This is a genomic window from Croceicoccus hydrothermalis, from assembly GCF_022378335.1.
In the GTDB taxonomy this organism is placed as follows: domain Bacteria; phylum Pseudomonadota; class Alphaproteobacteria; order Sphingomonadales; family Sphingomonadaceae; genus Croceicoccus; species Croceicoccus hydrothermalis.
Genome location: NZ_JAIQCI010000018.1, coordinates 1 through 55,477 on the forward strand (window position 1 = coordinate 1; position 55,477 = coordinate 55,477).

Genomic DNA, 55,477 nt, shown 5'->3' on the forward strand with positions numbered 1-55,477 from the left:
TGGATGCACCCGACCGAAATCATCAGTGCAGAAAACCCTTGCGCAGCAGAGGCCGTCCACACATGACCCCCTGATTTTCCTCCAAGTTGGATTAGATTCCGGCCCTTGCAGAAGGACGGACGAGATGAAGAGAACGAGGTTTTCCGAAGAGCAGATCATCGGTGTGCTGAAGGAGGCTGAGGCGGGTGCGAAGACCGCTGACCTGGCCCGGCGGCACGGAGTATCAGAAGCGACGATCTACAACTGGAAATCGAAGTATGGCGGGCTGGAGGTGTCCGATGCCCGCCGACTGAAGGGGCTCGAGAGCGAGAACGCGAAGCTCAAGCGGTTGCTCGCCGATGCCATGTTGGACCAGGCCGCGTTGAAGGATCTTCTGGCAAAAAAGTTCTGACGCCCGCCGCCAAGCGGGAAGCTGTCGCTCATCTCCAGGCCTGCCACGGGATGAGCGAGCGGCGGGCGTGCCGTGTCATCGATGCTGATCGCAAGAGCGTGCGTTACCGTTCCACCCGGGACGATGACGCCGATCTGCGTGAGAAGCTGCGCGAGCTGGCCAACCAGCGTCGCCGGTTCGGCTATCGCCGTCTGCACATCCTGCTGCGTCGGGAGGGGATCATGATCAACCGGAAGAAGACCCAGAGGCTCTACCGTGAGGAAGGGTTGGCGGTCAGACGACGACGCAGTCGCAGGCGTGCTGTCGGCACGAGAGCACCTGCTCCGGTGCTGGCGCTGCCGAACCAGCGCTGGAGCCTGGACTTTGTTCACGACCAGATGACTTCGGGAAGACGGTTCCGGGTGCTCAACGTGGTCGATGACGTGACCCGGGAGTGCCTGGCAGCGGTGCCGGATACGTCGATCTCCGGGCGCCGTGTCGTGCGCGAGCTGACTGCGCTGATCGAACGGCGTGGCAAGCCCGGCATGATCGTCAGCGACAATGGCACCGAGCTCACCAGCAATGCGGTGCTGGCATGGTGTGGGGAGATCGGTGTGGAGTGGCATTACATCGCACCGGGAAGGCCAATGCAAAACGCTTACGTCGAGAGCTTTAATGGTCGCATGCGGGACGAACTGCTCAACGAGACGTTGTTCCTCAGCATGGCTCACGCCCGCGTCGAGATCGCTGCCTGGGTGGAGGACTACAACCGGGAGAGGCCGCATTCTTCCCTCGACTACAACACCCCGGCGGCGTTCGCCGCCAAGCTGGATAAGCAATGGCCTGCTTCGCTACGCCCTACGGGCTCCGCTACGCAACCCATTGCTTCCACCGCGCTCATGCGCAACAACGCGGTCCGGCTCTAATCCCAGCTGGCGGAAAGCTGGGGGTCACGTCAGTCCAGATCGAAATCATCGTGGTGACTGGTGCGCAAGATCCCCGCATTGTTCACAAGGATGTCGACCTTGCCAAACGCTGCCAGCGCATGGTCCAGCAACGCGCTCGCGGACGACGGATCGGACAGGTTGAGCGCCATGAATTGCGCAGCATCCCCGATTTCCTGCTGCAACGTTTCAAGCCGGTCCTGCCGCCGCGCCACCAGCAGAACCCGCGCTCCAGCCGATGCGAGAATATGAGCCGTCGCGGCCCCAATTCCCGCAGAGGCACCTGTCACTACAGCGACTTTTCCATCCAGCATTATGCCTGATCCCTCTCCGATCCGATGATTAACGCCGTGAAAGTGCGCCGCGCAATCTTCCAGCCATCGCTCGTCCGGACAATGAAGTCATCGTATGAGCCGATCCCGCGATGCATCGGACCCTGCTTGTTTTCCGGGCTCAGCAGCGCATCGACATAGCTGGTTGCATTGGCACCGGCTTGGGCATTGGTCAGCTTGATATTGCTGATCCGGTGCAGCGTCGGGCCCAACCGCGCATGGGCTTCCCGCATGTAATCGGTAAAGTCGGCGATATTCTGCCAGCTGCCAAAGTCGCCGTAATCGGCTTGGCAATCGGGGATGAAGCAGTTGCGGAACAAGTCCCAGTCCCGCAAGTCTATGGCGCTTGCATAGGCGATCAGGACAGCACTGATCGAGCGTTCGTCCTGGGCGCTGAGCCCGGTATCGATCCCGCAATTGATGTTCATGTTTTCTGCCTCTCCCCCAATTTCACAGCCACGACCGGATCACACGATGTTCCGGTCCCAATATTCCGTCCGTGGCGGGCTGGTCAGCATGGCTGCCATTTGGTCCATCACGCCGCTTTTGGTCCGAAATGCGACATAGGCTTCATGGTCGGCCCGCGACGCCCATTCCTCGATAAAGATGACGCGATTGGGATCGTCGGCATTGTGGCGAATGCTGATATCGACAAAGCCCGGAAACTCCCTCGTATCCTTCAGAGCTTCGGGGATTTGCTCGCAGAAATCGTCGACAAGTTCGGGCTTCAAGGCCAATTCCAGTGTCACGATGACTGTATCTTGCATGGCGCTTTCTCCGTTCGATCGCGTTATCGGCCAATCGGATAGAAAATCGATTTTTCGTGTTGATATTCGCGCAGCCATCCGGGACCATATTCGCGCCCGATGCCGGACCGCTTGTATCCGCCGATGGGGGCGTCGCTCATCGTGCCCGTCCCGCCATTCAGCGACACGCTGCCGGCCCTGATCTGCAAGGCCATCTCGTATCCCTTTGCGGCATCGGCCGTTTCGACCGCGCCATTCAGGCCATAGCGGGACTCGTTGGCGATGCGGATGGCCTCCTCGTCCGTGGAGAAGCCGATGATGCAGCCGACCGGTCCGAAAATCTCTTCCTGCGCGATGGCCATGTCGTTGGTCACGTCGTCGAATAGGGTAACCTCGGTAAAATATCCCTTGTCGAGACCGGCAGGACGGCCTCCGCCACACACAAGCGTCGCGCCGGCGGACTGTCCCAGCCCGATGAAATGCTCCACCTTGCTGCGTTGGCTTTCGCGGATCAGCGGGCCCATGCGGATCGAAGGGTCGGCCGGATTACCGATGCTGATCTGCGCGGCGACGGCAGCCGCGGTGGCGGCAAAAGCAGGTCGCAGGCTTTCGTGGACGAGGAAACGCGTGGGAATGGCGCAGCCCTGGCCGGCGTTGATGGAAATAAGGGTTGCGGCCATGGCGGCGGCGCGCTCGACATCGGCGTCCTCGCGCACGATCAGCGCCGATTTGCCGCCCAGTTCCAGATGGACCTTCTTCAGCGTGGGCGCGGCCTGCCCCATGATCTGGGCGCCCACTCCTTCCGATCCAGTGAAGGTCACCATATCGATCCGCTCGTCAGTGCAAAGCAACCGGCCTTGTTCGATCCCGCCGGTCACGATGTTGACCACGCCGGGCGGCAGGCCGATCTCGTCCGCCACCTCGCCGAAGAGCAACGCCGAAAAAGGCGTGAACGGCGACGGTTTCAGCACCAGCGCGCAACCGGCGAGCAGGGCTGGGCCGATTTTCGCAAGGTTGAGCAGGAACGGAAAATTATAGCCGGTTATAGCGGAAACGACGCCGATCGGCTCGCAAACCACCGTTGTTCCGCCGATCGAGCGTGGACCATCCGGGACGAAAGGATTGGGTGTGATATCTATGGGCAGCCGTTCGGGACGGTCGCGCCGTGCATGGCCGATCGCAGCTTCTAGCAGGCGCAACGGATTGTCGACCTGCATCAGCTGGGTCACACCTGCCGCGCAGCCGACTTCGGCCACGATCAGCTCGGCGATGCGGCCCTGTCTTGCCCGCAGCGCCCGCGCCATCTTCTCGATCATGTCGGCGCGCTCGGCCATCGACATCTTGGGCCACGGGCCGTGGTCGAAAGCTTCGCGGGCGGCAGCAATGGCCAGTTCGACCTGTTGTGGCGAAGCGACGGGCGCATGGGCGAGGATTTCTTCGGTGGCGGGATTGATCACAAGCTCGGTTCCGGCCTCTGGCGCGTGCCAGCCGCCATCGATGTAGAGCTTCGAAATATCGGTAAAGGCGGTGCTCATCGGTTTGTGTCCCTGCCGAGAATCATGTCCGCGGCGTTCATGGCGATGGCCATCGCCGGTGCATTGGTATTGCCCGAGACCAGCGTGGGCATGATGGAGGTGTCGCAAACGCGCAGACCGGTCACGCCGCGCACGCGCAATTGCGGATCGAGCACGCTCCCTGCTTCGGCGCCCATCGCCGCCGTGCCGGCGATATGGAAGGACGTCCCGCCAAGCTGGAGCAGGTTTGCCAGGATGTCCTCGTCCGAATGGACCTGCGCCGCAGGTCCGACCTCCTCGACGATCCATGGCGAAAGCGCGTGCTGGCCCCCGAAACGGCGTATCCATTTGAACAGGGCCAGCGCCTTGTCGCGGTCCAGCTGCTCGCTGAAATGATTGGCATCGATTTGCGGCGGGGCAGCGGGGTCGGCCGACCGGATATGCGTCGATCCGCGGCTCTCGGGCCGGGTGAAATAGCCCAGCAGGCGCATGCCGGGAAAATCGTCCAGCACGACCCTGCCGCGCGCATCCTGCTTCATGGTGACCATCATCGAACCAATCTGCGCATCGGGACGGTCGAGGTCCGGCGCAGTCTTGATGAACCCGCCGACCTCATGCGCGGCGTCGGTCATCGCTCCCCGGCGCAGCAACAGATATTGCATGACCGAGGATATCAGACCGATTCCGCTCAGCTTCTGGTTGGAACTGTGGCCGCGGATGCGCCAGTCGATCGCGACATAGCGATGCTCGCGCAGGTTTTCCCCCACAAGGGGGCTATGCGCCGTGACCGTGATGCCCAGAGACTTCAGCCGCTGCGCATCGCCGATGCCGGAAAGCTCCAGCAAACGGGGCGATTCGACCGCTCCGGCGGAGAGGATGATTTCACCCTCGCAGCCGATGGTCCTGCCTTCGACCACGATGCCCACGGCGCGGGTGCCTTCGAAGGCGATCCTTTCGGCGGATTTGCCGGTCAGGACATAAAGGTTGGGCCGTTTGCGGGCCGGGTCGAGAAAAGCCCGCGCGGCAGAGAAGCGCTCTCCCTTCCACGTGGTGGTGGCCTGATATCCCATGCCCTCGTCCGCGACGACATCGACCGCGTTCACATCGCTGACGGTCGGAACGCCCATTTCGGCGCCCGCGCGCACTATCGCATCGGTAACCGGATTGCCGTGCCTTGCCACCGAAATGCGCAATGGTCCGCCCGTGCCGCGCCACGCGGCCGCGCCCAGCGCGTGATCCTCCAGCGCGACGAAATGCGGGCCCATGCGGTCCCAGCCCCACCCGTCGCAACCGGCCCTTTTCCAGTCATCATAATCCTGCGGTGCGCCGCGCATGTAGACCATGCCGTTTACCGAACTGGAACCACCAATACCGCGGCCCTTCAGCCATGTTTCCTCGGGCTGGTTGCCAGCCGGGGTGACGCCATAGGCAAAGACGTGCGGATTGGCCGGATCGAGCAGCTTGCCCACACCGCGCGGCATGCGGATCAGCGGGCTGTTGTCATCGGGGCCGCATTCGATAAGCAGCACCCTGTTGGCTGGGTTCGCGCTCAGCCTGTTGGCAAGGACGCAGCCCGACGAGCCGGCACCGACCACGATGTAATCGAATGACATCCCGTCCATCATGGCAAGCGTGCGATTCATTTTCTCTCCCGTCGATCAGGGATGTGTCGCGCTTGGGTGCCAGCCTCTGTCCTACCCGCTGACAGGTTGGTGCTTTTTTTGCGCTCCTAAGCTGGCGTGAAACCAGAAAAGACAAAGAGAGGAACGCGCAGATGGGTGATCCGACGCCGCAGCAATTGATCGACGAAGCGGGGCTGGACCAGGAAATGGCCGCCGGTGTCATGCCCGGCCTTTCCGCCGCGCTGGCCGCTCTTGGGGAAGAGGGCGGTCTTTCCGAGTCCGGTCATCAGCGAGCCCTTGCGCAGTTTCGCGACAATCTGGCGCGCCTTGCCGCCATTGCGGCTGACCGCAGGGCGCATCCGGAGATCGCCGATGTCGAGATTGTGCGCCCAGTCTTCATTCTGGGCCTTCCGCGCTGCGGAACGTCGATCCTTCACGCGCTGATCGGGGCGGACCCGCAGATCCGCACCCCGCTGCAATGGGAGGTTGCCGCGCCATCGCCGCCGCCCGATGCCGCGACCTTCGATACCGATCCGCGCGCGGACGGGTTCGACGCCTATGTGCAGGAGAATTTCACCGGCGCCTGGGCCGATGTGCTGAAGGCGCATCCGATCGGATCGCGCATACCGCAGGAATGCGGCATGATCCTTGAGACTGCGTTTCAGGGGATCAACCCGACGATGCTGTTCCGCTTGCCGTCCTATTACGACTGGTATCGCAAGACGGATACGCGGTTCGGCTATGGCGTGCACAAGATGTGGCTGCAGCATCTGGCATGGAAGAATCCGCGCAAGCGCTGGGTGCTGAAGGTGCAGGAACATGCGCACCACCTTGCCGAATTGCTTGCTGTTTATCCCGACGCGGTGCTGGTGCAGCCGCATCGTGATCCGGTTACGGTCATGGCGTCGATCTCTCGCCTGATCGAAGTGATCCGCTGCGTGTCTTTCGACCGGATCGACCGTGACGAACTGGGGCAGGAATTGCTGCACCTGTGGCACGACGGGCAGGCTGCAGCGCTTGCATGGCGCAAGGCCAATCCGCAGGTAAAGGTGCTCGACCTTGCCTTTCGCGACCTCATCGCGGACCCGGTCGAGGCGGTACGCAAGGTCTATGGCCATGCCGATATTGATTTCACGGGCGAGAGCGAGGAAGCGGTATCGCGCTGGTGGCGTGAGCATCCTGCGGACAAGCACGGGCAGCACCGCTACGAGTTGGCGGACTATGGCCTGACGCGCGAGCAGGTCGAGGGTGTTTATGCCGATTACATTTCTGCCTACAGGCCATATCTGTGAGCCGCTGGGCCGATTATCTGGCGCAGCTTTCCTCGGCAGAGGACGTGCTTGCCATGCTTCCGGACGACGCCGGTCCGGCTGATGTCGCCGAAGCGGAGCGCATGCTTTTCATGGCGCTCGCTTCGGGTTGGCTGACCGCCTTTGCGGATCGCGACAACCCCGATTTCGTTCCGGCGGTCTGCACCCATTTCAACCTTGTCGGCACCAATCCCGATTTCATTTACGCGGCGGCCTCCATCGATGGCGATGGCAGCTACCTGCTAACGGGCGAGCGCGGTGAAAGCCTTTTCGTGCAGATTGATATCACGGCAGGCGGCCTAGGCGTGATGGATGCGTTGGGGCCATCGCTGGGGACGGTCGATTTCGACGATCTTGCGGTGGATGGGGAAGGGCGCTTTTCCCTGATGTTGAGCCATGAACGGCCTGCGGGCTGGAGCGGCGACTGGCGTCATCTCGATCCCTCGGCTCGATCGCTCTCCCTCCGTCAGGCCAGCTATGACTGGGGTGCGGAAAGGGAAGCGCGAATTGCCATTGAACGGACCGACATCGCCCATTCTCCCCGTCGGTGGACGCAAAGGGAAATCGGCGAGCGGCTGATGGCGCTATGCGGGTATCCCAAGCGGATCGGGACCATGTCCCTTGGCTTTATTGCTGCGCAACAACAAAAGGGTTTGTGGAACGCGGTCGAACATGACGACTGGGCGGGACGCGGCGGCGTTGAGGGGCAGCATTATTACCAGGGCCTGTTCCGGCTAGAACCTGGTAGCGCCCTGTTGCTGGAAAGCGCATTGCCCGATGCGGTGCGCTACTGGAACGTGCAATTGAACGACATGCGCTGGAACACGATCGATTGGATGAACCGTCAGTCGAGCCTGAATGGCGGGCAGGCGAGCATCGATGCCGATGGCAGGTTTCGCGCAGTGATCGCCTTGGATGATCCGGGCATCGCCAACTGGCTGGACCCGGGCGGTTATTCGGAAGGCTCGATCATGCTGCGCTGGAGCGGGGCGAGCAGTGGGCCGGAGCCGAGCCTGACCGTCGTTCCCCTCGACAAGCTTGATGCGCGGCTGCCTCCGGAGACGATACGGATTTCGCCAGCGGAAAGGCAAGAGGCCCTGCGCGCGCGCCGCCGTTCCGTGCAGATGCGCCGCCGTTGGTAGCAGAGCGCCGTCAGGCCGAGCCGAGCTTCTCCGCGCCGCCCGTCAGCACATCGTCGCCCATGCGCGCACGGGCCTGTTCCTCGTCCGCAAGGCCTTGGGCGGTGGGGTGCTGGACATCGTCCTTCGTCAACCTGCCGGTCAGCCTGTCCCAATGCGTGACCAGCAGGTCGTCGCGTTCGACGAGGTCTGACAGCGCAAGTTCCGGCGCGTCTTTCCAACCCTGCCAGCTGTCGGAGGAATTGACCTTGTAGATGCCGACATAACTATATCGCGGCGTGGTGGGGATCATCTGTCCATGGCTGCGAAACGCCAGCAGGGCTGCGCTGTGAACGCCCGGACGGCGCACGGCGGCAGGCATATAGCTGTCGGCATACCATTCGCGCAATTCGGCGTCCTTGCCCGGTGCGGCATTGAACTGTTCGAACACGACGCCGCCCGAATGTTCGATTTCGGGGTCGTTGTTCCGGAATGCCAGCGGATAATAGTGATAATCCTCAAGCACGCTGTCATCGATGGCGGTGGTGACCATCATGCGGCTGGTCAGCGCATTCTCCCAATGCTCGCGCGAGAAACGTTCGGGATCGAATACATCGTAAAGGGCGAAATACTGCCAGTCATATTCCGGCGGGATGTCCATCGGCTGATGCGGACTGCGGCTGAAACGCTGCGCGGTGACAGAGCCGCGGAATCGCAGTGCATCGCGGATGTGGATGTTGGTGTACCAGTCGTCGAGGTCAGCCTCGCGCCCCGGACGCGCCTTGGTCAGTACGACGAGGACCGCTTCGATCATGCCTGCTATCCGCCAACGCGGGTAAAGGGCATGTGCGGCGCGCCCATCGTTTCGCGATAGGAAATCGGCTGCTTCCCGTCGAGATCGCTGACTCCGTAACGCGCGCCCATTTCGGCCCCGATCAGCGCCTGCCCGGTGAAGGACATTATCCTGGGGTCGGCGTACAGGGCTTGCAGTACGCGCGCGGCGAATTCGGGCGTCTCCCATTGGGGAAGGCTTTCGCGCATGTCGGGTGGCAGCATGTCGGCAGGCATGGCTTTCACCGCATCGGTCAGGATGAAGCCCGGCCAATAGGAAATCGCGGCCACGCCGTGCGGGCAAGGTCCACTGCCATGTCGGCCATCATCTTGTCGGTTCCGGCCTTGGCCGCGCCATAGGCGGCCCCGTGGAAATAGGACACCGCGCCATAAAATGAAATGCTCGCGATCAGGCCCTTGCCCGCCTTGGCCATCATCGGTGCCGCATGCCACGAAGCGACATAGTTGGAGCGCAGGCCGACATCGATCATATCGACAAGGTGCAAAGGCTTTTCCCAGAACGGACCGGGCGCGATCAGGTCCATCGCATGCACCGCCGCGGCATTGTTGACCAATATTTCGATCCGGCCTGCTTCGTGCTCGATCCGGGCGAAGGCACTGGCGACCGATGCGTCGTCGGCATGGTCGCATGCGATGGCAATCGGCTTGCCGCCGCGGTCCGCGATTTCGCCGGACACCGCCGCCAGATCCGCCTCGTTCCGGCCCGTCACCACCACGGTAGCGCCATCGGCTCCGAACTCGCGGGCGATACCCCGGCCAAGGCCCCTTGTTGCTCCGGTAACGACTGCGACAATGCTCATTTTTTCTCCCCCTGTACCCGAGTGCCCTGCGGCAACGCATAGGCAATCAGCTCGTTGCTATATCCCGACAATATGCCGCCATGTCCGCCGGCGGCGATCACAACGAATTGCCGACCGGACCGGTCGGACCAGTAGGTCATGGGCGTGGCATTGCCGCCCGCCGGTAGTCGTCCATGCCAAAGCTCCTTGCCCGACCGAAGTTCATAGGCGCGGATCATGTGTTCCTGCGTGGCACCGATGAAGGCCAGTCCGCTGCCCGTGACCACGCCGCCGCCGATATTGGGCACGCCCATCGGGATCGGTATGCCAAGCGGCATCATCAGCGGGCCGCTATCGCGCGCCGTGCCGAACGGCTTTTGCCAAAGCAGCTTGCCCGAAACGAGGTCGACAGCGCTGACGAGCCCGTAGGGCGGCTCTGTACAGGGCGCGACGAGCAGGGACAGGAACGGCGCAACCGAGGCTGCATAGGGTGTCCCCGTTTGTGCCACGGGCCCTGCAACGTTTTCGTAACTTGGGACCGCAACGGGCTTCAGGCCGATCCTGTCGGCTTCTTCGCGCGGTATCAGGCGGTTGTAGTTCAGGACATGCGACGAATTCACGAATGCGATGCCCTGCACCGGATCGACAGCGATGCTGCCCCAGTTGTTGCCGCCCAGAGAGCCCGGCCAGATGATCGACGCGCGGTCGGTCTCGATCGGAGTCATGTGCCCGTCGAAACGCGCCTGCCGGAACTTCAGGCGACACCATGCCTGATCTACCAGCGCCATGCCCCACATGCTGCGCTCGCTTGGCCGCGGCCCTTCGAAACTGGGCAGGCCGACCGAGAACGGCTGCGTGGGCGACGCGCGGTCGCCATCTGCCTTCGAAGGCGTCACCGGCAATTCGGCAACCTCGGCGATGGGCTCTCCCGTGCGGCGGTCTAGCATGAACAGCTCGCCCCGCTTCGTCGGCTGCAGCAGGGCAGGGCGGCCGTCGGGCAGATCGAACAGGACAGGCTGCGATCCGACATCGTAGTCCCAGATATCGTGATGGGCCGTCTGGAAATGCCAGCGCGGCCGGCCGGTTTCAGCATCCAGCGCAACTACGCTGGTCGAGTATCTCTCCATTTCCGGCGTGCGGTGCAGCCCCGTATAATCCGGGGTGGCATTGCCCATCGGTACATAGACCATGCCCAGCTCTTCATCGGCGCTCATCACGCTCCAGCTGTTGGGCGTACCTGGGGTATAGGTCTCGCCCGGCGCAGGCTCGCCCATCCGGTCGGGGGCGCCCATGTCCCATGCCCATGCCAGCTTTCCGGTGATGGCATCATAGGCGCGGATCACGCCTGAAGGCTCGCCGACCATCTGGCCGTCGGTGACCCAACCGCCGATCACCAGCTTCCCCGAAACGAGCGTGGGCGGTGAGGAAACGTGGTAATAGCCCGGCGGGGCCTTGCTCATGCCGCGTAGCAGATCGACTTCACCTTCTTTGCCAAAATCGGTGCAGGGCTGCCCTGTCTGCGCGTCGAGGGCGATCAGGCGGCTGTCGATAGTCGCGGTGTAGATCCGCGCGGCACAGCTTTCGCCGGCTGCCGCATCGGGCGCCGCGAAGTAAGTGACGCCCCTGCATGTCTGGCCGAAAACCCCGGTCGCGTCGGCATGGGCTTCAAAGCGCCAGATCTGCTTACCGCTTTCGGGATCGAGGGCGATGACGTCATTATAGCCGGTGCAGACATACAGCCGGTCGTCAACCATCAGCGGGGTTGCCTGAAAAGGCGCGGGCTGACCGTTCGGTTCTCGCCCGGTCGAATAGCGCCACACCTCTTGCAGCGCGCCGACATTGGCAGGGGTGATCTGGTCAAGGGGCGAAAAGCGGCGTCCTGCCTGCAGATTCCCGTAATGATGCCATTCGCCGTCGCGCGCAGATGCGGGCGCTCCGGCCAGACCGGCAAGATCGCTGCCGCCGGTGATACGGTCGTTCCAGAAAGTCCACGAAAGCCCCGCAACCAGACCCAGAAGCGCCACGCCCAACAGTCCGCCGCTGATCCGCGTGACGGGGACGACGCCCAGCGATCGCCGCACCCATGGGGTAAGCAGCCAGATGCCGATGACCGTAAGCAAGCCCATCCGGCCCAGCAGTGGCCAGAAGGCGAAGCCCGCTTCCCAAACCGACCATGCCAGCGAAAGGGTCCATATGGCGGCATAGACATAAAGCGCTCTTGTCGATTGACGCCAAAGCAATCCGGCGACGGCAATGAATGCCAGACCGCCAGCCACATAATATGGCGAACCGCCCGCCAGCAGAAGTTGTGCGCCGATCCAGATCAGACTGATGCCCAGAAGCAGCACCAGTATTGCCAGCAAACGATTTAACCAGGTCACTTCGTTGCAATCTCACTTTTATGCGGATCAGGGCACAAGTGCACTGGGGCCACCGAACGCCATGCGTGCGATCACGGCGGGGGCGATATTGATCGCTAGGAAAGTCACCTGAAAAAGCAATACCATGCCCCACAGCCGAGCCCATTCCCGGCCGAGGCCGGCGGGCTTGGTCGCTGCGCCAAGGCGAACCTCATGCGCCATGAATCCTTGTGGATCGCGATCGGCAAGCATCCCGACGAACCAGCCAGCCCACAGACCGATGAGCAGGGGGAAAACGAGCGGCAACCGTCCCTGTTCGCTTTCCAGCGCTGGTCCCACCACCGAATCATAGGTCCACCAGCCGTTGGCGACTGAACTGCCCTCGACATAGATCTGATAGGCAAGGAAGAGCGGAAACGCGGTCATGAACGATAGCGCATAGGCCGATCGAGCAGGGAATTTGCGCTTGAGGAACAGCACCAGCGAGGTCAGCAAGGGAATCGAGACGGCAAACCACCATCCCCAGCTGAACGGCATGAACAGCGGCTTCACCGGCGTCGTATAGGCCATCTCGCCCCAGAATGGCAGGCGCGCGAATTGGGGGTTCCATGCGACATAGGCGCCCCAGTCACCGAAAAATTCCTGCCAGAAACCGCTTGAGGCTGCGATCAGCATCAGACCGAAAAGCGGGATGCGGCGGTTCTTCACCGCAAGCGCCGCGGCCGCCAGAAGCAGCGCACTCCACAGATAGATGCTGCCGATTTCCATCACCCATGGATTGACGGGGTCGCCCATCGTCTGGGCGGCGAGCGCCTCAGGACTCATCGCGCCATTGCCTTGATGTGTTCGGGAAGGTTGTGGTTGTAGCATTTCTTTTCGTAGAGGCCGGAAATGCGCCAGCCGTTCTGGGTGCGGCGGAACTGGTGGATGTACCACAGGCCGAAGAAGATTGTCTGGGGCTGCCCATCATCGCCGGGAACGACCATCGGGTTTGTGCAGACCGACCGCGTTTCGCAGCGATCACCGTCAAAGCTGTATTGCGTGGTCGAAACCGCATGCTGCGACATCGGCACGGGCCCAAGACTGGCTGCGAGGAACGACTTGATATCGGCCAGCGAACCTTTGACGCCGACCATTTCGCTATAGTCGATTACGGCATCATCGGTGAAATAGCCGTCAAGGGCATCGAAGTCCTTGTTGTCCACGGCATAGCAATATCCCACCATCAGGTCCTGAATCTCGAACCTGTCCGACATTTCTTCGATCGAAAGCACGGCAGTCTCCCTTCTGTCCGCTTATGCCACATGAATGTGCGGGTAATCGCCGGTCTGTTCCTGCCGATTGGTAGGTTGCAGACCGCAGCATGGAATTGAAAAGGGCCGCGATCGACGGCCGTATCCCTCTTCGGGCCTGGTCAGACGTATCCCTACGCTGCAAGATCGCAGCTCGACATAATGGAGAGTTTTTATGGCTGGACGGATCCCGCCCTTCACACTGGATGATTTCAAGCTTTCGCCCGAAAAGCGTGCCGAGATTTGCGAAGGCCTGACCGAACGTCAAACGTTCATGGTCAACCAGTGGATGAACCTGCACGACAAGCTGAACGTAGGCGACTGGTCCGGATTCGACGAGTTCATGGACAAGGACAAGATGACCTACGACAATCCGAATCGGCCCGATCTGGGGACGTTCGAAGAGTGGAGCAGCTCGCCCCGCGCGCTTTTCACTACGTTCCCGCCGTCGGTCTACCGCACGCTCAAAGCATGGGGCCGTGGCGACGACGAGATCTGCGTCCTGTGCCACCACCACGGCAAGCACACGGGCGGCCCCTACATGGGCGTTCAGCCGACAGGCAATCAGCTCGACGTGCTCTGGTTCAGCTGGATCAAGTTCGACGGCGACAAGATCGTGCACATCTATTCCATCTCGGACGTGCTTTCGATGCTGATCGACCTTGAAGTGATCGAGGCTCCGCAGCCGGTCGATCCCTACAAGTAAGGCAGCGCCAGTCATGACGCGAAAGGGGGGCAATTCTGCCCCCCTTTTTCGCGTCATAGCGCGACCGGCCGCGTCGCTGGGTTAGAGGCTGAAACCGCCATCCACGATGATCGTCTGGCCAGTAATATACGACGCCCGGTCCGAGGCGAGGAAGCGAACCGCTTCAGCCACGTCCTCACCGTTGCCAAAGCGGCGCAGGGCGATCGTCTTCTTCTGCTGTTCCCAGATTTCAGGCGTGTAGAGCCTCTTGACGAATTCTGCGCCAAGGCCGGCGTCGATGATTCCGGGCGCCACCATATTGGCGCGGATACCAAACTTGCCTTCTTCCTTGGCGATTGCGCGGCCCAGCGCTTCCATGCCTGCCTTGGGAACCGAAGATAGCGCATCGCCGGGCGGGAAGGTGTAGTTTGCGACCGACACAACGATCACGAAATTACCGCTTCCTTGCTGGCGGAACACGGGCAGTGCTGCTGCAACGACGCGCATCAGGCCGAGCAATTCGGTCTCGATCACCTCGCGCCACTGGGGTTCCTCGATCCGGCTGACGAAAGGCTGCTCGATGGCGACACCCGATGCGAAGACCACCGCATCGATCCGCCCGAAACGGTCGTTTGCCGCCGTAATGGCTGAACTGACTGATGCTGGCTCGGTAAGGTCGCATGCCACTGGCCAACCTTCGCAGGATTCCGGCAAATGATTGGCAAGCTCTTCCGCGGTCGAGCGATTCGACTGGTAGGACAGCGCAATTCGATCAAAATCCTGCGCGAGGGCATGTGCGCAGGCGCGACCAAGGCCGCCGGTCGAGCCAATGACGAATGCGGTTCTGCCGCTCATCTGGCCGCATCATCCGGATAGCGGTCAAGCTGTTCGAGCAGTTTCGCGGCAAATTCGTCATTCCGGTCGGCGGTGAACATATGGCCCGCGCCCGTGGCGATCAGAACTTCAAGTTGGGGGGTGAGCGCCTGGAACCGAGCCGTATTCACGTCATTGACCAGATGGCTCAGTTCTGCGCGGACCATGACGACAGGCGAGGTAACCCGTGCTGCAGCCGCGACAACCGCCTCGTTCTCGCTTGGGGGGTGGATGAATTCATCCCGGCCCGATGCAGGGTCCCAATGCCAGTGCCATCGACCGGTCGAATCTTGCCGCATCGAGCGGACAAGTCGCGATGCATCGCGAATGCGCGGCTGGTCCAGATGCTGGGCCAAAGCGTCTGCCGCCGCATCGAGACTGGGATAGCCATGGGCTCCTTCGGCGAAGAAGCGGCGAATACCATCGACCGCATGGTCGGGCATGTCCGGCGCCACGTCGGCCAGCATGATCAGACGCACCCTGTCTGGATGGCGCGCCCCGGCGATCAAGGACGCCTGCCCACCCCGCGACGCTCCAACAAGGGTTACGCGATGGTCGAATTGCGTAAGCAGGCATTCGACATCGCGGGCCATTGCATCGACATGGTAATCGCGGTCCGACGCCCAATCGCTTTCGCCATGGCCACGGAGATCGAAAGCAATGCCGTAATATCCGGCCGTGCCCACTTTCAAGGCAGAGCCTCGCCATGCGTTGCGGCTTTGACCTCCGCCATGAAAAAAGAAGACGGGCGGGGCCTGCGGGTCGCCAAATGCTTCACCCGCAAGCTCAAGCCCGTCTCCTCGAAATCGGACGGTCTTGCCGCGCACTTTAAGCAGACACAGGAACGGTTTCGGCATGGCTCGGGTGTTCGCCCGGCCCCTTGTAGGCGAACTTGCCGGGAGCATGGTGCCACTTGCCGTCATCGCGGCTTTCGTACGGGGATGCCACTTCGATCAGGCAGCCATGGGTGCTCTTGGGACCGACCCAGCTCCATTTCTGCCAGGTCATGTCGGGATCGTTGAACGTTTCGCCGTCTCCGGGAAGATGCAGGCCTTCGGCCTTCATTTTTTCCATGGCGGCGGGGACATCATCGGTGCTGAAGCACAGATGGTGGACATGCTCACCAACCTTGTCGAGCCGCTTGCCGAGCGGAGTTCCGGGTGCGGGCTGGATGAACTGGATTTCGGTCGAATATTCATTGACGAAGGTGGCCCATTTCATGCCGGAATCCTCGCCACTCGAAAATTCATCGTATTTCACAATCGGCTTTTCAAGCGATTGCGGGTCGAGCACGCGAAGGATCTTGGTCCAGTCCTCGATCGCCTGATCGAGGTCGCGAACGAGCATGCATACATGGGCAAAGGGGCCGCTGGGCATTGTTGTTCTCCTTGAATTAGATCAAAATTGTGGCGGTACCCGCATTGACTGCGCCGCGTCCGTCCACATCGAGCTTGATATCGCAGGTTACGCGGTTGCCTTGGACGGAGGTGACTTCGCCCGAAGCAACAACACGGTCGCCTTCATAGACATTGTCGAGGAAACGCGAATCCATCGTCTCGATCCGGCAACCGGGAAAGGCCGTCATCAGCATGTTCATCATATAGGCAACGTTGATCGGACCCTGATTGATCCGCTTGTTACCAAGCCCTTTGGCCTTCACGACCTCTACATCGAGGTGGATCGGGTTGGGGTCGGCAAGAAATACCGACCAGTCGCGCATGGCGTCAGGGCTGACCGTTTCGATCACGAAGGGAGGAAGCGTGTATCCCGCCTTGATGTCTGCTGAAACGCTCATGCGGCAAGCTCCTTGCGCGGCAGGACCCAGACATTGTCCGTTTCCAGGACGGCATCGCCGCCTGCAGCCGGATGCAGGCGAAGGCGATAGGTGAGGACGTCCATCACGCCCAGCTTGCGGCTCTTCTTGCGCACGAGGCTGAGGATTTCGCCGGTAACCCGATAATCCTGCCCGACCATAAGCTGTCCTGCAAAGCGAACACCTGACGATCCCATCATCGGGCCGTCTTCCACGTCGAATTCGCAAGTCTCGCACACGCCGCCCACGGTCTTGCCCATGGCGACCTGCGTGGCGATGTAGTAATAGATCGGATGCGCACTGCCGTCAGTCGCGGGCTGCACGCCCGTCGACCGGCATAGCGCCGCATTCTCGTCCGCGGCGATCGAGAATATCGCAGTTCCATCCAGCGAAGTGCCAGCGACATCGGGGGCAGGGGGAAATTCTTCCATTTGCTCCATCCTCAGAACGACCGGGGAAGGCCGAGATTCTCGGCGATCGAATTGCGCACCATCTCGTTCGAAATGGGCGTCATGCGCAGGATGCGGTGGTCGCGCCAGTAACGCTGCATGTCGGTTTCGGCCGAATAGCCCATGCCGCCCATGATCTGGATACCCATGTCGGCGGCCTTTACCGCGTTTTCAGTAGCGACCATCTTCAGCATGTTCGCTTCATTTCCGCAAGGCAGGCCATTGGATTGCATCCATGCGACGTTGTAAAGCAACAATTCGGTCAATTTCTGCGATGTGGCGATATCCGCGACATAATGCTGAAGGATCTGGAAGCGCCCGATCACGCCGCCAAACGCCTTGCGCTGCATCATATATTCCAGCGCGTCTTCCAGCACGCCGTCAATTGCGCCAAGGCATTGCGCCCCGACCATGATGCGTTCGTTATTCAGGCTGGGCAGCATCGCCTTCCACGCCTGGCCGGGTTCGCCCAGAACATCTTCGTCAGGGACGAACACATCCTCGTAATGCACCTCGCAACTTCCCATGGCGCGCATGCCGAGCTTGGGCAGGAGGCTGGCCGTGATGCCCGGCGATTTGGCGTCCACGAACAGGGCGATCAGGCCGTGATGCTTCTTCTCGGCATTGCGGTCGCAGCGGGCCAGCACAAGGAGGCGGTCGGCGACCTTGGCGCCGGTCGTCCACATCTTTGCGCCGTTAAGCTTCCAGCCTCCGTCGACCTTGTCGGCAAAGGTCTTCATCGCGCCAAGTACGTCAGTGCCGCCATCGGGTTCGGTCATCGAAAGCGACACGCGCAGGTTGCCTGCCGCCATTTCCGGCAACCAGCGCTGCTTCTGCTCTTCACTGCCGGCGATCGCGACCGAATGGGCGCCTCCAAACGAGGTAAGGCCCCAGACCCACAACAGCCCGCCCGCGGTGCGGGCCATTTCACGGGCGAAGATCATCTGCATGACAACGTCGCCGCCGAGGCCACCGTATTCCTCCGGAATGCCGACGCCGAAGAAACCCTGTTCCTTCAACTTGTCCCAGATTTCGAAGGGATAGTTTTCCTCATCCGCCTCAAGCTTGCGCATAAGGTCCTTGGGTAGTTCGGCATCGACCCAACGCCTTACGACATCGCGGAATGCGATCTGTTCTTCAGTGAGATTGAAATCCATGCTGGCCTCGTGGTTTCGGATGGCGCGTTTGCAACCTATCGAACGGTGGGTTAAATCGACAGTCCGCCTTCGACCGGCAGGACCGAGCCGGTGACGTAGGAACCTGCGGGAGATGCCAGAAAAATGGCCGCTCCGGCCATGTCTTCGGTCATGCCCGTCCGTCGGCGCGGGACCATGGATTCCACCATCTTGCGCATCGTATCGTCGCTGATCACGGTCATGTCGCTTTCGAAGAAGCCGGGTGCGATTGCATTGACCGTTATATTGTCCGAAGCGAGGTTCTTTGCGAGCGATTTGGTCAGCCAGTGGATAGCACCCTTCGATGCCTGATAGGCATAGACTTCGCGCGGACCAACCTTGAGCGCGCCGACCGACCCAATATTGATCACGCTGGCCGGTCGTTGTGCGCTGGCACCCGCACGCAGCAGCGGCAAAAGCTTCTGCAGCAGGAAGAACGGGCTTTTCAGATTGAGATCAAGGACGCCGTCCCAATCGGACTCCGAAAATTCGTCGATGGGGGCATCCGACAGTGTGCCTGCGTTGTTGACGAGCACATGCAGAGCTTTCTCGCGGCTCGACAGCTCGGCAACCAGCGCCTTGATACCGTCGATCGTCGAGACATCGGCAGAGAGGCCGATGACGTCGCCGGGGATATTGTCGGCCACGGCTGCGACCTTTTCCGCATTGCGGGCACAGATATAGACTCGCGCACCTGCCGCGGCGAGGCCTTCGGCGATCATCCGGCCGATACCGGCGCTGCCGCCGGTGACTAATGCAACACGGCCCTTTATCGAAAACAGCTTGGCGGCATCGATCATGCCACGATCTCCAGCATCATGTCGGCAAGCCCTTCGGGATCGCCTACATTGAAAGCATGGTCGCCCGGATGCTTGTGTATCGTCCAGCCAAGCTTTTCGGCCCGTTCGTGCATCATGCCCATGATGGTGTGTTCGGCAGCGATATAATCCACCGGATGGGTGATCGATTCCGCGCCGACGGGAATGACGCAGCTGGTGGCGCGCATTGGCTGGTCAGACAGGTGGTCCAGCAGCCATTTCTCGCGATTGCGATCCATCATGTGCGGATGGTCCTTGGCCATCGCGCGCTGTTGTTCATGTACGCCCGAGCCGATCGGACCCTCTCCGCCATCCAGCATGGCATCCAGTCCGGCGGCTTCCTCTTCGCTCGCGAAACCCATCATCGATGCGATGCGTTCACCCGCGTGGGGCACGATCGCGTCGAGATAGATGACGCGTCGAACGCGGTCGCCCGCCTGCGCCAGCACGCCTGGCGCGACGGTGCCGGCATAGGAATGCGCAACCAGGATGACGTCCGACAGATCTTCATACTTAAGGACGTTCACGATGTCGGTCACATGGACCGCATTGCCGACGTCGCGGCCGATCAGATGTTCCCGTTCGCCAAATCCGGTGAAGGTGGGGGTGAATACCGTGTGCCCCTTGGACTCAAGCGCATCCCGCATGAATTTCCACGTCCAGCCGCCCATGCCGCCGCCATGCATCAGAAGAAAAACAGCCATTATTCGGGCGCTCCGGGTTCAAGGTTGAGGACGAGTTCGGGGGGCACGTCAGGGCCCCACAGGTAAAAGCTGTCATCCGGCGAGTGCTGGGCCGCGGGCCATTCGCAGTCTGCCGGGATGAAATCGATATCGGCCGAAAACTCGGCATAGCTGCCCCACGGGTCGCGGGCATAATAGAAGTAGTTGCCGCCAAGAACGTGGCGACCCACACCCCAGCCTTCCTTGTAACCGGCGCGCATCATCTGCGCCGATCCAAGGCCCACTTCCTGGAACGAACCGACATCCCAGCTGCTGTGGTGCATGCCGCGATGCGTCGATCCGACCAGGGCAAGCAGGTGATGGTCGCTGCCATGCGGGCCGTGCAGGAACGCGACAACCGGGCCGCTGCCGTCGGACAGGCGCAGGCCGAGATTTTCCTCGTACCATTGGGTCGCCGCCATCACATCCGATGTAAAGATAGCGAAATGGGAGAGATTGCGCGGCTTGGTTTTGGGCGCTTTCGAATTGAAAATGGCGCCCGACTCGCCAGCAGCAGACGAAGTCGTCTGAAACTGCGTCTTTGCATCGGGCGAACATTTTTCGGCGACCGCAAGGTGAATCGGCATGTCGTCGAAGCCAAGGATCCAAGTGCCGCAGTTAGGCGCCTTTGCGGACGCTTCGATGCGCTTCACGCCGTTCTCATCCAACCGGGCGAGCAGCGGCGCTTCGTCTTCTTCGTACACCCCGAAGCTGATGTAGCGCAGCTGCTTCACCGGACCTTCGACGATCCGCGCCCAGCACTGGTCGTGGCCAAAGGTATAGAGTTCCAACCCGGCATCGGTCTCGCGCACGTCAAGCCCGAATGCGGTGTAGAAGTCCATTGCCACAGCCAGATCGGGCACCTGGAGGCCGAAATGGTCGATCGAATGCACGCCAAGCGCACCTGCGCGTTTTTGCGCCATATATCTCTCCCTTTACAGTCGAGCTTCAGCTCATTCTGCGACGACAGGATTGCTAAGCAATCCGATGCCTTCGATCTTCACTTCGCAAATGTCGCCCGCCTTCATCCAGACCTGCGGATCTCGCGCGACGCCGACACCGCCGGGGGTGCCCATCACCAGCACATCCCCTGGTTCAAGTGTCATGAACGTGGACAGCAGATGGATGGTATTGGCGACGGTGAAGATCAGATTGCCGGTGTTGGATGATTGCATCACATTGCCATTCACCCGGCATTCGATCTTCAGTCCAGAGGCGCCTGCAGGGACTTCATCGGGCGTGACCAGCCACGGGCCGAAAGCGCCGGTGTCGTCAAAGTTCTTGCCCGCGGTCCATTGCGGCGTGCGCAGCTGGTAATCGCGGATGGAGGCGTCGTTGAAGACCGAATATCCGGCCACGTGATCTAGCGCATCGGCTTCGGAAATGTTCTTGCCGCCCTTGGACAGGACGACCGCCAGTTCGGCCTCCCAGTCAAGCTGACTGGAGATTTTCGGGAGGATAATGGGCGCGCCGTGGCCCATCAGGCTGGACGGGAAGCGGCCGAACAGCACGGGAAAATCGGGAATGCCAAGGCCGGATTCTTCCGCGTGATCACGATAGTTGAGGCCCAGGCAGACGATCTTGGAAGGCCGCGTGACTGGGGGAAGAAAGCTCAGCGATGCTTCATCGACGACTTCGCCGCCTGCCGCGGCCTTGCCGGCCGCTGCCAGCGATCCTTCCGCGATCTTTGCGTCGAGGTCGGCCAGTTCGCTGTCCCAGACAACCCTGATTTCGCCATCGACCTTCGCGGCGAGGCCGATCTGGCCGTCCTTGCTTACCCGTGCAATGCGCATTTCAATCTCCGATCCTGAATTTACTTGCTGGCCTTCTGGCCGGTTCCGCCGCCCGTGGCGGGCATAAGGTTGTTGCTCATTCCGCCATCGACCAGAATATCGATGCCGGAAATGTGACCGGCTTGCGGTCCAAGCAGAAAAATAATCGCATTGGCCACGTCCTCGGCCATTCCCAGCTTGCCAAGCGGGATCATCGATTCGCGCTGTGCCCGGCGCTGCTGGTCGTCATAGCCGGCCTGCGTCATTGGCGTGTAGGTCGGCCCCGGCGACACCGTGTTGCAGCGAATGCCGTCCGGCCCCCATTCCAGTGCGCATTGCCGCATCAGCATCAGCAGCGCGGCCTTGCTCGACGAATAAAAGCCAAGCCCCGGGGTCGGCTGCGTTGCCGACATGGAGGCGGTGGCGACAAATGCTCCGCGCGAACGGGCGAGATGGCGATGAGCCGCCTGGCCCAGCAGCCAGGTGGCGCGCGTGTTGATCGCGTACACACGATCGAATTGTTCTGGCGTCTGATCGACGAGCGGTGCGCCGGATATAATCCCCGCATTGCTGACGACCCCGTCGATCCCGTCCATGAAATCGGCGGCAGCGGCGACGATGTCCTTTCCGCAATCGGGTGATGAGAGATCGGCGACAAAAGCGCGTGCCGCGGGCCCGATGGCCTCTGCCACGGCCCTGACGCCGTCAGCGTCCCTGTCTGTCAGCAGCATCTGGTGCGGTTCATCCTGCCCGGCCAGCAATTCCGCCACGGCCCTGCCAATGCCGCTGGCGGCCCCCGTAATCACGACTTGCATCACAAATTCCTCATTCGCTGATTCCGAGTTCTTCCATGAGCCGCTGCCGCAGCTTGAACTTCTGGATCTTGGAGGCCGACATCGGCCATTCGTCGACATAGCGAATGTGGCGCGGAACCTTGAAGGATGCGATCCTTTCCTTGGCAAAGGCGATCAGCTCGGCTTCGCTGGGCCGGAAACCGTTCGCCAGCTTGACGAAGGCGGCGGGAACCTCTGCCAGTCTCTGGTCGGGGATGCCGATGACCTGTGAAAGCTCCACCGCCTCGTGCGCTTCAAGAACGGTCTCGACTTCGGCGGCGGCGACGTTTTCCCCGCCTACCTTCAGCATGTCCTTGAAACGGCCATGGAATCGCATGTGGCCATCGCTGTCGAGCGAGCCGATATCCCCGCTGTGATACCAGCCATCGGCGTCGATCGCCTCGGCCGTCTTGACTGGATCGCGGTGATAGCCGTCGAGCATGTTGTAGCCCTTGATAAGGACTTCGCCGCGCTGTCCCGTCGGCAGGTCCTTGCCGGTTTCAGTGTCGACGATGCGGACGGAAATCCCCTTGAGCGGATAGCCCAAGGTCTGAAAGCCCAGTTCAGGATCCATATCATAGCCGCCGGTGCTAACGATCCCGCTGGCCTCCGACATGCCGAACGTGCCGACCTGAAGTGCATTCGGCATTTTTTCGCGATAGGCATCGCCGATCGCCTTGGGCATCTGGCTGAAACAGCTGTTCATCAGCCGCACGCTGCCCATGTCGGTCTTGTCCCAATCGGGATGTGCGATCATCGACTGGTGAAAGGTGACGAAGGGCAGAAAGATCATCGTTGCCTTTTCAGTCTCGATCTGGCGCAGGCTTTCGCCCGGATCGAAATGGGGCTGGCCGATGAAGGTGCCGCCCACCTCTATCGCGCCGAGCATCGCCAGCATGGCCGCGATATGGAACAAAGGCATGGGCGACCAGACGCGCTCGTCATCCTGAAAAGCCCATCGGTTACGCGCAAGATTGCTGGCTTCGCGGCAGATCGCCTCGTTCGATAGCAGGCAGCCTTTCGGGTTTGCGGAGGTCCCCGAAGTATAGAGGACCATGCATGTATCGCGCAGCCGGACCGAAAGCCGTGCTTCGTGAACGGCTTCCTCGTCGACGGTGGCTGCTGCGGCATCGAAGGCGGACTGGTCAATAAAGCCTGCCGCCTGCTTCCCTCCGTTCAGGATAAGGCGGCGCAAACGCGGGGCCTGCACAATATCGAGCGCCATGGGATCGGCACATCGTCCAATTTCTGGAAAGGCCTCTGTCAGGCGGGTCGTGAAATCGACGAAATCATCGGCCTCGCTGTTCGTTATGACAGCGCATAGTTCGGCATTCTCGACGACATAGGCGATTTCGGGGGCGCGATAGCGGGCATTCATCAGGACCGATACGCCGCCCACCATGGAGACGGCGAACAGGGTTTCGACGAAATCGACGCCGGATGGCAGCAGGATGCCGACATGGTCGCCCTGCGTGATGCCAAGGCCGAGCAGCCCGCGGGCCCGGTGCAGCACTGATTGCACGACATCGTCATAGCTGCGCCGTCCCGACGGGAAGACGAGCGCTTCCTTGTCGGGATGTGCGTCCCAAGACTTTAGCAACATGTCGGCAAGCGGACTTACACTGACCCGAATACTGGACGCATCTTCGCCATTAGCGGACACGCAGGCCTCCTCCATTTTCTGGCTTACTTCGCGCATCTCTGTTCCGCCTCATGGCACTCTCGTGCCCTTCCCAAGGATAGGCCTCCACGCATTGCGCGACCTAACCGCAACCGGCGACGCCGCCGTCGACAGGCAGGGCGACACCGGTGATGTAGGCGCCCGCACGCGACGACATGAACACGACCGATCCGGCGATTTCGTCCGGCCGTCCCAGTCGGGCCATCGGAATTTGCGATAGTACTGCCGGGTCCACTTCGTCGTCCTCGCGCAGATGCGCCGTCATCTTGGTGGGGAAGAAGCCGGGAACGAGCGCGTTGACGTTGATGTTGCGAGACGCCAGATCGCCGGCAAGATCGCGGCTCAGCATGTGAATGGCCGCCTTGCTGGCCGAATAGGAATAGGCGCTGAGGCGGGCCGTCTTCAGCCCCGCGACGGAGCCGATATTGATGACCCTTGCCGGATCGTCGGGGGTCCCGGCGGCTTCCAGCGCGCCCAACAATTCGCGGACCAGCGTGAAGGGTGCCTGCACATTGACCGTCATCACGCCCGGCCATGCCTTGTCGGGATAATCGTCAACCGGTCCGCCCCATGTCTTGCCGGCATTATTGACAAGAATATGGAGCTTGTCGCCGCAAGCGGCGCGCAACCGCTTGGCAAGGTCCACAGCAGCTTCGGGGCTCGAAAGATCGCAGGGCAGGGGGATGCAGTCGCCCAGCGACGACATTTCCGCCGCCGCCACACTGCACACGTCTTCCTTCCTCGACGTGATCGCGACCGTGGCCCCCGCCTTCAGCAGTCCCTCGGCAATCATGCGGCCAAGGCCCTGCGCGCCGCCGGTGACCAGCGCGACTTTTCCGCTCAGATCGAAAAGCCCGGTCATACGGTGATCGCCACCTTGCCGAACTTGTGATCGTTTTCGAGATAGGTCAGAGCCTTGTCGGCTTCGGCCAGAGGAAAAGTCTTTTCGATCACCGGCTTGATACCATGCTTGTCAATGAAATCCAGCATGTTGCGGAAATCTTCAGGATCGCCGACCTGACTGCCGACGATGCTGGCACTCTTCAGGAAAACGCCGGTCGCGGTAATCTCGAACTTGTCGCCTGCGGTCGATCCATAGATCACGATGCGGGCGCCCGGTTTTATGGCACGAATGTAATTGGCATAGCTCGGTCCGGGCGCGCCATCGAGTACGACGTCGATGCCGCCCGTCATCGCGCCGACCTTCTTGCGCCATTCGGGATCGGTGTAAAGCAGGCCGTCGGTCGCGCCCATGCTCTTGGCACGTTCGATGACTTCTTCGCTTTCACCCGTGACATAGACCTTGCAGCCAAGCGCCACCGCATAGGCGAGACCAAAGGTCGCTACGCCGCCGCCGACGCCGCTGATCAGAACGGTATCGGTAGGCTGCAGCTGGCCCTTGAACATCAGCGCGCGCCATGCCGTCAGGCCGGTCAGGATCGAAGCGGCGGCCTCTTCCCAGCTCATGCCCGCGGGCTTCGGGGCCAGATTTTTAGCCGGAACACAGACATATTCGGCGATCGTGCCAGGGTGTGGCATGCCCAGCAGGCCGAATTCGGCCTTCGGGGCGTGGCGGTTTGGTCCCCAATCGCGGCCGGGATACAACACGACTTCGTCGCCGATTTCGACGCCAGTGACGCCTTCGCCGATCATGTCGACGACGCCGGCGCCGTCGCAGCCCATGGTGCAAGGTGTGACCATCCCGGGGTACAGCCCGCGCGAGATCCACATTTCCCGGTGGTTCATCGACGCCGCCTTAATCGCGACCCGCACTTGTCCGGCAACAGGTTCCGGCGTCTCGACATCCGCCACGCGAACGGCTTCTGGACCATCCGTGGATTCGAGCAATAGAGCTTTCATAAGTCGGAAATCCTTTTTCTATAATCGGTTATTGGCACCGATGGCCAAAGAGCGGCGGCGCCATTTCTGACCGTGAGGCTGGTAAAGGATGCGGCCGGGGCGAATGCGGGCGTCATGCGCGGATTCTCGCGTTCGTCCGCTGCCGGACGAATCCCCGCAGGGAATGGCGCACTCCCGGCAATTTGAAATTCATATCCCCACTCCCGCTGGCCGCAAGATCATCGTCCTGTACGCCGATAGCTTTATCGGATTGTGGGGTTATCGCCGCCCAAGCGCATCACAACCTATCTGCGGATAGGAAATCGGGCTTGCCATGATGTATGCGCTGCACGATAACAGCGGCATTGCTGGCATACGACCGGCAGGGAGAGGCGAAGAGGTTGGCCACATGGGCTTAGTGCAGACCACGATCGTGCCGCCGCGTTCGGCGCACGCGTATGTGAAACGGGCAAGGATCGAAAGGCTGGCGGAAAAGATCGCCGGCTATCGCGCAGTCACGGTTATCGCTCCGGCCGGTTTCGGGAAGACAACCGCCATGCTGCGATGGGCCGATCTGCTGGCCGAACGAGGGCGATCCGTTCTTTGGATCGCGGCGCGCGCCGGTGTGGACAGTCTCGACACCTTTCTCGAGGCACTGTCCCAGGCCTGTGTCGTGTCGGGTCTTGGCATCGCTTCCAGCGATCCGCGTGCATGGTTCGTCGAGCTTGCCAAGCGATCGGGCGCGGCGCCGATCCTGTTCATAGACGATGCCCAGTTGCTGCCCCGCGAAGTGCATGATTTCGTCGAGCAGCTGATTTTCAGCTCACGCGACGGGTTGACGACCGTCATGGCGTCCCGGGGCGAAAATGACATCAATCTCGCTCGCCTGAGATCGCTGGGATACCTGATGGAAGTCAGGATGGCGGACCTGTGTTTCGATACAGAGGAAGCAAGCAGCCTGCTGAGGCAGGAAATTGGGGCAGAGCCGACTGCGGCGCAGATCCAGCGCATGATAATGGATACACAGGGCTGGGCCGCCGGCCTGATTCTTGCCTCCCAGACGTGGCACAAGGATAGTTTGCACGCGGAAATGCCTGAACGGGCGGCCAGTCGGCTGCGTTACGAATATGCGAGCTATTTCCACGAGGAAGTGATCGAGGGACTTCCGCAGGAATTGCGGAACTTCATCATCGACACCTCGATCCTGAAAGAACTTTCGCCGTCGGCTTGCGCTGCGGTGATCGGCCAGAGCGAAGCGCGCAAATATCTCGACGAGGCTTTCGAGCGCGGGCTCTTCCTGATCGAACTGGACCGCGAGCAGGGCGAATATCGCCACTACAAGCTGTTCCGCGATATGGTTCTGGGGCGGCTCATGAAGCTGGCACCTGAACGCGCAGCCGAATTGCACCGGCGCGCCAGCCGCTTCTACGCAGAAACCAGCAATTATCACCTTGCACTGGAGCATGCCGAGCAAAGTACCGATCAGGAATTTCTCGCGTCGCAGATCGAAACCCTTGCCGAACAGATGATCTATGCCGGGCTGATGCAGCGGCTTGACGAACTGGCTAGCCGGTTGCCGTGGCAGGTGGTCGAGGACAAGCCGTCGATCCTGCTGGCCATGTCGTGGCGGCGCAGCAGGCGACTGGCATTCACGTCCGCCGAACGCCTGATCGAAGCGGCGGAAAAAGCCATCGAAGATAAGATGGATGCCGGCGAACTGGATGACTACGCAGCGCGACAGCTGGATTTTCATGTGCGCCACCGCAAGGTCATGTTGCACGCCGCACGCGACGACATGGTCGCGGTAGAGGAGGAATGCGGCCCGCTGTTGGCCGATCTGGGTGACGATCATCCATATCTCAGCTGTACCCTGCTGGCACAGCTGCTTTCCGCCCGTCGTGAGCTGTTTCACTTCCACGACATGCTTCGACTGGAAGGTGAATTGCGCAAGGCATTGGCGCGACCGGGTTCAGCCTTCGCATCGATTGCGCTCAAGTCGTCGGTCGCGCCTACGCTCGTCGCACAGGGCAAGACGGAAACCGCAAAGCAGTTCTTGCATGAAGCGCAGGAAATCGCGCGCCAGCGTGAAAGCGAGGTTTCGGGGCTAGGCGCGCTGCCGGCACTTCCGTTGGCCGAGATATTATACGAATGCGGCGAACTGGACGAGGCAGCCAGGCTGGTCGACCAGTACATGCCTTCTATTCGACAATGGGGCTTCGTCGATCAAGTCGCGTCGGGATATCTCGTGCGCGCCCGGCTGGCGGCCGCCGATGGCGACCTCGCTTCGGCGCTTTCGGTGCTGGAGGAAGCGCATCTTGTCGCGATCGAATGCGGGCTCGACCGTTTGCGGGCCATGGTCGTATCGGAACAGGTACGCATTTTGATCAAGAACGGGCAGCTGGAACAGGCCGAAACGCTGTTCTATTCCTGCGACCTGGTGGGCGAAGGAGAACCTGTCCCCACGCTGAATCCGTCGCGGCTCAACGAATGGCTGGCTATTGCTTGGCTGCGGATTGAAATGCACCGATTCAGGCTGGTGCGCTCGCGCAAGGTGGCGAAGCGCTGGCTGGAACTGGTGCGCCGCCGGGGCGCCATCCGTTCCGCCCTGTCGTTCGAACTGCTGCTGGCCGAAATTGCGGTACTGGCAGGCAACCGCTCGGAAGCGCGCCGTTCAGTGCGCGCTGCCGTGGAACTGGCCGAGACCGGCGGCTGGCTGCGCCCGTTCCTCGACGAGGGGGAAGCGATTGCTGCGCTGATCGTCGACGCCTATGGGACTGGCCCGATCCTCGACGATCCGGTCGACAGGTTTGCCCATGGGTTGGTGAAGCTGCTCAAGGGAAATCCGCAGATCGATCAGGACGAAGAGGACGATGACGAGTTCGGCCCCAGCGGCGGCCTGTCGCTGCGCGAGATCGAGATCCTCACCCAGGTGAGCGGCGGCCTGCGCAACAGGGAAATCGGTGACCGGCTAGGCCTGACCGAAGGCACAGTCAAATGGTACATGCAGCAGATCTACGACAAGCTGGGCGTTCGCCGCCGTCCGCAAGCCGTTCTGCGGGCAAGGCAGCTGGGCATTTTGTCCTGACACCCTATCGAAGGTTAGATTACGCCCGGTACCGCACGTCCTACCGCAGGGGAAACTATAGCATTTCTGGCGGGAGTATTCTGTGGCCAAGGGTAAGGTAATCATCAGCTGCGCGGTGACCGGCGCGATCCATACGCCGAGCATGTCGCCGCATTTGCCGGTGACCGCTGACGAGATTGCGGAAGCGGCCATCGGCGCGGCTGACGCGGGCGCGGCCATCATTCATTTGCACGCCCGCAATCCCAAGGACGGGCGTCCGGACCAGAATCCCGATCTCTACGAACCCTTCCTCAAGGTCATCAAGCAGCGGACCGATGCGGTGCTGAACATCACCACCGGCGGCCATCCCTCGATGACGCTGGAAGAAAGGCTGAGGCCGGCAACGCGTTTCGCGCCTGAAGTCGCCAGCCTCAACATGGGTTCGATGGGGTTCGGCCTGTTCCCGATGCTGACCCGCTACAAGGACTGGAAATACGACTGGGAGCCGGCCACGCTTGAGGCATCTCGCGACCTTGTATTCAAGAACACCTATAAGGATATCGAAGGGCTGCTGGAACTGCTTTCCCCGCTGGGCACGCGGTTCGAGTTCGAATGCTATGACACTAGCCATCTGTACAACCTGGCGCATTTCCTCGATCGCGGGCTGGTGAAGGCTCCGCTGTTCGTTCAGACTTGCTTCGGCATCCTCGGCGGCATCGGCAGCCACCCTGAAGATATCCAGCACATGAAGCGCACGGCGGACAGGCTGTTTGGCGACCAGTACGAATGGTCGGTGCTGGGCGCCGGCGCACGGCAGATGAGCATCGTCGCCATGGCTGCGTCGATGGGCGGCAATGTTCGCGTGGGCCTTGAAGATTCGCTCTGGGCCGGTCCGGGCCGACTGGCGGAAACCAACGCCGAACAAGTCGCGACCGCAAAAGCCATCGTAGAGGGTATGGGCCTGTCCGTGGCAACGCCTGACGAAGCGCGCCAGATCCTTGACCTCAAGGGCGCCGACCGGACCAATATCTGAGCAGGAAATGATCCACGCAGGACCAGGACGCTATAGGGAACGCGGCGATAGTCAGCGCAGTCACGTAGCGCCGCCGGCCCGTTGCGTTTGCTGGGGGCGAGGCCGATGAAGCTGGGTATCTGTTCGATGTGGGGCACCTCGCTGGACTTGTTCCGCAGCGAGGTGAGGCTGGCGGCGGAGCTGGACTATGATCTGGTCACGGTCGGGGATTCGCCGGCCGGCTGGCATGAAATGGTCACCTCCATGACATTGGCGGCACTTGAAGCGCCCAAGGCGCGGATCGGCTCGCTTGTGACATCGCCGTTCATGCGCCACCCGCTCGTCGCGGCGAGTGCCTTTGCCACCATCGACAAATTGACGGGCGGGCGGGCGGTCATGGGATTTGCGACAGGGGGCAGCACGGTCCTGGCCGTGGGGCGCGCACCGGCCACGCAAAAGGAAGTGCGGGCCGAACTTGTCGCCCTGCGCCAGCTTTTCGCCGGCGAGGAGATCGAGTGGGAAGGGCGGCCCGTCAAATCGCTTCGCTTCGCGCGCAAGGTTCCGATCTATTATTCCGCTTTCGGCCCAAAGGCTATCGCGCTTGCAGGAGAGCTTGCCGATGGGGCCATCCTGTTTGCAGGTGACCAGAGCCTCGATGCGCTGGAGCAGAGGATTGCTGAGTTGCGCGTTGCCGCCGCCAGGGCGGGCCGCGATGCCGATGCGCTCGACATCTGGGTGACCAGCTATATTTCGGTGCGAGAGCATCGGCAGCAGGCCATCGACGACCTGAAGGCTTTTATTGCCGTCAATGCGATGGCCTTTCGTACGCCCGAGACGTTGGCGATGCTGCCCCATAATGTCCGCCCGCTCGTCCAGGCTTTTCAGGCACGTTATGATCCATCGGAACATGTCGTGGTCGGCGGACGCAACGTTCGGCTGATGGACGAGATGGGGCTCACCGAATTCCTGCAGGATTTCGATACGATCGCGGGACCTGAAGACCACGTGGCAGGGGTCATGGCCAGGATGGAAGCGATGGGTGTTTCCACGCTTATCGCCGCGCTTCCTGGGCATGCCGATCCGCTCACCACGATCCGCGGCCTCGCAGCCGCAAGAAAGAGAATGTAACGCGATATGGCATATTGGTGGAACAGGACCGAAGCGCGCGATTGGCTGGACAGGCTGGAGCGTTTCTCGCTGGACGAACTGGCCGCAGAGGCCGAGGCCAAGACGATTGCGGCGCATGGCGCGGTGGTCACCTATTCGCGCAAGGTTTTCATACCGCTGACGAAATTGTGCCGCGATGTCTGCCATTACTGCACGTTCGCTCACCGCCCGTCGCAACTGACGGCGCCATTCCTCGAACCGGAAGAAGTGCTTGAGATCGCCCGCGCGGGCGAACAGCGCGGTTGCCGCGAAGCATTGTTCACTCTGGGCGACCAGCCCGAGGCCCGCTATTCCGCCGCGCGCCGGTGGCTGGACGAGCGCGGCTTCGCCAGCACGCTGGATTATCTGGCGCATGTCGCCTCGCTCGTCCTCGAAGAAACGAGCCTTCTGCCGCATCTCAACCCCGGGATCATGACGGCTGCCGATTACGAAAAACTGCGTCCGGTCTCGGCTTCGATGGGATTGATGCTGGAAAGCACGTCGGAACGGCTGTGCGGCAAGGGAATGCCGCATTACGGGTCTCCCGACAAGATACCGGAAGTCCGCCTGCAATCCCTGCGCGATGCTGGCGAGGCAAAGGTGCCCTTTACCACCGGCCTGCTGATCGGGATTGGCGAAACGCGCCTGGAACGGGTGGAGGCACTGCTTGCGATCTGCGATCTGCATGCGCGCCATGGCCATATCCAGGAAGTCATCATCCAGAACTTCCGCGCCAAGCCCGGGACGCTGATGGCAGCAACGCCCGATATCGGGCTCGACGAACATCTCTGGACGATAGCCGCTGCCCGCTTGATACTTCAGGCGGAAATGGTGGTGCAGGCACCGCCCAACCTGCAGCCGGGACAGCTGGGCAAGCTTATCCGTGCGGGCGTCAACGACTGGGGCGGGGTTTCGCCGGTCACGCTCGACCATGTGAACCCCGAAGCGCCCTGGCCACATCTTGAGCAGCTGGAGACCCAGACCGAGGAGGCCGGACGGCACCTGCGCCAGCGGCTTGCCATCGGCCCGGCATTCGCTCGTGCACCCGGATTGTGGACGGACGAGGCGCTTCAGCCGCGCATTCGAAGGGCCATCGATGCGCGCGGATTACCGCGAGACAGCGACTGGCATCCCGGCACCGGCGGGGCGATACCGGAAGGGCCGCTCTCCATCGGTATCGGAGGGGACAAGGAAATTCGCATAGCCCTGGGCCGGGTTGAGCACGGCGAGGAGCTCGGCGCGTTCCACATCGAAAGGATGTTCGGGGCCGAAGGCCGCGATTTCGAGCGGATCTGCCGCGTTGCCGACGAGCTGAGGCATGACCGGGTGGGCGACAATGTCACCCATGTGATCAATCGCAACATCAACTATACCAATATCTGCCTTTACCGCTGCGGCTTCTGCGCCTTCTCCAAGGGCAGCACCAAGAGCGAGCGCGGCCCGGCGTATAATATCGACCATGCCGAAATCGCCCGCCGCACGGTCGAGGCGCGCGAACGCGGCGCGAGCGAGGTGTGCCTGCAAGGGGGCATCCACCCGAGCTATGACGGCAACACCTATCGCGGGATCGTGCAAGCGGTAAAGGATGCAGTGCCGGACATGCATGTGCACGCGTTCTCGCCGCTGGAGGTGCATCACGGCGCCACCACGCTGGGGCTGGATTACGAAGATTACCTCGCTTCGCTCAAGGAATGCGGGCTGGCAACCTTGCCGGGGACGGCGGCTGAAATCCTGTCAGATGATATCCGCGACATCATTTGCCCCGACAAGCTTTCGACCGGCGAATGGCTGGCGGTGATGCAGGCGGCACACAAGGTGGGGCTGAAGACCACATCCACCATCATGTTCGGCCATGTCGAAACCTATGCCCACTGGGCCACGCATCTGCTGCGCCTGCGCGAATTGCAGATGGAAAGCAGCGGCTTCACCGAATTCGTGCCTTTGCCTTTCGTCCATATGGAGGCACCGAACTGGCGCCGCGGGCAAACCCGTTCCGGCCCGACATGGCGCGAAACAGTGCTGATGCATGCCGTGTCGCGGATTGCGCTGGACGGTGCCATTCCGAACATTCAGGTCAGCTGGGTAAAACTGGGTCCGGAGGGGGCGGCCCACATACTTCAGGCAGGTGCCAACGATCTGGGCGGGACGCTGATGGACGAATCGATCACGCGCGCTGCGGGCGGGGTGAACGGACAGGAATTCGGTGTTCCCGAAATGCGCGCGCTGGCCCATGGCATCGGTCGCCGCCTGCAGGAACGCTCCACGCTTTACGGTCTGGCCGCGGGCGAGACCGTCGCATAATTTGACAGGATTGGATAGTTTATGAGCCAGACGATCGCAGTAGTCGGCGGTACGGGCAATCTCGGCAGCGCCATTGCATGGCGGCTTGCCAAGGCAGGGCATCAGGTGATCATCGGATCGCGCTCTGCTGAAGCGGCCATTGCCCGGGCAGAGGAACTCGGCCATGGGCTGACCGGCATGGCCAATGCCGATGCGGCGCAGGCGGGCGACATCGTGTTGGTCACCGTGCCGTTTTCCGCCCAAGCGGCGACGCTGGCCGATATCAAGCCGCATGTCGCCGGCAAGATCGTCGTCGATACCACTGTCCCGCTCGTTCCGCCCAAGGTGATGCGCGTCCAGTTGCCTGAAGAAGGATCGGCAGCGATATGCGCCAGCAATCTGCTGGGCGACGATGTCCGGTTGGTCGCGGCGTTCCACAATGTCGCGGCGCATCGCCTGGCAGAGGATGGCTTTGTCGATTGCGACATTCTGGTGTTCGGCGACGACAAGGCGGCACGTGCCGAAGTTGTCGCGCTGGCAGAAGCCATTGGGCAACGCGGCATCCATGCCGGCCCGCTGGTCAACGCGGCGGCGGCCGAGGCGATGACCTCGCTGCTGATCTTCATCAACAAGAACTACAAGGTCGATGGCGCCGGAATTCGCATCACGGGCGAATTGAACGCCCCCGATTGACGATGTTCAGCGTATTTCCCGTCGGCGACTTGCCGGAATTCCATGGTGGCGATGTGCCTTCCATACTGGCCGACCGCCTTGCCCAGGGCGACCCCGGCCTTGCGCCCGGCGATATTCTTGTCGTCACGCAAAAGATCGTTTCGAAATCGGAAGGCCGGATGGTCGCGCTTTCGTCGGTCGATATTAGCGACGGCGCGCGCGATCTTGCCCGCCAAACCCATAAGGACCCCGCGCTGGTCGAGATGGTACTGCGCGAATCCAGCGACGTGGTGAGAGCGGTGCCCAACGTACTGATAACGCGGCACCGGCTTGGCCATGTGATGGCGAATGCCGGCATCGATGCTTCCAATCTGGGTACATGTGGCGAGGAAAAGGTGCTTTTACTGCCCGAAGATCCCGATGCCAGCGCGGCCCGCATAGCCGATGCATGCCACGCCCGAACGGGCATCAGGCCTGGTGTCATCATCTCCGACAGCTTTGGCCGTCCATGGCGGATCGGGACGACCAATGTGGCGATCGGCGTGGCTGGTCCCCCCGCCGTGATCGATGAGCGAGGCAAACCCGACAGGGACGGGCGGATCATGCAGGTGACGCAAATCGCCTTTGCCGATGCCGCAGCCGGGGCGGCTGGGCTTGCGATGGGCGAGGGCCCCGAGGGCTTGCCGGCTTGCGTGCTGCGCGGCCTGCCATGGCAGCACGGCGATCAGACCAGCCGGAACCTGCTGCGTCCGGCGGGGGAGGATTTGTTCCGATGAGCGCACGTGTCACTGTCCTGACCGGAGGCGTGGGCGGCGCCAAGCTGGTCGAGGGCTTGCAGCAGATCGTGCCCGGCACTCACCTGACGGCGATCGTGAACACTGGCGATGATTTCGAGCATTTCGGCCTGCCGATCTCGCCCGACATCGATACCTTGCTCTACACGCTGGCGGGGCTTTCGAATGTCCGTCTAGGCTGGGGCCGCGAAGGTGAGACATGGTCGTTCATGGCTGCGGTAAAGAGCCTTGGCGGCGAGGACTGGTTCAACCTCGGCGATGGCGACCTCGCGCTTCATGTCTTGCGCCGCATGGCCAAGGACGCGGGCCAGCCTTTGTCCGAAATCGTGCGGGGTTTTGCCCGCCAATGGGGTCTAGGCCTGACTATCCTGCCGATGAGCGACGATCCCGTCGCGACATGGGTGAAAACGGACGAGGGTTTGTTGCCTTTCCAGCGCTATTTCGTGGAGCGGCGGTGTGAACCGCGCATCAATGCGATCCGCTTCGAAGGTTCTGATGCAGCCTTTCCGGCACCTGGTGTGGTGGCGGCCATCGAAGCGGCCGATATGATCCTGATCGCGCCATCCAATCCGTGGCTCAGCATCGATCCCATATTGGCGGTTCCCGGCCTGCGGCAAGCGCTGGAACGCAAGAATGCACCGCTTGTCGCCGTGTCGCCGCTGGTAGGCGGAAAAGCGGTCAAGGGGCCGACGGCTAAGCTGATGGGAGAACTTGGCCTTTCGGTGACGAACCAGACGATTTCCGAACATTACGGCGAATTGCTGGACGCGATGCTGGTGCACGAGGGCGATCCACAGCCTTCCGGGCTTTCTTGTGCTGAAACCGACACGCTAATGAACACGGCGGAGGACCGGCACCGTGTCGCGATTGCCGCCATGGATCTCGCCGAACGACTGACGCGCTGATGGCATGGACGGCGCTGGTCCCGATCCGCACCGGCCCTGCGGGAAAGTCGCGATTGAAAGGCGTGCTGGATGCCGACGCACGCGGGCGCCTGGCATTGGACATGGCTCGGCACGTCATCGACGTTCTAACGCAATGTCCGAAAATCGACCGGATCGTCGTGCTTTCGAACGAAGCCTTCGACCATCCTGCGGCAGTCTGGGCCAACGATAGCGGGCAAGGACTGAATGCCGAGATTTCGGCGTTCCGGCACGGTTTCGGTGCGTCGCCGCTGCTTGTGATCCACCCAGACCTGCCCTTGTTGGGTCGGCACGATGTCCAAGCGCTACTCGATGCGGCGACCTGCCATGGCGCTGCCCTGGCCACGGATCGCCTGGGGCAGGGCACGAATGCATTGGCACTGGCCGACGGTCGATCGTTCTCGTTCCAATTCGGGCAGGGCAGTCGCATTCTTCACTGCGGCGCGGATGTTGCCATGCCGGTACTTCAGCGGACGGGTCTGTCAGCCGATCTCGACACAGCTGCCGACTTGGAGTTCCTGCTGGAACGGGGATTGCGTGTCTAAAACCGCCTTTCTTCCGGCAGGTAGGTTGACTGCGCCGGACTGTTATCCGCCCGGTAGATCAGCGCAGGAGAGGCAGTCATGAAACTGAGTATCGGTATCCCCAAAAGCATGAAGGTTGCCGCCATGGTCCAGCCATGGGAGGATCCGCTGACCGGAGCCGATGTCGGGGAACTGATGGCAGTCGCGGACCGGCTCGGCTTCTATAAATGCATGCTGGGTGAGCATTTCATCATCCCCAAGGAACATATCGAGCTGTCGGGCGACTGGTATTTCCACACCGCCGTGGCGCTGGGCTTTTATGGCGGGCAGACGAAAAACCTGCGCCTTGCGTCCTCGATCTCCATCCTGCCGCTGCAAAGCCCCATCGTGCAGGCCAAGGCATGGTCGACGCTCGACTGGCTGACGGGTGGTCGGGCAGAGCCGATATTCGGCGTCGGCTGGCTGAAGGAAGAGTTCGACATGCTGGGCGTGCCGTTCGAAAAACGCGGCGCGATGGCGGATGAATATATTGCGGCGATGATTGAACTCTGGACGAAGGACGATCCGAAATTTGAGGGCGAATTCGTCAGTTTCGAAAATTGCGGTTTCGCGCCCAAACCGCTTCAGAAACCCCACGTGCCGATCTGGTTTGGTGGCGATGCGCCTGCAGTTCAGCGGCGGGTGGCGAAGTTCGGGAATGGCTGGTCCCCGTTCCGCACACCGCCCGAAAGCTTTCCCGACTGCATCGACTACATCAAGTCACAACCGGAATATGACGGTCGGCCGCTGGACATGTTCTTCGCCCTCGAAATGCTGAACGTCGGTGCGCATCATGAAATTCTGGATGATGCCCGTGCGCCGGGGACCGAGGACAAGCAAAAGATCATCGACCAGATCGGATGGCTGAAGGAACTGGGCATTACCGAAACCATCGTGCCCTTGCCGCCGGGCCTGTCCGGCAAGCAGGCATGGATCGACCGCCAGCACTGGGTTGCCGAGGAGATCATGCCGGCAATCTGACAGATGGCGTTTCGTCCCGTTACCCCGGCAGGGCTGCGAACATGTCCAGCATGTCGGCGTAATGGGGCTGGTGGTGGGCAATACCGCCATCGGCCGAAATGATCTGGCCGGTGACAAAGCCCGCAAGATCCGAAGCCAGCCACAGCACGGCCCCCGCGATATCACCCGCGACGCTTTCGCGGGGCAAAAGCACGTGACGCTGGATCATGGCGAGCTGGTGTTCGGTCATTTGCGCGCGCGCCACGGGGCTGAGCACAAGGCCGGGCAGCACCGCGTTGCAACGGATATTGGCCCGTCCGAACTGCGTGGCCGTATTGCGCGTCAGAGCATTTACCGCAGCCTTGGACGCGCTATAGGCCGGATTGAGCACATCGCCGAGCAGCGAAACGCCCGAGCTTGTGTTGATGATCGAACCGCCGCCTGCGGCGATCATGTGAGGAACCACATGCTTGATCACGAACATCGTGCCGCGCACATTGATGTCGAAAGCGGCATCCCACACTTCCGGATCCATTTCGGCCAGAGAAGCGTCGCGCATCATCTGCTGGGCACCGGTGTTGGCGGCATTATTATGCAGGATATCGATCTTGCCGAATTCACCGAACGCCGCCGCCACCATAGCAGCGACGCTGGCTTCGTCGCCCAGATCGACCTTCAGGGCGATGGCCCTGCCGCCGGATTCGGTAATGCCAGAGGCCACCCGCCGCGCGCCTTCCTCGTTGATATCGGCAATCGCGACCGACGCGCCGTTCGCGGCCAGCATGCGGGCGCAGGCTTCCCCGATATTTGCGCCGCCGCCGGTAACTATGGCGATCTTGCCCTCGACCAGACCCATTCCTATTCCCCCAGAAGCTGCCACGTGCCGTAATCCTCGGCAGCCGTGAAGAAGCGTTCGTTCATGGGAAGGCCGTTCTGCCCCCACTCATCGAGATTGGCGGCCCAGGCCTGCAATCCGTACATGACGAACAGCCGCGTCTGTTCCCATGCCTCGTCAAAGTCGGGAACGCCCAGAGCGCCGGTTGCGATCAGATATTCGCGATATTGCTTCACCATGTCCTTGTGATGCTTGCGGCGCTCCTCGATGCTGAGCGCGCCGATCACGAAATAGGTCAGGTCGCGCCATGGGCGGCCGCGCCGGACCAGCTGCCAGTCCAGCCAGAGCCGGTCGCCGTCGGGCAGGATATAGGTATTGCCCTGATGGCAGTCGCCCAGCACGATACAATGCGGCGCATCATAGGCCCGCTCAAGCTCACCCAAACGGTCAAATGCGCGTTCCAGCTTGCGCGGATCGTCAAGGTAATGCTGCGGCGCGACGGCGCGGAAAGCAGGGTCCGCCAGATTGGCTTCGATCCATTGCCACATGATCCGCACCTGATCGCTGTCGACAGGCGTGTCCATCTGGGTCTGGAGCCATGGGGCATTGGCGGTGCTGATCTTGTCGCTTCCCCAAAGGCTGCCATGCAGCGTGGCAAGGCCTTCGAGATTGTCCATGATCATGTCGACGCCATTGGCATCGGTACTGTGCCCGAACTTGCCGCCGCGCTGCACTAGATCTTCCAGCACCACGAAGCCATGCGCACTGCCGTCATCGTCCCAGTCGGCGTAGTAGCATTTTGCCGTCGGCACTTTCATTTCGTCGATCAGGAAGTGGTAGAAGCGCGCTTCGACGGCGTGGATATCGACATTGTCGAACGATCCCGACCAGTTCGCCTTCATGCAGACATGCTCGGGCAGTCCTGCGGCCTTGCCCGCATCGTTCCAGTCGACTTTAACGCGCCATTTCGTCGTGTGGCTGTTGAGCAGTTGGACGGTTTCCACGCTGTGCGCCGCAACGCCCGGATATTTATAGCTCATCATCCTGCCCAGCCACTCGGCGTCGACATCCTCCAGCCTTGTCGGCAGCTTGTCGGTGCGGGCGGGATAGGGACGCGGCACGCAATTCGTGTCGACGACTGCACTCTTATATTGGGCGGGGGCGTGCGGATCCATGGGTCAGCTCCTTGCGATCTGTCTGTTTTCGAACCTGCGGCGCGATGCGCGGCATGTTCCTCTCTTGCCCTCATGCTTCGCAGAGCACCTGCTGGAGCAACCTGTCCAAGGAAAGGGGCGGGGCGGGCTGGGCAGGGTGATAAAGCGGCGACGGAGAGAGACCGAAATGACTCAGAAAAACCAGAACAAGGATATCGTGCGACGCTTCCTCGGCGCGGTCGAAGCGGGAGAGCTTGACGTGATCGAGCAATTGCAGGCGCCCGATTGCACATGGTGGATGATCGGATCGGGCGAAATATCCCGGAAAGCCTATACCGACGCGGTAAAGGGCATGCTGCTGACCGCTTCGCACCGCAAGGTTCGCATCGTGGGCATGGTCGCGGAAGGCGACACGGTCGCAGCAGAAGTGCGCTCGGAAATGCATTTCGGCGACCGGGTCTATGCCAATGAATATCACGATCTGTTCGTGATCAGGGACGGGTTGATCGTCCACGGGCGCGAGTATTTCGATACCGGTAAGGTCGCCGCCTTTTTCGGCGCGCAGGAAGGTGCGGCATGAACGCCGAAACCGTCGTCAGGCAATTCCTCTCCTTGTTCCACACCCGTAAGCTGGATGTGGGGGCAGTGCCGCGATGTTGGCTGACGATGCCCGGTATCAGCCAGTCGTGCCGATCGCTCCGGTAAGGCAAGGCGCGGACGCCATTTGCGAGGAGCTGGAGCGGCAATACGAACTTTATGACGAATGCGCCTGCGATATTCGCAAGGTCGCCGCTTCGGGATCGACCGTTTTCACGGAACGGGTCGATACGTGTCGGCAGCTGAAAGACGGACGGGAAACCACCACCCATGTCGTCGGCGTGTTCGATCTGGATTATGCCGGCAAAATTGTCTGGTGGCGGGAATATTGGGACGGTCTCGATTGTGCGGGTCAGTTGGGGATCGACGACAAGGCCATGCGATCGATCATGTGTGCGTGAAGGGAAATTCGATGCAGTATGACGTCGTGGTGATGGGTTCCGGCGGTGCCGGGTTGACGGCAGCACTGGTCGCCGCAAAAGCGGGTTGCAAGGTGGCCGTGCTGGAAAAGGCGCCGCATTTCGGCGGGACGACAGCCATTTCCGGTGGCGGGGTCTGGATACCCGAAAGCCCGCAAGCCGTTGCGGCGGGCGTGGACGACAGCAAGCAAAAGGCGCTGGATTACTCGCTTGCCGTCGTCGGCAACCGGGCAGAGCGCGAGCTGATCGAGGCCTATATCGAAACCGGCCCCGAAATGGTGCAATGGCTGGAGGCCAATAGTTCGGTCCATTTCCTCCTCTCGCCCCCGTCCAGCGACTGGTACCCCGAGGTAGAGGGCGCGATGCACGAAGGGCGGTTGCTGGCTCCGGCTGAATATGACGGCAGAAAGCTCGGTTCCGATTTCGACAATCTTTCCAAGCCGCGCGAGGAATTCAACGCGCCTGGCGGTATGATGATCGATCTGTTCGATCTGCCCTATATCGCCAAGCTGCCGCAGCCCGGTGCGTTGTGGTACATGGCCAAGATCGCCATCCGTTTCGCTTTCGACAAGAAGAAGCTGGGCCGCGGCTCACGCCTGACGATGGGCAACGCCCTGATGGGCAGGCTTTACCGTTCGGTGCTGGACGCGGGGGTCGACCTCTACAGCAGTGCGCCGGTCGAAAGACTGCTTGCCGATGGGGGCAGGGTCACGGGTGTCGTCGCGACCATAGACGGCAAGCAGACGGAAATTTCGGCCGCAAAGGGCGTCGTTCTGGCGGCCGGCGGATTTTCCGCCAACGAACAGATGCGCAAGGTCTATCTGCCCTATGCCGAGCAGCATGTTTCCATCCTTCCATATCACAATACCGGAGACGGCATAAATGCCGCCACGGCATCGGGCGCCGTGCTGGGAACGGACAACCACGCCAATGCGGTCTGGGCCGTGGTGTCAAAGCGGACGCGCGATGATGGCTATGTCGAACGCTATGCGCATCTGATCGACATGTCGAAGCCCGGCTGCATCGCCGTCGGCAAGGACGGCAAACGCTTTGGCAATGAGGCCGGGGTCCATTTCGTCGAGGACATGCACGCCACCGGCAATGTGCCTGCATGGATCATTTCGAACGCGAAGAACGTCAAGAAATACGGCATGGGGCTGTCGCTTCCGGGGGGCAGCAAGATCAAGGAGCTGGTCGCTTCCGGCTATATGAAAAAGGCCAATACGCTGGCCGAACTGGCGGCGCAAATCGGGGTCGATCCCAAGGCGCTGGAAGCAACCGCTGCGCGGGTCGATGCCGATGCGAAAACCGGGCGCGACAGTGAATTCGGCAAGGGCGATACGCTGATCGATCAAGAAATTGGCGATCCCGCGCACAAGCCCAATCCCTGCTTCGGGCCGGTTGGCGCGGGGCCCTATTACGCGGTCCAGATATTCCCCGGCGACGGATCGACGACCGTGGGCGTAAAAATCGACGCGCAATGCCGCGTCAAGGATGAGAGCGGTCAGCCGATTCCGGGCCTTTGGGCTGCCGGGCTGGATGCCAATTCGATCTGGCAGGGCAAGTCTCCGGCGCATGGATGCAATGTCGGTCCGGCACTGGTGACCGGCTTTATTGCGGGCAGGAGTATCACGGCATCAAAACAGCAGTCGTAACCGGAGCAAGCTCGGGCATCGGCCTTGTCGTCGCGCGGGAACTGGCGCGCGATGGCTGGCGGGTGATCGCGCAGGGCCGGGATCACGCGCGCAGCGAAGCCGCGCTTGCGGAAATCCGGTCCGCCGCGCCCGAGGCGCAGGTCGACATGATAAGGGCCGATTTGTCGGTCATGGACAAGGTGGACGCGTTCGCATCGCAGGTAGCGGCATCGACCGACCGGATCGGATTACTGGTGAACAATGCAGGCGCCACGCCATCGAGGCGGATGGAAACCGCCGACGGGTTTGAACAGACCTTTGCCGCCAATCACCTTGCCGTTTTCCTGCTGACCCACCGCCTGCTGCCCTTGCTGAAGGCGGCGGCGCCCGGATCACAAGTGATCACGACCGCATCGGTCGCGCACAAATTCATCAAGGACATGAAGTGGGACGATCTGCAGCAGGCGCAGTCATTCAGCGCCAGCGATGCGTATGCCCAGTCCAAGCTGGCCAACATCTTGTTTACGCGGGAAATGGCGAAACGGGTCAAGCACGACGGAATCCGCGTGAATTGCGTGCGTCCCGGCGTCGTGCAAACCAATTTCGACAGTCACGGCAATCTTGCCGTCAAGCTGATGTATTTCCTTGGCAAACCGCTCTCGCTGACGCCCGAGCAGGGCGCGGATACGATACTCTTGCTGGCGAAGGGCGGGGCGCCAAAGGCGACCGGCCAGTATCTCGCCAAGCGCAAGCCCGCAGCATTGTCTGCCGCTGCGCAGAGCGAGCAAGGCGCCGCACGCTTGTGGGACATCAGCAAAGAACTGACCGCCAAAGCCGGCCAGACTGTCGGCTAAAGCCGGGGAAGGCGGGATGGCGCTTTGCCGTCCCGCCTGCCGGTCCTACTTTTCGCGGCGTTTCGCCTCTGCCACCATTGCGAACAGCCCCTCATTATACTTTGTCAGCTGTTCCATGGTGAGATTGCGATAGGGCGTCATCGGACAGAGCGAATCCACCACGCCCCAGAAGGGTTCGAGTTCTTCGAGCACTTCGTCGACCGGCCCGCATTTCACGAAGGCCTGCACCATTTCGTCGCTGACCTTCTCGATCACGCCCGAAACATCGCCATGTTCGCCTGCGGCCAGCTGGCAATCGCGTGCGAGATCGCCAAAACCGATGGAATCGAAAAAGTCTTCGTATTCCTTGTAACCGGCATAGCCCGCCACGGTGGCACGGCTGTCGTCGATCGCCTGCTGCTTGTCGTCATTGATGGCGACCCATGGCCATGCATTGATTTCGACATCCGTGCGTTTGCGGCCAAAGCGGGCCAGCTCCGAATGGATGAAATCGTTCTTCTGAACCGTATAGTCGACCGTCCAAAGCGCATGGACCATCAGCCCGTCGGCAATCTCCAGCGACATGCTGGTCAGCTTGTCCTTGAGCGCGGCGATCCAGATCGGAATATTCTCGCGCACCGGGGGCGCGGTCATCATCTTTTCCGTCCATTCCAGATCGTAATATTCGCCGTGGAGCGGTTCCATGTCCTTGTGGCTGTTGGCGTTCACGTAACGCACGATCTTCACCACTTCACGCAGATGGGTCAGCAGCTTGCGATGCGGCTCGCCATAGATCCCCTCAAGCGCGCTGTGCAGCGAGGTGCCCAGGCCAAGGACGAAACGGCCCTGGCTGATCGTGTCGCATTCGATCGCGCAATAGGCGGTTTCGACCGGACTGCGGGTTCCCGCAACCGCAATGCCGGTCGACACCTTCAGCGTATCGGTCATCGCCGCGACGGCGGCCATCGGCACAAAGGGTGCGCCATAGATCTGAAGCGAAAAGACCCCCTCGAATCCCACCTGCTCCATCTGTTTTGCCATGCCGCCCATCACCGGAGCGGGCAAAACGGGCATCACGCCCCACCACTTGCGCTCACCCCCCGTCGCATTGGTCAGTGTGGTCATGCTTTTTCATATCCTATAATGTCGCTGCAATCAGAGCTGACATTATCGCGATAGGTGAAATCGCCGCGCGCCTGTCTTTCGGCTAGTGCCAGCATCAGCACGCGATATTTCTGGCCGGCTTCGTCCAGCGGCGAATGCAAATCCTTGCGCTTTTCCGGCCGCATGTAGCGCGGGCTCTGCGGCGAGGTCATGGAACTGTCCTGCCGCGAAACCTTGTAGCTCGCCTTGGGCATTATATAGCGGAAAAGATTGGTCTTTTTCACGTTCGATGTGTTCATGGCATAATCCAGCCGGGTCCGGTCACGCGTTTCGGGAACGCAGGGGTGGAACAGCTGGACATTGTCGCCCGTGGTAAAGCGGCCATAAGCGATCGCGGCATGGCTGCGCAGATAGATGCGGATCACCTGTCGAACCTGCTGCACATCGTCGCGCACGCCGCCAAAGATCTTCATGATCGGCGCGACGGACTTGTTCACGCAGGTCCGCACCATGGTGATGGTCTCGCTGTCGTGGAACACCTCGACCGTTTCCTTGTCCATCTTCTCGTCGCCCACGACATCGGCGTGGATGAAATCGGCATGGGTAAGGTCGATCAGGTTTTCGAGGCTGAGCGGCGCGCAGCAATCGAACCGCACGGTGCCGAGCATGTGCAGCGGCAGGCCGCCGTCCTCGGGCAGATAGGGAATGCTGGGAATATGTTCGGGCGCGGCATTTTCCGGCTTGCCGAGCCAGCCCCAGACATAGCCGTACTTCTCGATCACCGGATAGTGACCGGCCTCGTCGGTATATTCGCTCTTCGTCGCGGCAAGCTGGTCATTCGGGTGCGTTTCCGCCGCCACAACACTGCCGTCGGGCTTCCGCCAGATGAAATAGGGGTGCGAGTAAACAGCGCGCCGGATGGGTTTCTTGGCAACAGCGAAGCTGTGGGCCAGCGGAAACCATGCATCGGTCAGCATGATATCGTGCGGCAGCCAGGAATTGACCTTGGCCGCGAACTGGCGCGGATCGACCGCGATCGGATCGTCATGAACCTCGGGAGCCGGATTGTCTTGAACGTCGAGCATGATCTGTTCCTTGTTCTCGGTTTGGCTGCGGTCAGGCAGCGGCTTCCTGCGCTGTGGGCGGTCCGGATTTGCGCGTGACGATACTTTCGCGCAGGTCCGCGGCGTGGATAGACGCCGACGGCTTGAGCACCCGCAGCGTCGCTCCGTCGACATGGTCGAAAACCCTGAACGGCGTGCCGATGCCCATGGCCTTTGCCATCAGATGGTGGCGTCCGGGCGACAGAGCGGCGCGCCAACGCACCTGCGTAACGCCGCGCGCGGCCGGAACGGGCGCCAGAACCGCGCGGAACAGGGCCCTGAACTCGTCGTCCAGCAGGGTCAGGTCCGTCTCGCCAGTTACCGGATCGGTGGCGATGCGCAGGCTGATCGGGAAATCGGAAGTGAAGGGTGCGGGCCAGTGCGGCGATGCCCATTGGCATGATCGTTCCAGCACCAGCTTGCCTTGCTGCTCGGACAATTCGGTCAGCAGATAGGGTGAAAAGCGCACCCCCTTGATCGACAGCACCAGCGAAGGATCGTCGAACAACGCGGCGATCCAGTGTTCGTGATCCAGCGCCACAATCGATGTGCCCGAAAGCGGCAAGACGCGATCGTCAGGTGCGGGGGCAGCGGCCTTGGCGTCCAGGCAGACCCGTACAAAGCCCGCATCCTCGTGAACGGCGAATGGCCTTGCCTTGTAGACAGGAGGGAATTTGCGATCGCTTTTCAGATTGGGAATGTCGATCAGCTGCCCGCTTGCGCCGTCATAAGTCCAGCCGTGGTATCCGCACTGGATCGCGCCATTGCCAAGTATGCAACCCAGCGACAGGGGCGCCCGGCGATGCGGGCAGCGATCTTCAAGCGCGCGCACGACCTTCTTGTCGTCGCGCCAAAGGACGACCGGTTGGTCGCCGATATCGACGTTGTGCGGCTTGTCCGCGCTGATCTCTTCGGAGCGGGCAACGGCCCACCAGGCTGCTTCGGTCATATTCGACTCGCATCTCCCAATACGCGTTATGCAATTAAATTGACACATGACAATTTAGTTGTCAATCTATGTCGATGGATGCAGCAAATGTAAATTCGCCCGCCTCCACCCGAGAGGGCAGGGCGGCGGACAGGGCAACTGGCCAGATGACAGGCCATCTTACCCGCAGGCGTGAGAGGACCCGGGGGCGCCCACGCGCCGATGCCGGTGGATCGGTTGACGAGGCATCGCTGCTACGGACCGCCTTCGCCATGTTCGCCACGCATGGCTATGGAGCCGCGACAATGCGCGCGATGGCCCGCGAACTGGGCGTCAGCCACAATTTGCTCAATGTGCGATTTGGCAAGAAGTCGCAGTTATGGAAGGCGTCGGTCGACTGGCGGCTCAAGGAAGCCGCCCGCGAGGTTGAACTGGCCTTCGACCCGTCGCACCCTCCGGAAGAACAGTTGCGGGACTTGATTCATCGGTTTTGCCGCTGGGCGATCATCAATTCGGACATTGTGGCCATGAGCCACCTTGAAGGGCGCGAGCCGAGCTGGCGGCTCGACTATATGACGGAAAGCTTCACCCTGCCGTTCCAGCGCCGCCTTCAGGACCTTCTGGAACAGGTAGGATCGGGCACGGCGCTGCGTCCGATCGATTCCGGTGCATTATTGGCGCTGCTCGTTCACGGGGTCGGATCCTATTTCGCGCTTGCCCCGATGCATGACCGGCTTCTGCCTGATCTGCCTGGTGACGGCGCCGCCAATCCGTCGCCCGAGGACCGGGCCGATGCGATGGCGCGGTTTCTTCTGGCAGGTCTGTTCAGCGCCTAAGTCTTGATAGCTCTCGCGTGATCAGATTGGCGCCGGGAAGAAGAGATCGGCGATGCGGTCCCGATAAATGGCGGCCTTGGCTTCATCCATCCCGAATTGCGGCACGACGGGCGTGATCGAATCGGCAAAGCGTGCGCGTTCGATTATCTGGGCTTTCACCTCCTCAGCCGAACCGAGCACCGTGATCGCACTGACCATCTCGTCAGGGCAGGCCGCCTCCATCGCGGCAAAGTCCTGCCGGGCAAACGCATCCTGAATCGCCGCTGCTTCCTTTTCGAAGCCTATCGCCTTGAAATAGCGCAGATACTGGGGCGATTGCGTATAAAACGCGATATTCGCGCGGGCATCCGCAATGGCCGCATCGCGATCCTCGTTGATGACGGTAAATATCATCAGATTCAGATCGAAAGCCGACCGCTCCCGTCCGGCTCTGTCGAGACCTGCCTGCAAGTGCGGGGCGACCTTTTCCTCGATCCAGCGGGTCGTCCATAACGGATGGCCCAGCAGCCCTTCGGCGATCTCTCCGCCCTGCTCGCATGCCTTTTCGAAAATGGCAGGCAGATAAACCGGAATGGCAGGGCGGCGCGCTGGCCCCGTCAGCCGGAAATGCGACAGGTCGAGCGTAGTATATTCGCCTGCCAGCACCTGTAGTTCGCCGGTGTGGCCCTTGGCGATGACCGCCCGAACCTGCTCCACAATTTCGCGCATATGCGCCAGTGGCTTGCCGTATGGCATGCCAAAGCTGCCTTCGATCTGGCTTTGCGCGCTGGACCCCAGGCCAAGCACGGCGCGGCCATCGCTGATGTGGTCCAGATCGATGACGCTGCATGCCGTCTCCAGCGGACTACGCGTGAAGGCCAGCGCGATGCCGCTGCCCAGCTTTATCCTGCTGGTGACGGCTGCGGCTGCCGCAAGGGTGACGAAGGGGAGGCCGAAGATTTGCGGGACCCAGACCCCATCGATTCCGGCCGCTTCCCATTGGCGGACCAGCGGTACGAGTTCGTTTGCCGGAAGGACCGGCAATTGCGTCCAGATCTTCTTATCCGCGAACATCACCCAAAGCCCTTGGCGGTATCGAAATAGTCCCGCCACGACACGATCTTGTCGCCGTCCATTTCGAAAATCCCCATGAGCTTGATGGAGACGAGCAGTTGGCCGTCCTTGTCATGGAAATTGTCAGTTCGTTCGGTCAAGACCACGTTCCCGTCCGAAGCGACGTGGTGAACGATCACCTCGCCGCTTTCGATCGGGTACATCTGCGCAAAGCCGTCCATGAAAGCCTTCGCCTCCGCGAATCCGGTGGTCTTCGAGATGCCGACATTTTCCCAAACCGTCCTGTCGGTAAAGCGCCGTTCCATCGACGCGAGCATATCGCCCAGCGTAGGCTTCCACTCCTCGAAGAAGGCCAGCACTTCGGATTGCGCATCGGCCATGGTCAATCCTCCGGCGCGATGGTGACAGTCACCCCGTCAAGCGCATCACTCATTTCGACCTGGCACGCCAGACGCGAGGTTTCGTTGCGATGGTCGGAACTGTCGAGAAGGTCGCTTTCATCCTCGGTCATTTCCGGCAGCTTGGCGAAATAGGACGCTTCCACGTGAACATGGCAGGTCGCGCAGGAACAGCAGCCGCCGCACAGTGCCAGCAGTTCGTCGAATCCATCGTCGCGGATGATCTCCATCAGGCTCAGCCCATTGTCGGCTTCAACTTCCGTGCTGGCGCCAGATCGGTCGATCACATTGATTTTCGGCATTTCTTACTCCGTGACGTAGATGAATTATCTGACTTCGACTTCGACCGGGAAGCGATCGAAATAAAACTGGAAATGCTGGCGGATATCCTCGGCCGTCAGACCGAAATCGCCTTCAAGATCGAACTTCACCTTGCCGTTGACGGCCGGATCGTGATCCCGGTGATACTGGTGCAGGGCCTGCAACGTGTCCTCGTCCAGCGGCAGGTCCGCCTTGGCATAGATCTGCCGGAGGATCGGGTCGGGGTTCTTGATCCATTCGTGGAAATAGACGTCGATCGCCTGGTCTTCCGGCAGGCAATCGCGATCGCGCACGCAGCGCGACAACAGCGTCTTGTACCGGTCGATCCAGTAGCCCTTGGGTTCCTCCGGGTCGCTTTTCGTGCGCAGCACGCGCGAAGCATAAAGCGCCATCGACAGCGTCGAGCGGATCGAACCCACCGGATCGCGGTGCGTGATCACGAAGGTCGCATCCGGGAAGGTTTTGTACAGAACGGGCAGCTGTTCCATGTGCTGCGGGCATTTGATCACCCAGCGATTCGGCCCCTTCAGGAAAGTAAGAACCTGCAGCCCCTTCTTCAGATAGGCATAGGTGCCGCTCTGGTCATGGCTGAGGTAATAGTCGCGCCACCTTGGAACATAGGCCAGCCATTCGATCAGATAGGATGAGAAGTCGAGGGCCTGCAGTTCGATATCCTCGCTGATATGATCGGGCGAGAATTCATGCATGTATCGCATCATCGGCAAGACTGCGTCCTGCTGTTCCCACCCGGCCTGCGCCTTGGTCCAGCGGGGGTTGGAATCGCTTGCCGTCGGCGCGTCTTCGGCGGCCGGGACGGGCGCGATGGCTTCCCACCAGGGGAGCGAGCGAAGCCGCGTATCGGCAGAGAGCAGCCCGAGCAGATGGGTGGTGCCCGAACGCGGCGGGCCGCCGACGATGATCGGGCTGTCGATTTCGATATCGAGGATTTCCGGGTGGCGCTTGCACAGGTCCTCTACCCGCAGGCGGGTCGCGGCATAGCGCACGAACATCGGCCACAGACCGGCGCGGCCCACGGGCGAGAGGAATTCGTCTTCCTCCACGCACTCGCACCACAAATCCAGCCTTTCGACGAAGTCCATTTCGCCAAAGTCGCTCAGGCCGGTCTGGGCCTTGGCGGCGTCGAGGATCGCTTTCGACGAAAAGTCGAAGTGCATTTGCGATGCACCTGCCAGCGCGGCCTTTTGCGCGTCGTCGAGCACGGGGGCGAGCATGTCCCCGATCCTGAACACCTGACCCTTGGTGTCTTGCTTCATCCCCCGATCTCCCTTGCGGCATTTTTCTGTCGCGCATTCGTAAAAGCGATGGCTGCCGAACTTTGTCCTACCGAAAGATATGCGGCGCATCCGGCAACAGCGGGTAGGCCGGCTACGGAGAGGGTAGCGGCGACATGACAGAAAAAATGTTCGATCTGACCGGGAAAGTTGCGTTGGTGACGGGTGCCAATTCGGGCCTTGGCTTTGCCTTTGCCGAAGGGATGGCGCGTGCGGGCAGCGATCTCGTCATCTGGGGCAGGCGCAAGGATGCCAACGACAAGGCGGCAGAAAAGCTGCGGGCCTTTGGCGTCAAGGTGCATTCCGCCGAAGTGGACGTCACCGACGAAGCGCAGATCGTGGCCGGCGTGGCCGATGCGCTTGCGGCGATGGGCCGGATCGACACGGTGGTCGCCAATGCGGGCATTGCCAATCCGGTGCCGTTTATCGACATGGATGCCGATAGCTATAACGCGTTGATGAACGTCAACCAGCACGGCGTGGTGTTCACCCTGCGCGAAGTGGCCAGGCACATGGTGGCCCGAGCCGAGGCGGGCGATCCCGGCGGCTCCATGATCCTGTGCGGCAGCGGATCGATTTTCCAGGGCGTGCCGACGCTGGTGCATTACGGTGCGGCAAAGGGCGCTCTTGCGGGGCTGGCGAAGGGGCTGGCCGCGGAACTGGGCCCCCATGGCATTCGCTGCAATGTCATCGCGCCCGGTTTCATCATCACCGAAATGACCATGAAAGACCCCGAGATCGGCCAGATGATCGCCGATGGCGTGGCCGCCCGTGCCCCGCTCGGCCGCGCGGGAATGCCCGACGATCTGTGGGGCGCGGCAGTTTATCTCGCCAGTGATCTGTCCCGCTATCACACCGGCGATACGCTGGTGGTCGACGGCGGGAAGAAGATCAACAACTAGGAGCGCAGATCGTGTTTTCCCGTCCCAAGGCAACACATAGCCAGAACGCCTATGTGACCAGCGATCTCGATCGTGCGATGGCCATCTGGCGCGACGATTTTGGCGTGTCCCGCTTTCATGTGTTCGAAAACGATGCGCCCGGACTGATCTCCTCGCCCGAGTACCGGATGACGATCGCGCTGGCCAATGTGGGCGGGGTCGAGATCGAACTGATCGAGCCTTCGCCCGGACAGGCGCCGCTTCACGCAGAGATTCTACCCACGGACGGCAGCTTTGCCATGCGTTTTCATCACGCGGCCTTGCGGATCGATGGCGATCGGAGCGATTTCGAAGCCTACATGGCCTCGCTCAATCCGGCGACACATCCCGTGTTGTGGCGCGGAGAGCTGGGCGACGTGATGCGCTTTGCCTATACCGACGAACGGGCGACACTGGGCCATTATCTGGAACATGTCTGGTTCGATCCGGCCATGTATGAACAGATGGCCGCAGCCATTCCGGTCTATCCGGCGCCGTGACGATGGATCTGGCTAATCTCAATTTCCGCGACCTGGGCGGTATACGAACGAATGGCGGTGCCGTTCGCGGCGGGGCACTCTTTCGCGCCGAAGGTCCGGCCAATTTGTTGCCGCAACATCATGCACAGCTCAAATCGCTGGCGATCGGATATATCTTCGACCTGCGCTCTAGGCGGGAGCGAGAGACGCATCCGCATGATTGGCAGGACGCGAACTGCCGCTGGCTGGGACTGGACGTGAATGCCGACCTGCGCGTTTTCGGAAACGATGGACGCGAAAGGCTGAGCCTTGGCGGTGATGAGCGGCTGGCCATCGACATCATGAGCGAGACATACCGGGAAATTCCCGATGCGCTTGCGCCGCACTGGAAAACCGTGGGCGAATGCCTGCTGGAAGGCAGGCCGGCAATCGTGAATTGCACTGCGGGCAAGGACCGCACGGGGGTCGCGGTTGCCATACTGCTGGAAATGCTGGGGGCCTCGCGGGACGAAATCATGCGGGACTATCATCGGTCCGTGGTGTTCGGCGAGAATCTTCGGCGCGGCGGAACGCTGGAAGGCGATATCCGGGCCAGCTTCGGCTTTATGCCAAGCGCCGAACAGGTGGATGCGCTGATAGGCGTGCGAACAGAATATCTTCAGGCTGCGTGGGACCGGATCGAGAACAGTCACAAGACTGTATCGCGCTATCTGGCGGACGCAGGGCTGGATGAAGCAACACAATCTGAGCTGCGGCACCTTTTCGTGACCCGCGACCACGCCGACTCAATTCAAGGAGAACAATGATGAAAAGCGGTGGTGTAATCGGCCTTGGCGGCATTGGCGGCGGGGTGGCACAATGCCTCCAGCGATCCGGCCAGCTTTCCGCCATCTATGACGTGCGGGCCGAGGCGGCCGAAAAGATCCCCGGAGCGCCCCCGATGTCGGCAACGCCGAGGGATCTGGCGGCAGCGTCCGATTGCGTGCTGATCGCCGTTCTGAATGGCGCACAGACGATCGCCGTGCTGTCGGGCCCCGACGGCGTGCTCGCAGCCAACAAGGCCGGGCAGACGGTGATCCTGTTGTCCACCATATCGATGACGGAACTGGAAACCGCGCAAAAGCTGTGCGCCGAAGCGGGAGTGATCCTGATCGACTGCGGGGTGACCAACGGCCCGAAATCGGGTGAAAACGGTCTTATCTGTCTTGCGGGTGGTTCTGACGAGGACATGGCGAAGGCAAAGCCCATTTTCGACGGATTTGCCGGACAGGTCATTCACATGGGCGGCCCGGGCGCCGGCATGGCCGCAAAGATCGCCCGCAACGCCACCTATTTCGGCTGCATGCGTGCCGGTTACGAAGGTGCGGTGATCGCGCGGAACTACGGGGTCGATCTGGGCCAGTTGCGCATGGCTCTGTCGGGCGATCCCAATGCGGGCGGCGGGCTGGAAGGGGCGCTGGCCATGGTGGTGCGCCCCGATCCTGCGGGAAATGAGCAGGAAACCGGAATGCGTAATTACTTCAAGGGATTGATGATCAAGGACCTTGAAGTCGCCATTGATGAGGCGGCCCGATTTGGCGTGCGGCTGCCGATGATCGAACTGATCCGCGACAACGCCGATTCCACTTCTGGCCTGGAATATCCCAAAGGCCAGCCGATCGCCTGAGCGACGCCACCAGACAAGCGAGGAATGACGATGAGCGACAATGCCTGGGAAAATGGACTGAAGGTCTTCGATGCCGTGTACGGCAAAGGTACCTCTGCGATGATGAAGGGGCGGGAGAATGACCGTTTCAACCGCGAGATCATCGAAAACCAGTTCGGCAATCTGTGGGCCGATGATGCCCTGTCTATCAGGGAAAAGCGCCTCATGGTGCTTGGCGCCACGACCATGCTGGGCAGGCAGGACCTGATCGAGATCCAGATGATGGGCGCCTTGGCGAACGATGAATTCACTGAAGAGGAATTGGCACTGATTCCTCATTTCCTGTTGTTCTATGCGGGTGCTGGCAACTGTACAGCTCTGATCCGCGGGATCGAAGCCGCCAAGGCCCGCTTTGCCGAAATGAAGGGGGGCTGAGATACCATGCGCCAACTTCCGCGACGCCCGATCGACAAGGCCGCCTTTCGCGAACGGTATGGCCCCTGGGCCGTTATCGCGGGAGCATCCGAAGGAACCGGTGAATGCTACGCTCGGCAATTGGCCGCCATGGGCATCAACCTTGTGCTGGTATCCCGCAGGCAGGGTCTGCTCGAAACGCTCGGTAAGGATCTGGCAGGCGAATATGGTATCGAATACCGCGCATTCTTTCAGGACCTGACCGACGTCGATGCGGGCGTCAGGATCGTCGAGGCGTCGGCCGATCTTGATGTCGGCCTCTATATCTCGAACGCCGGGGCCGGAGGCTTCTCGGCTTTCCTGGAAGAAAGCACCGATGCCGCGCATCATCTGGTCCGGATGAACATCACAACGCTGATCGATGCCGCCAACGGTTTCGGCAAGCGCTTCCTGAAGCGGGGCAAGGGCGGCATAATCGTAATGGCGTCGGGCGCAGGGCTGGGCGGTCAGCCCAACCTGGTGATGTATGCCGCCACCAAGGCGTTTGAGATCAATTTCGCAGAGTCGCTTTGGGCAGAATATCACGAACGGGGCATCGACGTGATCGGCATTGCCGCCCCGATCATGCGCACTCCGACATTGCTGCGAATTGTTCCTGCAGATTTCGACACATCACGTGCATTCGATCCTGCCGACGTGACCAATAACGCGCTGGCCGGATTGCTGGCCGGGGAACCGGTGCAGATCATCCCCGACGGTCCCGGCGTCGAAAAGCTTCCGCAAGTAGAGGCCGACCGCAGGGAGCGCCTGAAGGGGTTCGTCGAGTTCAATAAAAGCTTTACGGGAGGATAACGGGATGCGCAGGCTTGAGGGCAAGGTGGCCGTCGTAACGGGCGGAGGCGGCGGTATCGGATCGGCCGTTGCCAACCGCATTGTGCGGGAAGGGGGAAAGGTCGTCATTGCCGACCTGTTCGAGGATAGCGCCAGAGCCGCGGCCGGACCGCTGGGCGAGGCCGCGCTTGCCGTCCAGTTCGACGCATCCGATCCGGTATCAATCGAAGCGATGGTGACCGCAGCAGTCGATCACTTCGGCGGGATCGACATACTTCACAACAATGCCGCGATGACCGATCCGGCGAAGCATCCGCTGGACACCACGCCGGTCGATATTCCCATCGAGATCTGGGACGAGATCATCGACATCAACCTGCGCGGCTATTTGCTGGGCTGCAAATATGCGATCCCGCACATGATCGCGCGCGGCGGCGGATCGATCATCAATACCGCGTCCAACAGCGGTATCGCGGGCGACCTCGCCCGGGTCGCCTATGGCGCCTCGAAAGGCGGCATCATCACGCTGTCGAAATATGTCGCCACCCAATACGGCAAGCAGAACATCCGCTGCAATTCGATCTCGCCCGGCGTTGTCTTGACGCCAGCGCTTGAGGCCACGGTCCCGGGCCTTAAGGAAGTGATCCAGCGCCACATACTGACGCCGGAATTCGGCACGCCGGACGATATCGCCGCGCTTATCGCCTTTCTCGCGTCGGACGAGAGTCGCTATATCACCGGCGAGAACATCTCGATTTCGGGAGGAGGCCTCTCGCATCAGCCGCATTACGCCGACCTGCTGGCCATGATGGAACAGCAATTGTCATGACCGAACCGTTGAGCGTAGCCGGACTGGAGACCGCTGCTCGCGATGCCACGGGCCTGACTGACTTCGGGCCGGACACGGGGTGGCGTGAAGGGTTTGAAAGACTGGTCGCGGCGGTGGGGGCAATGGGCCCGAACGACCAGCTTCGCCAACTGGCGACCCATAATATCGTGGGCCAGCTTTCCACGCGGCTTCGGTTTGTCGAGGATGATCGCAATCATCCGGAAATCGCGCAGCAGGATGTCGGCGATCCGCTGATCGTGATCGGCCTTCCGCGCACCGGCACCACCATCACCTATGATCTGCTGTGCCTTGACCCAGAGGCCCGGGCGCCGCGCGAATGGGAATGGTATATCCCATGGCCGCCGACCAAGGCAGCAACATTCGACAGCGATCCGCGCATTGCGCAGGTCACCGCCATGTACGACAACTGGCTGAAGCATGCGCCGCAGCTTCTCGACATTCAGCGGTTCGATTGCACCCAGCCGGGCGAATGCAATCACGGGATGCAATATCACTTCGCCAGCACCAATTTCCCCGCG

Annotated in this window: 60 protein-coding genes (1 of these 60 cut by a window edge); 26 read left to right on the plus strand and 34 right to left on the minus strand. The window is 61.3% G+C overall.

Annotation, left to right across the window (positions count from 1 at the left end; translation table 11 throughout):
* Positions 1-124 precede the first annotated feature (124 nt).
* A protein-coding gene (locus K4G67_RS10890; RefSeq protein ID WP_239806400.1) for an IS3 family transposase occupies positions 125-1,296 on the plus strand; the annotation gives its coding sequence in 2 pieces (ribosomal slippage) (positions 125-377 and positions 377-1,296; 1,173 coding nt in all).
* A gap of 29 nt (positions 1,297-1,325) precedes the next feature.
* Here the strand turns inward: K4G67_RS10890 and K4G67_RS10895 are convergent.
* Genes K4G67_RS10895 through K4G67_RS10915 form a run of 5 tightly spaced genes read right to left on the minus strand, consistent with a single transcriptional unit; the run spans position 1,326 to position 5,549 of the window.
* On the minus strand, positions 1,326-1,628 hold the full coding sequence (locus tag K4G67_RS10895; protein WP_239806401.1) for an SDR family oxidoreductase: 303 nt from the start codon (positions 1,626-1,628) through the stop codon (positions 1,326-1,328).
* The gene (locus K4G67_RS10900) at positions 1,628-2,074 is read right to left on the minus strand and encodes a nuclear transport factor 2 family protein (RefSeq protein ID WP_239806402.1); all 447 of its coding nucleotides are present in this window, start codon (positions 2,072-2,074) and stop codon (positions 1,628-1,630) included. Before K4G67_RS10900 ends, K4G67_RS10895 begins: the two co-directional genes overlap by 1 nt.
* Before the next feature lie 39 nt (positions 2,075-2,113).
* Positions 2,114-2,413, minus strand: coding sequence for a putative quinol monooxygenase (locus tag K4G67_RS10905; RefSeq protein WP_066849484.1), 300 nt, complete (start codon positions 2,411-2,413; stop codon positions 2,114-2,116).
* A gap of 23 nt (positions 2,414-2,436) precedes the next feature.
* Entirely contained in the window at positions 2,437-3,927 is a 1,491-nt protein-coding gene (locus tag K4G67_RS10910; RefSeq protein ID WP_239806403.1) for an aldehyde dehydrogenase family protein, read from the minus strand.
* Positions 3,924-5,549: a GMC family oxidoreductase gene (locus K4G67_RS10915; RefSeq protein ID WP_239806404.1), complete on the minus strand. Its 1,626-nt coding sequence runs from the start codon at positions 5,547-5,549 to the stop codon at positions 3,924-3,926. The genes K4G67_RS10910 and K4G67_RS10915 overlap by 4 nt, the downstream gene beginning before the upstream one ends.
* Before the next feature lie 131 nt (positions 5,550-5,680).
* Here K4G67_RS10915 and K4G67_RS10920 point away from each other — a divergent pair, with 131 nt between their 5' ends.
* Complete coding sequence (locus K4G67_RS10920) at positions 5,681-6,820, plus strand: sulfotransferase family protein (protein WP_239806405.1); 1,140 nt, start codon at positions 5,681-5,683, stop codon at positions 6,818-6,820.
* Entirely contained in the window at positions 6,817-7,980 is a 1,164-nt protein-coding gene (locus K4G67_RS10925; protein ID WP_239806406.1) for a hypothetical protein, read from the plus strand. The genes K4G67_RS10920 and K4G67_RS10925 overlap by 4 nt, the downstream gene beginning before the upstream one ends.
* Before the next feature lie 10 nt (positions 7,981-7,990).
* Here K4G67_RS10925 and K4G67_RS10930 read toward each other — a convergent pair whose 3' ends face one another.
* From K4G67_RS10930 to K4G67_RS10955, 6 genes are read right to left on the minus strand one after another with little or no spacing between them, the layout of a single operon-like run.
* Complete coding sequence (locus tag K4G67_RS10930) at positions 7,991-8,770, minus strand: hypothetical protein (protein ID WP_239806407.1); 780 nt, start codon at positions 8,768-8,770, stop codon at positions 7,991-7,993.
* 5 nt (positions 8,771-8,775) lie between these two features.
* Complete coding sequence (locus K4G67_RS10935) at positions 8,776-9,078, minus strand: Rossmann-fold NAD(P)-binding domain-containing protein (RefSeq protein ID WP_239806408.1); 303 nt, start codon at positions 9,076-9,078, stop codon at positions 8,776-8,778.
* Complete coding sequence (locus K4G67_RS10940; RefSeq protein WP_239806409.1) at positions 9,042-9,608, minus strand: SDR family NAD(P)-dependent oxidoreductase; 567 nt, start codon at positions 9,606-9,608, stop codon at positions 9,042-9,044. The genes K4G67_RS10935 and K4G67_RS10940 overlap by 37 nt, the downstream gene beginning before the upstream one ends.
* Entirely contained in the window at positions 9,605-11,968 is a 2,364-nt protein-coding gene (locus K4G67_RS10945) for a membrane-bound PQQ-dependent dehydrogenase, glucose/quinate/shikimate family (protein ID WP_239806410.1), read from the minus strand. The genes K4G67_RS10940 and K4G67_RS10945 overlap by 4 nt, the downstream gene beginning before the upstream one ends.
* 27 nt (positions 11,969-11,995) lie before the next feature.
* Entirely contained in the window at positions 11,996-12,772 is a 777-nt protein-coding gene (locus tag K4G67_RS10950) for a hypothetical protein (RefSeq protein WP_087910579.1), read from the minus strand.
* Positions 12,769-13,221, minus strand: a complete 453-nt coding sequence (locus K4G67_RS10955; RefSeq protein WP_239806411.1) for a nuclear transport factor 2 family protein — start codon at positions 13,219-13,221, stop codon at positions 12,769-12,771. Before K4G67_RS10955 ends, K4G67_RS10950 begins: the two co-directional genes overlap by 4 nt.
* A 193-nt stretch (positions 13,222-13,414) precedes the next feature.
* Here K4G67_RS10955 and K4G67_RS10960 point away from each other — a divergent pair, with 193 nt between their 5' ends.
* Complete coding sequence (locus K4G67_RS10960; protein ID WP_239806412.1) at positions 13,415-13,945, plus strand: ester cyclase; 531 nt, start codon at positions 13,415-13,417, stop codon at positions 13,943-13,945.
* Positions 13,946-14,026: 81 nt separating this feature from the next.
* Here K4G67_RS10960 and K4G67_RS10965 read toward each other — a convergent pair whose 3' ends face one another.
* The 14 genes from K4G67_RS10965 to K4G67_RS11030 form a co-directional block, all read right to left on the minus strand.
* A complete protein-coding gene (locus tag K4G67_RS10965; RefSeq protein ID WP_239806413.1) occupies positions 14,027-14,779 on the minus strand; it encodes an SDR family NAD(P)-dependent oxidoreductase in 753 nt (250 codons plus the stop codon).
* Positions 14,776-15,654: an alpha/beta fold hydrolase gene (locus tag K4G67_RS10970; protein WP_275588840.1), complete on the minus strand. Its 879-nt coding sequence runs from the start codon at positions 15,652-15,654 to the stop codon at positions 14,776-14,778. The genes K4G67_RS10965 and K4G67_RS10970 overlap by 4 nt, the downstream gene beginning before the upstream one ends.
* Positions 15,626-16,174 (minus strand): VOC family protein, encoded by a 549-nt coding sequence (locus K4G67_RS10975; RefSeq protein WP_239806415.1) that lies wholly within the window; start codon positions 16,172-16,174, stop codon positions 15,626-15,628. The genes K4G67_RS10970 and K4G67_RS10975 overlap by 29 nt, the downstream gene beginning before the upstream one ends.
* Positions 16,175-16,190: 16 nt before the next feature.
* Entirely contained in the window at positions 16,191-16,592 is a 402-nt protein-coding gene (locus K4G67_RS10980; RefSeq protein WP_239806416.1) for a MaoC family dehydratase, read from the minus strand.
* Positions 16,589-17,041 (minus strand): hypothetical protein, encoded by a 453-nt coding sequence (locus tag K4G67_RS10985; protein WP_232469061.1) that lies wholly within the window; start codon positions 17,039-17,041, stop codon positions 16,589-16,591. Before K4G67_RS10985 ends, K4G67_RS10980 begins: the two co-directional genes overlap by 4 nt.
* A gap of 11 nt (positions 17,042-17,052) precedes the next feature.
* Positions 17,053-18,216 carry an acyl-CoA dehydrogenase family protein gene (locus tag K4G67_RS10990; protein WP_239806417.1) on the minus strand — a complete coding sequence of 388 codons (1,164 nt, stop codon included), beginning with the start codon at positions 18,214-18,216 and terminating at the stop codon, positions 17,053-17,055.
* A gap of 50 nt (positions 18,217-18,266) precedes the next feature.
* The gene (locus tag K4G67_RS10995; RefSeq protein WP_239806465.1) at positions 18,267-19,031 is read right to left on the minus strand and encodes an SDR family oxidoreductase; all 765 of its coding nucleotides are present in this window, start codon (positions 19,029-19,031) and stop codon (positions 18,267-18,269) included.
* Positions 19,031-19,756, minus strand: a complete 726-nt coding sequence (locus K4G67_RS11000) for an alpha/beta fold hydrolase (RefSeq protein ID WP_239806418.1) — start codon at positions 19,754-19,756, stop codon at positions 19,031-19,033. Before K4G67_RS11000 ends, K4G67_RS10995 begins: the two co-directional genes overlap by 1 nt.
* Positions 19,756-20,697 carry a VOC family protein gene (locus tag K4G67_RS11005; protein ID WP_239806419.1) on the minus strand — a complete coding sequence of 314 codons (942 nt, stop codon included), beginning with the start codon at positions 20,695-20,697 and terminating at the stop codon, positions 19,756-19,758. Before K4G67_RS11005 ends, K4G67_RS11000 begins: the two co-directional genes overlap by 1 nt.
* A 30-nt stretch (positions 20,698-20,727) precedes the next feature.
* Entirely contained in the window at positions 20,728-21,567 is an 840-nt protein-coding gene (locus tag K4G67_RS11010) for a fumarylacetoacetate hydrolase family protein (RefSeq protein WP_239806420.1), read from the minus strand.
* Between the two features lie 20 nt (positions 21,568-21,587).
* Complete coding sequence (locus K4G67_RS11015) at positions 21,588-22,361, minus strand: SDR family NAD(P)-dependent oxidoreductase (protein ID WP_275588842.1); 774 nt, start codon at positions 22,359-22,361, stop codon at positions 21,588-21,590.
* A 10-nt stretch (positions 22,362-22,371) separates the two neighbouring features.
* A complete protein-coding gene (locus tag K4G67_RS11020; protein ID WP_239806421.1) occupies positions 22,372-24,078 on the minus strand; it encodes a class I adenylate-forming enzyme family protein in 1,707 nt (568 codons plus the stop codon).
* A gap of 64 nt (positions 24,079-24,142) precedes the next feature.
* Positions 24,143-24,922, minus strand: coding sequence for an SDR family oxidoreductase (locus K4G67_RS11025; RefSeq protein WP_239806422.1), 780 nt, complete (start codon positions 24,920-24,922; stop codon positions 24,143-24,145).
* The gene (locus K4G67_RS11030; protein ID WP_239806423.1) at positions 24,919-25,920 is read right to left on the minus strand and encodes a quinone oxidoreductase family protein; all 1,002 of its coding nucleotides are present in this window, start codon (positions 25,918-25,920) and stop codon (positions 24,919-24,921) included. Before K4G67_RS11030 ends, K4G67_RS11025 begins: the two co-directional genes overlap by 4 nt.
* A gap of 388 nt (positions 25,921-26,308) precedes the next feature.
* Here K4G67_RS11030 and K4G67_RS11035 point away from each other — a divergent pair, with 388 nt between their 5' ends.
* The 9 genes from K4G67_RS11035 (at position 26,309) to K4G67_RS11075 (ending at position 37,334) form a co-directional block, all read left to right on the plus strand.
* Positions 26,309-28,984 carry a winged helix-turn-helix domain-containing protein gene (locus tag K4G67_RS11035; RefSeq protein ID WP_239806424.1) on the plus strand — a complete coding sequence of 892 codons (2,676 nt, stop codon included), beginning with the start codon at positions 26,309-26,311 and terminating at the stop codon, positions 28,982-28,984.
* Positions 28,985-29,066: 82 nt separating this feature from the next.
* Positions 29,067-29,996: a 3,5-dioxohexanoate:acetyl-CoA acetone transferase gene (kce, locus tag K4G67_RS11040; RefSeq protein WP_066849548.1), complete on the plus strand. Its 930-nt coding sequence runs from the start codon at positions 29,067-29,069 to the stop codon at positions 29,994-29,996.
* Positions 29,997-30,101: 105 nt separating this feature from the next.
* Complete coding sequence (locus tag K4G67_RS11045) at positions 30,102-31,103, plus strand: LLM class flavin-dependent oxidoreductase (RefSeq protein ID WP_239806425.1); 1,002 nt, start codon at positions 30,102-30,104, stop codon at positions 31,101-31,103.
* Positions 31,104-31,109: 6 nt separating this feature from the next.
* A complete protein-coding gene (gene cofH, locus K4G67_RS11050; RefSeq protein ID WP_239806426.1) occupies positions 31,110-33,422 on the plus strand; it encodes a 5-amino-6-(D-ribitylamino)uracil--L-tyrosine 4-hydroxyphenyl transferase CofH in 2,313 nt (770 codons plus the stop codon).
* A 21-nt stretch (positions 33,423-33,443) separates the two neighbouring features.
* A complete protein-coding gene (npdG, locus tag K4G67_RS11055) occupies positions 33,444-34,094 on the plus strand; it encodes an NADPH-dependent F420 reductase (protein WP_066849556.1) in 651 nt (216 codons plus the stop codon).
* A 2-nt stretch (positions 34,095-34,096) separates the two neighbouring features.
* A complete protein-coding gene (gene cofE, locus K4G67_RS11060; protein WP_239806427.1) occupies positions 34,097-34,849 on the plus strand; it encodes a coenzyme F420-0:L-glutamate ligase in 753 nt (250 codons plus the stop codon).
* Complete coding sequence (cofD, locus tag K4G67_RS11065; RefSeq protein ID WP_239806428.1) at positions 34,846-35,772, plus strand: 2-phospho-L-lactate transferase; 927 nt, start codon at positions 34,846-34,848, stop codon at positions 35,770-35,772. The genes cofE and cofD overlap by 4 nt, the downstream gene beginning before the upstream one ends.
* On the plus strand, positions 35,772-36,335 hold the full coding sequence (gene cofC / locus K4G67_RS11070; RefSeq protein WP_275588843.1) for a 2-phospho-L-lactate guanylyltransferase: 564 nt from the start codon (positions 35,772-35,774) through the stop codon (positions 36,333-36,335). Before cofD ends, cofC begins: the two co-directional genes overlap by 1 nt.
* Before the next feature lie 78 nt (positions 36,336-36,413).
* Positions 36,414-37,334 (plus strand): TIGR03619 family F420-dependent LLM class oxidoreductase, encoded by a 921-nt coding sequence (locus K4G67_RS11075; RefSeq protein ID WP_239806429.1) that lies wholly within the window; start codon positions 36,414-36,416, stop codon positions 37,332-37,334.
* A 19-nt stretch (positions 37,335-37,353) separates the two neighbouring features.
* On the opposite strand, the gene K4G67_RS11080 is transcribed toward K4G67_RS11075, so the two are convergent.
* Both K4G67_RS11080 and K4G67_RS11085 read right to left on the minus strand, forming a co-directional pair.
* A complete protein-coding gene (locus K4G67_RS11080; RefSeq protein ID WP_239806430.1) occupies positions 37,354-38,169 on the minus strand; it encodes an SDR family NAD(P)-dependent oxidoreductase in 816 nt (271 codons plus the stop codon).
* Positions 38,170-38,171: 2 nt separating this feature from the next.
* Complete coding sequence (locus tag K4G67_RS11085) at positions 38,172-39,323, minus strand: oxidoreductase family protein (RefSeq protein WP_239806431.1); 1,152 nt, start codon at positions 39,321-39,323, stop codon at positions 38,172-38,174.
* Between the two features lie 166 nt (positions 39,324-39,489).
* Here K4G67_RS11085 and K4G67_RS11090 point away from each other — a divergent pair, with 166 nt between their 5' ends.
* From K4G67_RS11090 to K4G67_RS11105, 4 genes are all read left to right on the plus strand, one after another.
* A complete protein-coding gene (locus K4G67_RS11090) occupies positions 39,490-39,882 on the plus strand; it encodes a nuclear transport factor 2 family protein (protein WP_239806432.1) in 393 nt (130 codons plus the stop codon).
* Positions 39,883-39,955: 73 nt separating this feature from the next.
* The gene (locus tag K4G67_RS11095; RefSeq protein ID WP_239806433.1) at positions 39,956-40,300 is read left to right on the plus strand and encodes a limonene-1,2-epoxide hydrolase family protein; all 345 of its coding nucleotides are present in this window, start codon (positions 39,956-39,958) and stop codon (positions 40,298-40,300) included.
* Positions 40,297-41,973, plus strand: coding sequence for an FAD-dependent oxidoreductase (locus K4G67_RS11100; protein ID WP_239806434.1), 1,677 nt, complete (start codon positions 40,297-40,299; stop codon positions 41,971-41,973). The genes K4G67_RS11095 and K4G67_RS11100 overlap by 4 nt, the downstream gene beginning before the upstream one ends.
* Positions 41,898-42,806 (plus strand): SDR family NAD(P)-dependent oxidoreductase, encoded by a 909-nt coding sequence (locus K4G67_RS11105; RefSeq protein WP_239806435.1) that lies wholly within the window; start codon positions 41,898-41,900, stop codon positions 42,804-42,806. The genes K4G67_RS11100 and K4G67_RS11105 overlap by 76 nt, the downstream gene beginning before the upstream one ends.
* A gap of 45 nt (positions 42,807-42,851) precedes the next feature.
* On the opposite strand, the gene K4G67_RS11110 is transcribed toward K4G67_RS11105, so the two are convergent.
* Genes K4G67_RS11110 through K4G67_RS11120 form a run of 3 tightly spaced genes read right to left on the minus strand, consistent with a single transcriptional unit; the run spans position 42,852 to position 45,941 of the window.
* On the minus strand, positions 42,852-43,910 hold the full coding sequence (locus K4G67_RS11110; protein ID WP_066849577.1) for an LLM class flavin-dependent oxidoreductase: 1,059 nt from the start codon (positions 43,908-43,910) through the stop codon (positions 42,852-42,854).
* On the minus strand, positions 43,907-44,974 hold the full coding sequence (locus K4G67_RS11115; protein ID WP_239806436.1) for an oxygenase: 1,068 nt from the start codon (positions 44,972-44,974) through the stop codon (positions 43,907-43,909). The genes K4G67_RS11110 and K4G67_RS11115 overlap by 4 nt, the downstream gene beginning before the upstream one ends.
* Before the next feature lie 31 nt (positions 44,975-45,005).
* On the minus strand, positions 45,006-45,941 hold the full coding sequence (locus K4G67_RS11120; RefSeq protein ID WP_239806437.1) for a Rieske (2Fe-2S) protein: 936 nt from the start codon (positions 45,939-45,941) through the stop codon (positions 45,006-45,008).
* Positions 45,942-46,087: 146 nt separating this feature from the next.
* On the opposite strand from K4G67_RS11120, the gene K4G67_RS11125 reads away from it, so the two are divergent.
* Entirely contained in the window at positions 46,088-46,756 is a 669-nt protein-coding gene (locus K4G67_RS11125; RefSeq protein ID WP_275588847.1) for a TetR/AcrR family transcriptional regulator, read from the plus strand.
* A 21-nt stretch (positions 46,757-46,777) separates the two neighbouring features.
* On the opposite strand, the gene K4G67_RS11130 is transcribed toward K4G67_RS11125, so the two are convergent.
* From K4G67_RS11130 to K4G67_RS11145, 4 genes are read right to left on the minus strand one after another with little or no spacing between them, the layout of a single operon-like run.
* A complete protein-coding gene (locus tag K4G67_RS11130; protein ID WP_239806438.1) occupies positions 46,778-47,809 on the minus strand; it encodes an LLM class flavin-dependent oxidoreductase in 1,032 nt (343 codons plus the stop codon).
* Complete coding sequence (locus tag K4G67_RS11135) at positions 47,809-48,189, minus strand: limonene-1,2-epoxide hydrolase family protein (protein ID WP_239806439.1); 381 nt, start codon at positions 48,187-48,189, stop codon at positions 47,809-47,811. The genes K4G67_RS11130 and K4G67_RS11135 overlap by 1 nt, the downstream gene beginning before the upstream one ends.
* Before the next feature lie 2 nt (positions 48,190-48,191).
* Positions 48,192-48,509: a 2Fe-2S iron-sulfur cluster-binding protein gene (locus K4G67_RS11140; RefSeq protein ID WP_066849592.1), complete on the minus strand. Its 318-nt coding sequence runs from the start codon at positions 48,507-48,509 to the stop codon at positions 48,192-48,194.
* A gap of 24 nt (positions 48,510-48,533) precedes the next feature.
* The gene (locus K4G67_RS11145; RefSeq protein ID WP_239806440.1) at positions 48,534-49,802 is read right to left on the minus strand and encodes a sulfotransferase family protein; all 1,269 of its coding nucleotides are present in this window, start codon (positions 49,800-49,802) and stop codon (positions 48,534-48,536) included.
* Positions 49,803-49,936: 134 nt separating this feature from the next.
* Here K4G67_RS11145 and K4G67_RS11150 point away from each other — a divergent pair, with 134 nt between their 5' ends.
* The 8 genes in view from K4G67_RS11150 to K4G67_RS11185 are tightly spaced (at most 30 nt apart) and all read left to right on the plus strand, a layout consistent with a single transcriptional unit that may run on beyond the window.
* Complete coding sequence (locus K4G67_RS11150) at positions 49,937-50,722, plus strand: SDR family NAD(P)-dependent oxidoreductase (protein ID WP_239806441.1); 786 nt, start codon at positions 49,937-49,939, stop codon at positions 50,720-50,722.
* 11 nt (positions 50,723-50,733) lie between these two features.
* On the plus strand, positions 50,734-51,240 hold the full coding sequence (locus tag K4G67_RS11155) for a VOC family protein (protein WP_239806442.1): 507 nt from the start codon (positions 50,734-50,736) through the stop codon (positions 51,238-51,240).
* Positions 51,241-51,242: 2 nt separating this feature from the next.
* Positions 51,243-52,025 carry a tyrosine-protein phosphatase gene (locus K4G67_RS11160; RefSeq protein WP_083988090.1) on the plus strand — a complete coding sequence of 261 codons (783 nt, stop codon included), beginning with the start codon at positions 51,243-51,245 and terminating at the stop codon, positions 52,023-52,025.
* Complete coding sequence (locus K4G67_RS11165; protein ID WP_066849609.1) at positions 52,022-52,885, plus strand: NAD(P)-dependent oxidoreductase; 864 nt, start codon at positions 52,022-52,024, stop codon at positions 52,883-52,885. Before K4G67_RS11160 ends, K4G67_RS11165 begins: the two co-directional genes overlap by 4 nt.
* Positions 52,886-52,915: 30 nt before the next feature.
* On the plus strand, positions 52,916-53,299 hold the full coding sequence (locus K4G67_RS11170) for a carboxymuconolactone decarboxylase family protein (RefSeq protein WP_232469076.1): 384 nt from the start codon (positions 52,916-52,918) through the stop codon (positions 53,297-53,299).
* 6 nt (positions 53,300-53,305) lie between these two features.
* On the plus strand, positions 53,306-54,130 hold the full coding sequence (locus K4G67_RS11175; RefSeq protein WP_239806443.1) for an SDR family NAD(P)-dependent oxidoreductase: 825 nt from the start codon (positions 53,306-53,308) through the stop codon (positions 54,128-54,130).
* Between the two features lie 4 nt (positions 54,131-54,134).
* Entirely contained in the window at positions 54,135-54,938 is an 804-nt protein-coding gene (locus K4G67_RS11180) for an SDR family NAD(P)-dependent oxidoreductase (RefSeq protein ID WP_083988091.1), read from the plus strand.
* On the plus strand, positions 54,935-55,477 hold the beginning of the coding sequence (locus K4G67_RS11185; RefSeq protein ID WP_239806444.1) for a sulfotransferase family protein. 627 nt of this gene lie beyond the right edge of the window; the window shows 543 of its 1,170 coding nt (coding positions 1-543); its start codon is at positions 54,935-54,937; its stop codon lies beyond the right edge, outside the window. Before K4G67_RS11180 ends, K4G67_RS11185 begins: the two co-directional genes overlap by 4 nt.

Excerpts from the sequence above, each read along its gene's own strand:
- K4G67_RS10895 (WP_239806401.1), bottom strand. The coding sequence starts at position 1,628 with ATGCTGGATGGAAAAGTCGCTGTAGTGACAGGTGCCTCTGCGGGAATT.
- K4G67_RS10900 (WP_239806402.1), bottom strand. The coding sequence starts at position 2,074 with ATGAACATCAATTGCGGGATCGATACCGGGCTCAGCGCCCAGGACGAA.
- K4G67_RS10905 (WP_066849484.1), bottom strand. The coding sequence starts at position 2,413 with ATGCAAGATACAGTCATCGTGACACTGGAATTGGCCTTGAAGCCCGAA.
- K4G67_RS10910 (WP_239806403.1), bottom strand. The coding sequence starts at position 3,927 with ATGAGCACCGCCTTTACCGATATTTCGAAGCTCTACATCGATGGCGGC.
- K4G67_RS10915 (WP_239806404.1), bottom strand. The coding sequence starts at position 5,549 with ATGAATCGCACGCTTGCCATGATGGACGGGATGTCATTCGATTACATC.
- K4G67_RS10920 (WP_239806405.1), top strand. The coding sequence starts at position 5,681 with ATGGGTGATCCGACGCCGCAGCAATTGATCGACGAAGCGGGGCTGGAC.
- K4G67_RS10930 (WP_239806407.1), bottom strand. The coding sequence starts at position 8,770 with ATGATCGAAGCGGTCCTCGTCGTACTGACCAAGGCGCGTCCGGGGCGC.
- K4G67_RS10940 (WP_239806409.1), bottom strand. The coding sequence starts at position 9,608 with ATGAGCATTGTCGCAGTCGTTACCGGAGCAACAAGGGGCCTTGGCCGG.
- K4G67_RS10950 (WP_087910579.1), bottom strand. The coding sequence starts at position 12,772 with ATGAGTCCTGAGGCGCTCGCCGCCCAGACGATGGGCGACCCCGTCAAT.
- K4G67_RS10960 (WP_239806412.1), top strand. The coding sequence starts at position 13,415 with ATGGCTGGACGGATCCCGCCCTTCACACTGGATGATTTCAAGCTTTCG.
- K4G67_RS10965 (WP_239806413.1), bottom strand. The coding sequence starts at position 14,779 with ATGAGCGGCAGAACCGCATTCGTCATTGGCTCGACCGGCGGCCTTGGT.
- K4G67_RS10970 (WP_275588840.1), bottom strand. The coding sequence starts at position 15,654 with ATGCCGAAACCGTTCCTGTGTCTGCTTAAAGTGCGCGGCAAGACCGTC.
- K4G67_RS10975 (WP_239806415.1), bottom strand. The coding sequence starts at position 16,174 with ATGCCCAGCGGCCCCTTTGCCCATGTATGCATGCTCGTTCGCGACCTC.
- K4G67_RS10980 (WP_239806416.1), bottom strand. The coding sequence starts at position 16,592 with ATGAGCGTTTCAGCAGACATCAAGGCGGGATACACGCTTCCTCCCTTC.
- K4G67_RS10985 (WP_232469061.1), bottom strand. The coding sequence starts at position 17,041 with ATGGAAGAATTTCCCCCTGCCCCCGATGTCGCTGGCACTTCGCTGGAT.
- K4G67_RS10990 (WP_239806417.1), bottom strand. The coding sequence starts at position 18,216 with ATGGATTTCAATCTCACTGAAGAACAGATCGCATTCCGCGATGTCGTA.
- K4G67_RS11000 (WP_239806418.1), bottom strand. The coding sequence starts at position 19,756 with ATGGCTGTTTTTCTTCTGATGCATGGCGGCGGCATGGGCGGCTGGACG.
- K4G67_RS11005 (WP_239806419.1), bottom strand. The coding sequence starts at position 20,697 with ATGGCGCAAAAACGCGCAGGTGCGCTTGGCGTGCATTCGATCGACCAT.
- K4G67_RS11010 (WP_239806420.1), bottom strand. The coding sequence starts at position 21,567 with ATGCGCATTGCACGGGTAAGCAAGGACGGCCAGATCGGCCTCGCCGCG.
- K4G67_RS11015 (WP_275588842.1), bottom strand. The coding sequence starts at position 22,361 with ATGCAAGTCGTGATTACGGGGGCCGCCAGCGGCATTGGCAGGGCCGTG.
- K4G67_RS11020 (WP_239806421.1), bottom strand. The coding sequence starts at position 24,078 with ATGCGCGAAGTAAGCCAGAAAATGGAGGAGGCCTGCGTGTCCGCTAAT.
- K4G67_RS11025 (WP_239806422.1), bottom strand. The coding sequence starts at position 24,922 with ATGACCGGGCTTTTCGATCTGAGCGGAAAAGTCGCGCTGGTCACCGGC.
- K4G67_RS11030 (WP_239806423.1), bottom strand. The coding sequence starts at position 25,920 with ATGAAAGCTCTATTGCTCGAATCCACGGATGGTCCAGAAGCCGTTCGC.
- K4G67_RS11035 (WP_239806424.1), top strand. The coding sequence starts at position 26,309 with ATGGGCTTAGTGCAGACCACGATCGTGCCGCCGCGTTCGGCGCACGCG.
- K4G67_RS11045 (WP_239806425.1), top strand. The coding sequence starts at position 30,102 with ATGAAGCTGGGTATCTGTTCGATGTGGGGCACCTCGCTGGACTTGTTC.
- cofH (WP_239806426.1), top strand. The coding sequence starts at position 31,110 with ATGGCATATTGGTGGAACAGGACCGAAGCGCGCGATTGGCTGGACAGG.
- npdG (WP_066849556.1), top strand. The coding sequence starts at position 33,444 with ATGAGCCAGACGATCGCAGTAGTCGGCGGTACGGGCAATCTCGGCAGC.
- cofE (WP_239806427.1), top strand. The coding sequence starts at position 34,097 with ATGTTCAGCGTATTTCCCGTCGGCGACTTGCCGGAATTCCATGGTGGC.
- cofD (WP_239806428.1), top strand. The coding sequence starts at position 34,846 with ATGAGCGCACGTGTCACTGTCCTGACCGGAGGCGTGGGCGGCGCCAAG.
- cofC (WP_275588843.1), top strand. The coding sequence starts at position 35,772 with ATGGCATGGACGGCGCTGGTCCCGATCCGCACCGGCCCTGCGGGAAAG.
- K4G67_RS11075 (WP_239806429.1), top strand. The coding sequence starts at position 36,414 with ATGAAACTGAGTATCGGTATCCCCAAAAGCATGAAGGTTGCCGCCATG.
- K4G67_RS11080 (WP_239806430.1), bottom strand. The coding sequence starts at position 38,169 with ATGGGTCTGGTCGAGGGCAAGATCGCCATAGTTACCGGCGGCGGCGCA.
- K4G67_RS11085 (WP_239806431.1), bottom strand. The coding sequence starts at position 39,323 with ATGGATCCGCACGCCCCCGCCCAATATAAGAGTGCAGTCGTCGACACG.
- K4G67_RS11090 (WP_239806432.1), top strand. The coding sequence starts at position 39,490 with ATGACTCAGAAAAACCAGAACAAGGATATCGTGCGACGCTTCCTCGGC.
- K4G67_RS11095 (WP_239806433.1), top strand. The coding sequence starts at position 39,956 with ATGTTGGCTGACGATGCCCGGTATCAGCCAGTCGTGCCGATCGCTCCG.
- K4G67_RS11105 (WP_239806435.1), top strand. The coding sequence starts at position 41,898 with ATGCAATGTCGGTCCGGCACTGGTGACCGGCTTTATTGCGGGCAGGAG.
- K4G67_RS11110 (WP_066849577.1), bottom strand. The coding sequence starts at position 43,910 with ATGACCACACTGACCAATGCGACGGGGGGTGAGCGCAAGTGGTGGGGC.
- K4G67_RS11115 (WP_239806436.1), bottom strand. The coding sequence starts at position 44,974 with ATGCTCGACGTTCAAGACAATCCGGCTCCCGAGGTTCATGACGATCCG.
- K4G67_RS11120 (WP_239806437.1), bottom strand. The coding sequence starts at position 45,941 with ATGACCGAAGCAGCCTGGTGGGCCGTTGCCCGCTCCGAAGAGATCAGC.
- K4G67_RS11125 (WP_275588847.1), top strand. The coding sequence starts at position 46,088 with ATGACAGGCCATCTTACCCGCAGGCGTGAGAGGACCCGGGGGCGCCCA.
- K4G67_RS11130 (WP_239806438.1), bottom strand. The coding sequence starts at position 47,809 with ATGTTCGCGGATAAGAAGATCTGGACGCAATTGCCGGTCCTTCCGGCA.
- K4G67_RS11135 (WP_239806439.1), bottom strand. The coding sequence starts at position 48,189 with ATGGCCGATGCGCAATCCGAAGTGCTGGCCTTCTTCGAGGAGTGGAAG.
- K4G67_RS11140 (WP_066849592.1), bottom strand. The coding sequence starts at position 48,509 with ATGCCGAAAATCAATGTGATCGACCGATCTGGCGCCAGCACGGAAGTT.
- K4G67_RS11145 (WP_239806440.1), bottom strand. The coding sequence starts at position 49,802 with ATGAAGCAAGACACCAAGGGTCAGGTGTTCAGGATCGGGGACATGCTC.
- K4G67_RS11150 (WP_239806441.1), top strand. The coding sequence starts at position 49,937 with ATGACAGAAAAAATGTTCGATCTGACCGGGAAAGTTGCGTTGGTGACG.
- K4G67_RS11160 (WP_083988090.1), top strand. The coding sequence starts at position 51,243 with ATGGATCTGGCTAATCTCAATTTCCGCGACCTGGGCGGTATACGAACG.
- K4G67_RS11165 (WP_066849609.1), top strand. The coding sequence starts at position 52,022 with ATGATGAAAAGCGGTGGTGTAATCGGCCTTGGCGGCATTGGCGGCGGG.
- K4G67_RS11170 (WP_232469076.1), top strand. The coding sequence starts at position 52,916 with ATGAGCGACAATGCCTGGGAAAATGGACTGAAGGTCTTCGATGCCGTG.
- K4G67_RS11175 (WP_239806443.1), top strand. The coding sequence starts at position 53,306 with ATGCGCCAACTTCCGCGACGCCCGATCGACAAGGCCGCCTTTCGCGAA.
- K4G67_RS11180 (WP_083988091.1), top strand. The coding sequence starts at position 54,135 with ATGCGCAGGCTTGAGGGCAAGGTGGCCGTCGTAACGGGCGGAGGCGGC.